Annotated in this window: 55 protein-coding genes and 1 pseudogene (2 of these 56 cut by a window edge); 29 read left to right on the forward strand and 27 right to left on the reverse strand. The window is 63.5% G+C overall.

Annotation, left to right across the window (positions count from 1 at the left end):
- Window positions 1-122, reverse strand: the 5' portion of a protein-coding gene (gene adh / locus IB263_RS11390) for an aldehyde dehydrogenase (RefSeq protein WP_034788758.1). Its footprint begins 1,387 nt before the window's first position; 122 of the gene's 1,509 nt are visible here — the first part of the coding sequence; its start codon is at window positions 120-122; the stop codon falls past the left edge of the window.
- 356 nt (window positions 123-478) lie between these two features.
- Window positions 479-1,435, reverse strand: coding sequence for a helix-turn-helix domain-containing protein (locus tag IB263_RS11395; RefSeq protein ID WP_113187217.1), 957 nt, complete (start codon window positions 1,433-1,435; stop codon window positions 479-481).
- Window positions 1,436-1,684: 249 nt separating this feature from the next.
- Between IB263_RS11395 and IB263_RS11400 the strand changes: the two genes are divergently transcribed.
- The 6 genes from IB263_RS11400 to IB263_RS11425 all read left to right on the forward strand — a co-directional run bounded on the left by IB263_RS11400 (window position 1,685) and on the right by IB263_RS11425 (window position 8,962).
- Window positions 1,685-2,866 (forward strand): benzoate/H(+) symporter BenE family transporter, encoded by a 1,182-nt coding sequence (locus tag IB263_RS11400; protein WP_192438501.1) that lies wholly within the window; start codon window positions 1,685-1,687, stop codon window positions 2,864-2,866.
- Between the two features lie 154 nt (window positions 2,867-3,020).
- Window positions 3,021-3,629: a 50S ribosomal protein L25/general stress protein Ctc gene (locus IB263_RS11405; RefSeq protein ID WP_034788765.1), complete on the forward strand. Its 609-nt coding sequence runs from the start codon at window positions 3,021-3,023 to the stop codon at window positions 3,627-3,629.
- Between the two features lie 259 nt (window positions 3,630-3,888).
- Window positions 3,889-6,273 (forward strand): bifunctional diguanylate cyclase/phosphodiesterase, encoded by a 2,385-nt coding sequence (locus tag IB263_RS11410; RefSeq protein WP_192438502.1) that lies wholly within the window; start codon window positions 3,889-3,891, stop codon window positions 6,271-6,273.
- Window positions 6,274-6,389: 116 nt separating this feature from the next.
- Window positions 6,390-7,124, forward strand: coding sequence for an ABC transporter substrate-binding protein (locus IB263_RS11415; RefSeq protein ID WP_034788770.1), 735 nt, complete (start codon window positions 6,390-6,392; stop codon window positions 7,122-7,124).
- A gap of 67 nt (window positions 7,125-7,191) precedes the next feature.
- The gene (gene pth, locus IB263_RS11420) at window positions 7,192-7,911 is read left to right on the forward strand and encodes an aminoacyl-tRNA hydrolase (protein WP_034789041.1); all 720 of its coding nucleotides are present in this window, start codon (window positions 7,192-7,194) and stop codon (window positions 7,909-7,911) included.
- A 58-nt stretch (window positions 7,912-7,969) separates the two neighbouring features.
- On the forward strand, window positions 7,970-8,962 hold the full coding sequence (locus tag IB263_RS11425; protein WP_112772266.1) for a squalene cyclase: 993 nt from the start codon (window positions 7,970-7,972) through the stop codon (window positions 8,960-8,962).
- 35 nt (window positions 8,963-8,997) lie between these two features.
- On the opposite strand, the gene IB263_RS11430 is transcribed toward IB263_RS11425, so the two are convergent.
- Window positions 8,998-9,627, reverse strand: coding sequence for a TetR/AcrR family transcriptional regulator (locus IB263_RS11430; protein ID WP_234824508.1), 630 nt, complete (start codon window positions 9,625-9,627; stop codon window positions 8,998-9,000).
- Window positions 9,628-9,746: 119 nt separating this feature from the next.
- Between IB263_RS11430 and IB263_RS11435 the strand changes: the two genes are divergently transcribed.
- Window positions 9,747-10,307: a GFA family protein gene (locus tag IB263_RS11435; RefSeq protein WP_246810367.1), complete on the forward strand. Its 561-nt coding sequence runs from the start codon at window positions 9,747-9,749 to the stop codon at window positions 10,305-10,307.
- Window positions 10,291-10,593 (forward strand): hypothetical protein, encoded by a 303-nt coding sequence (locus tag IB263_RS11440; RefSeq protein ID WP_060581749.1) that lies wholly within the window; start codon window positions 10,291-10,293, stop codon window positions 10,591-10,593. The genes IB263_RS11435 and IB263_RS11440 overlap by 17 nt, the downstream gene beginning before the upstream one ends.
- 58 nt (window positions 10,594-10,651) lie before the next feature.
- Here the strand turns inward: IB263_RS11440 and clpS are convergent, their stop codons facing one another.
- Window positions 10,652-10,963, reverse strand: a complete 312-nt coding sequence (gene clpS / locus IB263_RS11445; protein ID WP_034788786.1) for an ATP-dependent Clp protease adapter ClpS — start codon at window positions 10,961-10,963, stop codon at window positions 10,652-10,654.
- Between the two features lie 151 nt (window positions 10,964-11,114).
- Window positions 11,115-11,681, reverse strand: coding sequence for a hypothetical protein (locus IB263_RS11450; RefSeq protein ID WP_192438503.1), 567 nt, complete (start codon window positions 11,679-11,681; stop codon window positions 11,115-11,117).
- 189 nt (window positions 11,682-11,870) lie between these two features.
- Here IB263_RS11450 and ychF point away from each other — a divergent pair, with 189 nt between their 5' ends.
- Complete coding sequence (gene ychF / locus IB263_RS11455; RefSeq protein ID WP_034788804.1) at window positions 11,871-12,974, forward strand: redox-regulated ATPase YchF; 1,104 nt, start codon at window positions 11,871-11,873, stop codon at window positions 12,972-12,974.
- A gap of 59 nt (window positions 12,975-13,033) precedes the next feature.
- On the opposite strand, the gene IB263_RS11460 is transcribed toward ychF, so the two are convergent.
- Entirely contained in the window at window positions 13,034-14,140 is a 1,107-nt protein-coding gene (locus tag IB263_RS11460) for a hypothetical protein (RefSeq protein WP_192438504.1), read from the reverse strand.
- Window positions 14,141-14,328: 188 nt separating this feature from the next.
- On the opposite strand from IB263_RS11460, the gene IB263_RS11465 reads away from it, so the two are divergent.
- From IB263_RS11465 to IB263_RS11475, 3 genes are all read left to right on the forward strand, one after another.
- A complete protein-coding gene (locus IB263_RS11465) occupies window positions 14,329-14,781 on the forward strand; it encodes a MaoC family dehydratase (protein ID WP_034789044.1) in 453 nt (150 codons plus the stop codon).
- The gene (locus IB263_RS11470) at window positions 14,781-15,251 is read left to right on the forward strand and encodes a MaoC family dehydratase (protein ID WP_192438589.1); all 471 of its coding nucleotides are present in this window, start codon (window positions 14,781-14,783) and stop codon (window positions 15,249-15,251) included. The genes IB263_RS11465 and IB263_RS11470 overlap by 1 nt, the downstream gene beginning before the upstream one ends.
- Before the next feature lie 138 nt (window positions 15,252-15,389).
- A complete protein-coding gene (locus IB263_RS11475) occupies window positions 15,390-15,602 on the forward strand; it encodes a hypothetical protein (RefSeq protein ID WP_060518722.1) in 213 nt (70 codons plus the stop codon).
- Between the two features lie 45 nt (window positions 15,603-15,647).
- On the opposite strand, the gene IB263_RS11480 is transcribed toward IB263_RS11475, so the two are convergent.
- Entirely contained in the window at window positions 15,648-16,193 is a 546-nt protein-coding gene (locus tag IB263_RS11480) for an adenine phosphoribosyltransferase (RefSeq protein WP_034788812.1), read from the reverse strand.
- A gap of 194 nt (window positions 16,194-16,387) precedes the next feature.
- Here IB263_RS11480 and IB263_RS11485 point away from each other — a divergent pair, with 194 nt between their 5' ends.
- Window positions 16,388-16,573, forward strand: a complete 186-nt coding sequence (locus IB263_RS11485; protein WP_034788815.1) for a DUF1059 domain-containing protein — start codon at window positions 16,388-16,390, stop codon at window positions 16,571-16,573.
- A gap of 45 nt (window positions 16,574-16,618) precedes the next feature.
- On the opposite strand, the gene IB263_RS11490 is transcribed toward IB263_RS11485, so the two are convergent.
- The 3 genes from IB263_RS11490 to IB263_RS11500 are packed head-to-tail and all read right to left on the reverse strand — an operon-like array spanning window position 16,619 to window position 19,127.
- Window positions 16,619-17,878, reverse strand: a complete 1,260-nt coding sequence (locus tag IB263_RS11490; protein ID WP_192438505.1) for a CCA tRNA nucleotidyltransferase — start codon at window positions 17,876-17,878, stop codon at window positions 16,619-16,621.
- Complete coding sequence (locus IB263_RS11495) at window positions 17,875-18,507, reverse strand: CoA pyrophosphatase (RefSeq protein ID WP_034788821.1); 633 nt, start codon at window positions 18,505-18,507, stop codon at window positions 17,875-17,877. Before IB263_RS11495 ends, IB263_RS11490 begins: the two co-directional genes overlap by 4 nt.
- Complete coding sequence (locus tag IB263_RS11500; protein ID WP_192438506.1) at window positions 18,504-19,127, reverse strand: DUF1285 domain-containing protein; 624 nt, start codon at window positions 19,125-19,127, stop codon at window positions 18,504-18,506. Before IB263_RS11500 ends, IB263_RS11495 begins: the two co-directional genes overlap by 4 nt.
- A 273-nt stretch (window positions 19,128-19,400) precedes the next feature.
- Between IB263_RS11500 and IB263_RS11505 the strand changes: the two genes are divergently transcribed.
- The 6 genes from IB263_RS11505 to IB263_RS11530 are packed head-to-tail and all read left to right on the forward strand — an operon-like array spanning window position 19,401 to window position 27,148.
- Window positions 19,401-20,414, forward strand: coding sequence for a MoxR family ATPase (locus IB263_RS11505; RefSeq protein WP_034789050.1), 1,014 nt, complete (start codon window positions 19,401-19,403; stop codon window positions 20,412-20,414).
- 3 nt (window positions 20,415-20,417) lie between these two features.
- Window positions 20,418-21,338, forward strand: coding sequence for a DUF58 domain-containing protein (locus IB263_RS11510; protein ID WP_034788827.1), 921 nt, complete (start codon window positions 20,418-20,420; stop codon window positions 21,336-21,338).
- Window positions 21,335-24,163, forward strand: a complete 2,829-nt coding sequence (locus IB263_RS11515) for a DUF4159 domain-containing protein (protein WP_192438507.1) — start codon at window positions 21,335-21,337, stop codon at window positions 24,161-24,163. The genes IB263_RS11510 and IB263_RS11515 overlap by 4 nt, the downstream gene beginning before the upstream one ends.
- A gap of 10 nt (window positions 24,164-24,173) precedes the next feature.
- Window positions 24,174-26,243, forward strand: coding sequence for a hypothetical protein (locus IB263_RS11520; RefSeq protein WP_060606708.1), 2,070 nt, complete (start codon window positions 24,174-24,176; stop codon window positions 26,241-26,243).
- Window positions 26,240-26,719 (forward strand): GNAT family N-acetyltransferase, encoded by a 480-nt coding sequence (locus IB263_RS11525; protein WP_060606705.1) that lies wholly within the window; start codon window positions 26,240-26,242, stop codon window positions 26,717-26,719. The genes IB263_RS11520 and IB263_RS11525 overlap by 4 nt, the downstream gene beginning before the upstream one ends.
- A gap of 6 nt (window positions 26,720-26,725) precedes the next feature.
- On the forward strand, window positions 26,726-27,148 hold the full coding sequence (locus IB263_RS11530) for an N-acetyltransferase (protein ID WP_192438508.1): 423 nt from the start codon (window positions 26,726-26,728) through the stop codon (window positions 27,146-27,148).
- Window positions 27,149-27,157: 9 nt separating this feature from the next.
- On the opposite strand, the gene IB263_RS11535 is transcribed toward IB263_RS11530, so the two are convergent.
- Window positions 27,158-27,703, reverse strand: coding sequence for a GNAT family N-acetyltransferase (locus IB263_RS11535; protein ID WP_060518737.1), 546 nt, complete (start codon window positions 27,701-27,703; stop codon window positions 27,158-27,160).
- 260 nt (window positions 27,704-27,963) lie between these two features.
- On the opposite strand from IB263_RS11535, the gene IB263_RS11540 reads away from it, so the two are divergent.
- Window positions 27,964-28,941, forward strand: coding sequence for a glutathione S-transferase family protein (locus tag IB263_RS11540; protein ID WP_113187212.1), 978 nt, complete (start codon window positions 27,964-27,966; stop codon window positions 28,939-28,941).
- Between the two features lie 26 nt (window positions 28,942-28,967).
- On the opposite strand, the gene IB263_RS11545 is transcribed toward IB263_RS11540, so the two are convergent.
- Complete coding sequence (locus IB263_RS11545; RefSeq protein WP_246810995.1) at window positions 28,968-29,435, reverse strand: NUDIX domain-containing protein; 468 nt, start codon at window positions 29,433-29,435, stop codon at window positions 28,968-28,970.
- 110 nt (window positions 29,436-29,545) lie between these two features.
- On the opposite strand from IB263_RS11545, the gene IB263_RS11550 reads away from it, so the two are divergent.
- Together IB263_RS11550 and IB263_RS11555 are read left to right on the forward strand one after the other, a co-directional pair.
- A complete protein-coding gene (locus tag IB263_RS11550; protein ID WP_034788848.1) occupies window positions 29,546-30,448 on the forward strand; it encodes a metallophosphoesterase in 903 nt (300 codons plus the stop codon).
- A gap of 183 nt (window positions 30,449-30,631) precedes the next feature.
- A complete protein-coding gene (locus IB263_RS11555; RefSeq protein WP_082566327.1) occupies window positions 30,632-31,180 on the forward strand; it encodes a tetratricopeptide repeat protein in 549 nt (182 codons plus the stop codon).
- Window positions 31,181-31,253: 73 nt separating this feature from the next.
- Here IB263_RS11555 and IB263_RS11560 read toward each other — a convergent pair whose 3' ends face one another.
- Window positions 31,254-32,273, reverse strand: a complete 1,020-nt coding sequence (locus tag IB263_RS11560) for a DUF3313 domain-containing protein (protein WP_192438510.1) — start codon at window positions 32,271-32,273, stop codon at window positions 31,254-31,256.
- Between the two features lie 285 nt (window positions 32,274-32,558).
- On the opposite strand from IB263_RS11560, the gene IB263_RS11565 reads away from it, so the two are divergent.
- Together IB263_RS11565 and IB263_RS11570 are read left to right on the forward strand one after the other, a co-directional pair.
- The gene (locus tag IB263_RS11565) at window positions 32,559-33,077 is read left to right on the forward strand and encodes an RNA polymerase sigma factor (RefSeq protein WP_034788854.1); all 519 of its coding nucleotides are present in this window, start codon (window positions 32,559-32,561) and stop codon (window positions 33,075-33,077) included.
- Window positions 33,078-33,080: 3 nt separating this feature from the next.
- Window positions 33,081-33,908, forward strand: a complete 828-nt coding sequence (locus tag IB263_RS11570) for an anti-sigma factor (RefSeq protein WP_060518743.1) — start codon at window positions 33,081-33,083, stop codon at window positions 33,906-33,908.
- Between the two features lie 84 nt (window positions 33,909-33,992).
- Here IB263_RS11570 and leuA read toward each other — a convergent pair whose 3' ends face one another.
- Entirely contained in the window at window positions 33,993-35,702 is a 1,710-nt protein-coding gene (leuA, locus tag IB263_RS11575; protein ID WP_192438511.1) for a 2-isopropylmalate synthase, read from the reverse strand.
- A gap of 410 nt (window positions 35,703-36,112) precedes the next feature.
- The gene (locus IB263_RS11580) at window positions 36,113-36,697 is read right to left on the reverse strand and encodes an ATP-dependent Clp protease proteolytic subunit (protein ID WP_034788862.1); all 585 of its coding nucleotides are present in this window, start codon (window positions 36,695-36,697) and stop codon (window positions 36,113-36,115) included.
- Window positions 36,698-36,936: 239 nt separating this feature from the next.
- Between IB263_RS11580 and IB263_RS11585 the strand changes: the two genes are divergently transcribed.
- Together IB263_RS11585 and IB263_RS11590 are read left to right on the forward strand one after the other, a co-directional pair.
- Window positions 36,937-37,515 carry a HupE/UreJ family protein gene (locus tag IB263_RS11585; RefSeq protein ID WP_192438512.1) on the forward strand — a complete coding sequence of 193 codons (579 nt, stop codon included), beginning with the start codon at window positions 36,937-36,939 and terminating at the stop codon, window positions 37,513-37,515.
- A 12-nt stretch (window positions 37,516-37,527) separates the two neighbouring features.
- Window positions 37,528-38,049, forward strand: coding sequence for a chloramphenicol phosphotransferase CPT family protein (locus IB263_RS11590; protein WP_192438513.1), 522 nt, complete (start codon window positions 37,528-37,530; stop codon window positions 38,047-38,049).
- A gap of 15 nt (window positions 38,050-38,064) precedes the next feature.
- Here the strand turns inward: IB263_RS11590 and queF are convergent, their stop codons facing one another.
- From queF to IB263_RS11605, 3 genes are all read right to left on the reverse strand, one after another.
- Window positions 38,065-38,529, reverse strand: a complete 465-nt coding sequence (gene queF / locus IB263_RS11595) for a preQ(1) synthase (protein WP_034788869.1) — start codon at window positions 38,527-38,529, stop codon at window positions 38,065-38,067.
- A gap of 144 nt (window positions 38,530-38,673) precedes the next feature.
- Window positions 38,674-39,594, reverse strand: a complete 921-nt coding sequence (locus IB263_RS11600; RefSeq protein ID WP_370689595.1) for a cation diffusion facilitator family transporter — start codon at window positions 39,592-39,594, stop codon at window positions 38,674-38,676.
- A 123-nt stretch (window positions 39,595-39,717) separates the two neighbouring features.
- Complete coding sequence (locus IB263_RS11605; RefSeq protein ID WP_192438514.1) at window positions 39,718-41,292, reverse strand: MFS transporter; 1,575 nt, start codon at window positions 41,290-41,292, stop codon at window positions 39,718-39,720.
- 179 nt (window positions 41,293-41,471) lie between these two features.
- On the opposite strand from IB263_RS11605, the gene IB263_RS11610 reads away from it, so the two are divergent.
- Window positions 41,472-42,398: a LysR substrate-binding domain-containing protein gene (locus IB263_RS11610; protein ID WP_113293706.1), complete on the forward strand. Its 927-nt coding sequence runs from the start codon at window positions 41,472-41,474 to the stop codon at window positions 42,396-42,398.
- A gap of 88 nt (window positions 42,399-42,486) precedes the next feature.
- On the opposite strand, the gene IB263_RS11615 is transcribed toward IB263_RS11610, so the two are convergent.
- The 3 genes from IB263_RS11615 to IB263_RS11625 all read right to left on the reverse strand — a co-directional run bounded on the left by IB263_RS11615 (window position 42,487) and on the right by IB263_RS11625 (window position 47,059).
- Window positions 42,487-44,676, reverse strand: a complete 2,190-nt coding sequence (locus IB263_RS11615; RefSeq protein ID WP_192438515.1) for an anthranilate synthase — start codon at window positions 44,674-44,676, stop codon at window positions 42,487-42,489.
- Between the two features lie 111 nt (window positions 44,677-44,787).
- Window positions 44,788-44,832: a trpE operon leader peptide TrpLE gene (trpLE, locus tag IB263_RS11620; protein ID WP_178385070.1), complete on the reverse strand. Its 45-nt coding sequence runs from the start codon at window positions 44,830-44,832 to the stop codon at window positions 44,788-44,790.
- 124 nt (window positions 44,833-44,956) lie between these two features.
- On the reverse strand, window positions 44,957-47,059 hold the full coding sequence (locus IB263_RS11625; protein ID WP_034788880.1) for a TonB-dependent hemoglobin/transferrin/lactoferrin family receptor: 2,103 nt from the start codon (window positions 47,057-47,059) through the stop codon (window positions 44,957-44,959).
- A 296-nt stretch (window positions 47,060-47,355) separates the two neighbouring features.
- On the opposite strand from IB263_RS11625, the gene IB263_RS11630 reads away from it, so the two are divergent.
- Window positions 47,356-48,264, forward strand: a complete 909-nt coding sequence (locus tag IB263_RS11630) for an extensin family protein (RefSeq protein WP_192438516.1) — start codon at window positions 47,356-47,358, stop codon at window positions 48,262-48,264.
- Between the two features lie 27 nt (window positions 48,265-48,291).
- Here IB263_RS11630 and IB263_RS34690 read toward each other — a convergent pair whose 3' ends face one another.
- Both IB263_RS34690 and IB263_RS34695 read right to left on the reverse strand, forming a co-directional pair.
- Window positions 48,292-48,378 carry a hypothetical protein gene (locus tag IB263_RS34690; RefSeq protein WP_371814089.1) on the reverse strand — a complete coding sequence of 29 codons (87 nt, stop codon included), beginning with the start codon at window positions 48,376-48,378 and terminating at the stop codon, window positions 48,292-48,294.
- Window positions 48,379-48,484: 106 nt separating this feature from the next.
- Window positions 48,485-48,742, reverse strand: a pseudogene (locus IB263_RS34695) (YiiD C-terminal domain-containing protein); the annotation flags it as partial.
- Window positions 48,743-48,951: 209 nt separating this feature from the next.
- Between IB263_RS34695 and IB263_RS11640 the strand changes: the two are divergent.
- Entirely contained in the window at window positions 48,952-49,461 is a 510-nt protein-coding gene (locus IB263_RS11640; protein WP_034788889.1) for a DUF1993 family protein, read from the forward strand.
- Window positions 49,462-49,547: 86 nt separating this feature from the next.
- On the opposite strand, the gene IB263_RS11645 is transcribed toward IB263_RS11640, so the two are convergent.
- The 4 genes from IB263_RS11645 to IB263_RS11660 form a co-directional block, all read right to left on the reverse strand.
- Window positions 49,548-51,227 (reverse strand): formate--tetrahydrofolate ligase, encoded by a 1,680-nt coding sequence (locus IB263_RS11645; RefSeq protein WP_034788903.1) that lies wholly within the window; start codon window positions 51,225-51,227, stop codon window positions 49,548-49,550.
- Window positions 51,228-51,393: 166 nt separating this feature from the next.
- Window positions 51,394-52,620 (reverse strand): DUF2333 family protein, encoded by a 1,227-nt coding sequence (locus IB263_RS11650; protein WP_192438517.1) that lies wholly within the window; start codon window positions 52,618-52,620, stop codon window positions 51,394-51,396.
- A 3-nt stretch (window positions 52,621-52,623) separates the two neighbouring features.
- On the reverse strand, window positions 52,624-53,913 hold the full coding sequence (locus IB263_RS11655) for a DUF6638 family protein (protein ID WP_060581717.1): 1,290 nt from the start codon (window positions 53,911-53,913) through the stop codon (window positions 52,624-52,626).
- 15 nt (window positions 53,914-53,928) lie between these two features.
- Window positions 53,929-55,574 carry the 3' portion of an AAA family ATPase gene (locus IB263_RS11660; RefSeq protein ID WP_192438518.1) on the reverse strand. The gene runs 271 nt beyond the window's last position, so 1,646 of the gene's 1,917 nt are visible here — the last part of the coding sequence; its start codon lies beyond the right edge, outside the window; it ends in the stop codon at window positions 53,929-53,931.

Genomic DNA, 55,574 nt, shown 5'->3' on the forward strand with positions numbered 1-55,574 from the left:
CCGCCGGTCACCGGCGTCGTATTGTCGAAGTAGCGGCCGGCCACCGGCTCGCGCCATTCCCCGCCGATGAAGTTGCCGTATTTCTGTTTGAACGGGCTTTCGACGATCTTCTGATGCAGCATGCTCATTCCTCCCTGAGACCCAGCAATGGAGCTGTGAGGAGGAGCGTGGAGCGGTTCGGTTGTCTTCGATAGTGAGGCGTGATCGCCCGCGACGCGATCTGTTTCAGAATTGAGACAGCCAAGCGCCAGCTACTGTGCTGCAACGCAGCAAACGGGAACGGACACGATCGGAAGCTGCACCTCATCCCCCTGCCGGGACCTTCTCCCCGCGAGCGGGGAGAAGGGGCAAGCGGCAGCCCCCATGTCCCAATCAACGTAGTCACCCAAGCACGAAGACCGCCGTAAGGCACGTCCCCTCTCCCCGTATGCGGCGGGGAGAGGGCTATGGTGAGGGGCAGATCGAGAATGTTGTGCGGTCAGTTGACCTGAAGCCGCTTCATCTTGCGGTAAAGCGTGGCGCGACTGATGCCGAGCAGATCGGCCGCCATGGAGACATTGCCGTTGGCGCGCGAGAGCACCCGTCGGAGCGCAGCACGCTCCGCATCGGGAAGCTCGCCGGCATCACCCGACGTATCTTCCCGCAGAAGGTCAGAGGCCGGAACTCCGGCGGCAATGCGTTTGTCGTCGAGATCCAGCCATTGCCGGGCTGCACGCGTTGCACCAAGCACGAGGTCGTCGCGGTCGACGGCGAGAAGCGCCGGCCCGGCGCGATCGACCGGGACCAGCACGATGCGCGCGCTGGCAAAGGCGCGACGGAAAAGGCCTGCCTCGATGCGCGCGGCCGCGTCGCGCACCGCCTGCGACAAGAGCGACATGGTCATTTCGGAGGCGTCCGTGCGGCAGGTGGAGATATCGATGGCCGCGGCCAACCGGCCGAGATGGTCGCGGATCGGCGCCGTGGTGCAGCTGAGGCCGATATTGCTGCTGAGGAAATGCTGGTCGCGCTGGATGACGACGGCGCGCTCGTCGGCGATCGCCGTGCCAATACCGTTGGTGCCGACGCTCGCCTCGCTCCAGACAGTTCCCGACCAGAGCCCGACATCGCGAAAATCGGCATCGTCGCCGACGGCGCCGCGGCGTTCCAACGCCACGCCCTTGTCGTCAGTCAAAAGCAGGCAGCAGCCGGCCCGGCCGACGGTGGCGAACAGCCGGTCGAGTTCACCGCCCGCTTCCAGGATCAGCTCGGCCGACCTCTGCCGGGCAAGCTCGAACTCCATGCCGGACAGTCTGAGCGGCTGACGCCCCTCCTCGGGTGCCAGCCCATGCAGCGTCATGCACCGGCGCCACGAAGCGGCGATCGGCGAACTGGCAGCCGCTGACGGCTGGTGCGCAACCTTGTAGACATAGTCCGAATGTTCCCTGACGGCAGCCATCGGCTTCCTCCCTGAAAGCGTCGTCCGGCGAAATGTCGACACGGCCGATCTCCCAAGCGAGCCGCATCCACGGGGGCCACTATAGCCGTCGTTTTCCGCGAAGGTCCAGCCAGACGAAGGTTCGAGGGCCGGCGCCCGTCAACGAGTTTGATCGGTGGATCACGCCGCCGATATCGACAGAGCGCCCGAATGTGCTACGCGAAAGGATCAAATTGCCGCGACTCAACCTCACAACAGCCGGTTGCCGCCATGCTTCGTGACTTTTCGCTCCAGAGCCTGTTCATGGGCCTGCTGATCGCCTTCGTCGGCTTCGCCAGTTCCTTTGCCGTCGTGCTGCATGGGCTCATCGGCGTCGGCGCCAGCGAAGCGCAGGCTGCCTCCGGGCTGATGGCGCTGTCGATCTCGATGGGCCTCTGCGCCATCGTCATCAGCGCCGTGACGCGGCTGCCGGTCAGCATTGCCTGGTCGACGCCGGGCGCCGCCTTGCTTGCGAGCGCGGGCATCGTCGAAGGTGGCTTTAATGCCGCTGTCGGCGCCTTTCTCGTCTGCGGCCTGCTCGTCGTCGTCGCCGGCCTCTGGAAACCGCTCGGCCGCCTGGTCTCCTCCATCCCGGCGCCGCTCGCCAATGCGATGCTGGCCGGCGTGCTGCTCAGCCTCTGTTTTGCCCCGGTCAAGGCGATCGCCTTCAATCCGCTTTTCGGCCTGCCGATCCTGCTCGCCTGGGCACTCGTCGGCAGCATCAACAAGCTCTATGCGGTGCCCGCCGCGCTGATCGCCTTCGTGCTGGTCATCACCTTCGGCGTCGAAATCCCGGCCGGCGCCTTTTCCGCCCTCTCCTCGGCGCTGGTACCGACCGTGGAATTCGTGATCCCGCAGCTCAACGTCGCGGCCATGATCAGCATCGCCCTGCCGCTCTTCATCGTCACCATGGCCTCGCAGAACATTCCCGGCATCGCCGTGCTGAAGGTCAACGACTATCACCCGGAGCCGGGACCGCTGTTTGCGACGACCGGCGTCTTTTCGATGTTGAGCGCCCCCTTCGGCGGCCATGCGGTCAATCTGGCTGCAATCACGGCTGCCATGTGCGCCGGCGGCGATTCCCATCCGGATCGCAACCGGCGCTACTGGTCGGCGATCAATGCCGGTGCCTTCTACATCCTCTTCGGCCTGCTTGCCGGCGTCGTCACGACCTTCGTCAGACTTGCGCCGTCGATTCTGATCGAGGCTGTGGCGGGCCTTGCCCTCGTCGGTGCCTTCGCCGGCTCCGCCATGGCCGCCTTTACGGACCCGAAGACCCGGGAGGCGGCCGCAATCACCTTCCTGGTGACCGCGTCCGGCGTCAGCTTCGGCGGTGTTTCCGGCGCCTTCTGGGGGCTGATTGCCGGCGGTGCCATGCTGGCGCTCGCACGTTTCACCGGTAAAAAGAGCTGAAACCGCGGCAAAGCTTGCATTTGCGGGGGATCTCGTCTATGGAGCGCCCGTCCGCGTAGACACCCTTGGAGGCAACGCGGATGAAGTCCTTGCGGCTTCAGTTCTTCCGCATGGCGGTCGAACTCTCCAGCATTAGACACAGAAAGGTCTATCCATGAGCCACGCATCCTACGAGCTCAAGGCCGAGACGCGCGAACGGGTTGGTAAGGGGTCCTCCCGTGAACTTCGTCGCAACGGTCTTATCCCGGCTGTCATCTACGGTGACAAGCAGGCCCCCCTTTCCATCGCGCTCTCCACCAAGGAAGTGACGATGAAGATCCACGCCGGCGGTTTCATGACCACCGTCGCAACCATCGACGTCAACGGCGAAAAGATCCGCGTCCTGCCGAAGGACTACCAGCTGGATCCGGTCCGTGACTTCACGATGCATGTCGACTTCCTGCGCGTCTCCAAGGACAGCCAGGTTACCGTTGCAGTTCCGGTTCACTTCGAAAACGAAGAGAAGTCCCCGGGCCTCAAGGCTGGCGGCGTTCTCAACATCGTTCGTCACGACGTCGAACTCAACGTTTCGGCAAACGACATTCCGGAATTCCTGACCGTTGACCTCTCCGGTCTCAAGGTCGGCGACGCCATCCACATCTCCAACATCAAGCTGCCGAAGGGCGCGACCCCGGTTATCACCGATCGCGACTTCACCATTGCAACGATCGTTGCACCGGCCGGTGGCGTGAAGGAAGAAGCCGAAGGCGAAGCAGAAGCCTGATTGGCCTCTGGGCGACCGGCGAAAGCCGGTCCCGCCGCACTTCATCGAAAGCCCGTCCCATTCGTTTGGGGCGGGTTTTTTGCATTGGCGGCTGCCCGCCGGCACCCGGCCGCATCGATGCCGCGCCCCACGAATTATCATGAAGCGATTTCAGCAACATTTAAGATTTTGATGATGTTCTGCTGACGGGGAAAATGGGCTTGTCTGAAGAGAATCCTGATATGAGATGGGTGGCAGCTGCTTCTGAGGCGTGCATGCGATGATGCACTCCGTGGAGAACCGGTTTATTGCGATTGTCTGCGGCGCGATGCTCGTCTTCATTGCCCCGCTGCTTGTACTCTTTCTCAGCATCTCCAGCGATCGCATTGCACGCGAGCGCCTGCACAACATCGAACTGTTGATGGCCGCGAGCGCCGAGGCGCTCGGCAAGCCCATCTGGGACTTTGACAGTGACGCCATCAAGCACATCGCCCGTTCGCTGATAAACGGCACCGACATCCTCTCCGTCACCATCCGCGACCAGTCCGGATCGATCCTCGCGCAGATGCCGCTGGGCGGCGTGTTGCCGAGCACCAAGGACCGGGTCCTCATCCTGCCCATTTCCTATCAGTCGGTCGATGGCATGAAAGAGGTCGGACGCATCGAAGTCAGGGTCCCGACGCCGGGTCTGCTGTCGCAATTCAGCAAGGACGAACTGGCGATTCTCGCCATCCTGCTTTTTGCGGTCGCGATCGTCTTTGCCGCTGCGCTCGTCGGCAATCGCTTTACGGTGATGCGCCCGCTGATGCGCCTGACCGCCGCGATCGAGGCTACGCGCCGGCTCGGGTCTCGCCACCGCGTCGACTGGACCTCCGACGACGAAATGGGCGCACTCGCCGCCAACTTCAACGAGATGCAGGACCGCCTCGAGCGCGAAGAGACCGAGCTGAAAAACGCCCATGAGCGCGTCACCGACATCTATAATCTGACGCCGGCGATGCTGTTTTCGCTGGATGTCGACGGGCGCCTGCTCGCCGTCAGCGACTATTGGCTGCTGGCGACCGGCTACAGCCGCGACGACGTCGTCGGGCGCGACTTCATCGATTTCGTCGATCCGCACTGGCACGAAACCTATCGCAGCCACGCCAAGACGATCGCCGTTGCCGATCACGCCATCCGCGAAGTGACCGTTCCCTTCCGCAAGGCGGATGGCGAAGCGATGACCGTGCTGATCCAGGAGACGAAGGCGACCGGCGAGAGCAGCCTGTCGCTCTCGGTCATGACCGACGTGACCGCACTGAAGCAGGCGGAAAGCCGCAACCACACCCAGGCGATCACCGATCACCTGACCGGCCTGTTGAACCGCCAGGGCTTCGAGGCCGCGCTCGACGAGGCGATCACCGAGGCCGACCAATGCGGCATGCAGCTCGGCTGCCTGTTCATCGACCTCGACCGCTTCAAGTGGATCAACGACAATTTCGGCCATGCCGCCGGCGACGAAGTGCTGCGCCAGACGGTCGAGCTCATACAGGCCGCCCTGCCGCCCGGCGACATCATGGCCCGGCTCGGTGGCGACGAATTCGCCATCCTGCTTTCCGATCCGAACGCCGGGAACCTTGCGGCCGATATCGGCGAGCGCATCGTCACGGCGCTGCACGAACCGATGGCGATCGCCGGCAACGAGCTTTTCGTCAGCGCCAGCGTCGGCATCGCCGTCTACCCGACTCATGCCGAAAACGCCTCCGACCTGCTGCTGAAGGCGGACATGGCGATGTATGCGCGCAAGCACGACGGCAAGAATGGCCTGCAGGTGTTCGACGCCGGCATGCTCGACGCCTCGCGCGAGCGCCACGAGATCGAGCAGTGCATCGAAGCCGGCCTGAAGGACGATCACTTCGAAGCCTGGCTGCAACCGATCGTCAGCCTCGCCGACGGGCAGATCGCCGGCTTCGAGGCGCTGATGCGCCTCAACCACCCGGAAAAGGGCCTGATGGCGCCCGGCAAGATCATCGGCATCGCCGAAGAAACCGGCATGATCGCCCGCATCGGCGACCAGATCCTTGAAAAGGCGATCCGCCATCTGGCAGCGATCTCCGAGCTCGACGGCACCCAGAACACCTATCTCGCTGTCAACTTCTCACCGCTGCAGTTCGAACTGACACTGCCGCACAAGCTCGCGGCCCTGCTTCTGAAGCATCATATCTCGCCGAGCCGGATCGTCGTCGAGATCACCGAAGCGGTGCTGATGCTCGACAATCCGGAAGTTCACTCGGTGCTGAAGCAGCTCAACGAATTCGGCTGCCGCATCGCGCTCGACGATTTCGGCACCGGCTATTCGTCGCTGAGCTATCTCAACCGTTTCCCGGTCGATATCGTCAAGGTCGACCAGTCCTTCACCCGGTCGCTGAGCTCCGGCACCGCCGATATCCGCCGCAAGAGCCGCATGCTGATCAAGGGCATCCGCACGATCTCGCACCAGATGGGCTGCACCGTCGTTGCCGAAGGCATCGAGACGAAGGAACAGTGGCAGCTGCTGCGCAAGCTCGGCGTCGATTGCGGCCAGGGCTATCTCTTCAGCCGTCCGATGCCGGTCGACCGGATGCTGGCCATGCTCGAAAGCGACTCCGAGGCAAAAGCAGCTTCCGCACCCAGCATGCGGGCATGAGTTCACCCACCTGGTTCCCTGGGGCGCGGGAGAGCTTTGGGGCCTAAGGTCGAGCACAGGCCGGGGATAGAAAGAAGGATCCGTCGCAAGGCGGACGCAGAAGAGGAGGAAAAGATGTGAAGGCGCTGATCGCAGCATTATTCCTTGGTCTTGCAACGACGGCCGAGGCTCAGACGATCAAGTTCGTCACCGAGGAGTATCCGCCTTACAACTTTTCGACCGGGGCCGGCCCGAGCGGTGCGGCCGTCGACCAGGTCAAGCTCATCATGGAGCGCCTGAAGCTGCCCTATACGATCGAGGTTCTACCCTGGGCGCGGGCTTTCATGCTGGCCGAGACCGATCCCGCCTATTGTGTTTTCACCACCGGCCACGACGCCGAGCGCGACCGAAACTTCCAGTGGGTCGAGCCGCTGCTGATCGACCACATGGTCATGGTCCGGCAGGCCGGATCCGCCATCGCGCCGGCATCGCTGGAGGACGCGCACCAATATACCGTGGGCACGCAGCGCGAGGATTTTTCGGCGTCCTATCTCAAGGAGCACCGCTTCCCCAAGATCGACTATGCGGCCAATCTCGACTCCAGCCTGAAAAAGCTGCTCGCCGGCCGGGTCGATCTTTTGATGACGTCCGAAAAGACCTTCGAAAGCATGCGCAGCGAAGGCAAACCGGTGGAGGCCGCGCTGGTGCTGGAAGGCAAGCTTTACGGCATCGCCTGCCATCGCGACTTTCCCCGCGATATCGTCGCCGCCATGCAATACGAACTCGACCGGCTGATCGGCAACGGCACCCAGGATGTGATCTTCAAGCAATATGGGCTCAAGCCCAATGCCAGCCTGCAGGCGGAGAAATAGGCGTTGACTTCCGGGGGGTGCGGTGTTTTTGGATGGCATCACCCCGAAATCATGAATGCGCAGCACCATGTTGATCATCGTAGGGCTTGGCAATCCAGGTTCGAAATACGCCGCCAACCGGCACAATATCGGCTTTATGGCGGTTGACGTCATTCACCGCCGGCACAGCTTTTCCTCCTGGTCGAAGAAGTTCAAGGCCGAGATCGCCGAGGGCGACATCGGCGGCGAGCGCGTCCTGTTGATGAAACCGCAGACCTACATGAACCTGTCCGGCGAAGCGGTCGGCGAGGCCATGCGCTTCTACAAGCTGCAGCCGAAGGACATCACCGTCATCTATGATGAACTCGACCTGCCGTCCGCCAAGGCGCGCATCAAGGTTGGCGGCGGCCATGGCGGGCATAACGGCATCAAGTCGATCGACGCCCATTGCGGCAAGGACTATCGCCGCATGCGGCTTGGCATCGGCCATCCCGGCGTCAAGGATCTGGTGCATGCCCATGTGCTCGGCGATTTCGCCAAGGCCGACCAGGCCTGGCTGGTGCCCCTGCTCGACGCCATCGCCGACAATGCCGACATGCTGGTGCGCGGCGAGGATTCCCAGCTTCTGAACAAGATCGCGCTCGCGACCGGCGGCAAGCCGGAGGCGGAAAAGGCTGAAGGCCCGAAGAAGCAGGGCGCGCAATCACATATCCGCCAGGCGCGCAATTCCGCCCAGCCGAAGAAGCTTCCGGCAACCGGCCCAATGGCCGACATGCTGAAGAAGATGTTCGGCTCGAAGAACGACTAGCTTCCCCAATCCGGAACGCGCCCTAGCTTGTGCAATCGAAACGGGTCAGATCGACCCGATGGCACAAGCCTGGAGCACGCCCGTGACCGACCCGGTGATTGACTGGCTTCTCGCATCGGATCCCGCAATTCGCTGGCAGGTGATGCGCGACCTGCTGGACGCCCCAGAGTCTCTATGGAAAGCCGAACGGGCCAAGGTGGAGACCGAAGGCTGGGGCGCCAGGCTTCTCTCGCATCAGGATGACGATGGGCAATGGGCGGCAGGCGCCTTCATTCCCGCCGGTTTCGACGCGCACGAGTGGACCGAGCACGGCCAGCCCTGGACGGCAACGTGCTTTTCGCTGTCGCAGCTGCGGGAGTTCGGTCTCGACCCTTCGTCCGATCGGGCCCGACGAACCGTCGACCTGATCGGCGCCAATTCGCGCTGGGACGAAGGCGGCCAGCCCTATTGGCAAGGCGAAGTCGAGGAGTGCATCAACGGCCGCACCGTTGCCGACGGCGCCTATTTCGGCGTCGACGTTTCGCGGATCGTCGACAGGCTCGTCGGCGAGGCGCAGGCCGATGGCGGCTGGAACTGCGAACGGGCAAACGGTTCGCTCCGGTCCTCCTTTGCCACCACCATCAACGTGCTCGAAGGCTTGCTTGCGTTCGAAAGGGCGACCGGTGGCACGCCACAGTCCAAGGCGGCGCGCCGGGCCGGCGAGGACTATCTGCTCAAGCGCCATCTCTTCCGCCGCTTAAGCACGGGCAAAGCCGCCGACGAACGCTTCCTGTGCCTCTGCCACCCGAGCCGCTGGCGATACGACATCCTGCGAGCGCTCGATTACTTTCGCGCCGCGACGCTCCTTTACGGTGCGGCACCTGATCCACGGCTCAGCGAAGCGATCGGCCATCTGCGTTCGAGGCGGCTCGAAAACGGCGCATGGCCACTCGACTGGCGCCCCGCCGGACGGGTGTGGTTCGACGTCGATGACGGGGTCGACGCCCCTTCGCGATGGGTGACGCTCAAGGCGATGCGCGTGCTCAAATGGTGGGACGCCCACTTGCCGTGAAGGCGGCGCGCCTCAGCGCAGTCCGTATCCATCCATTACCCGGGCCTATGGGCCGCCAGAAAGATCCGCACCGCCTCCGCCGCATGGGCTCGGAGCACCTCCGGCGTCGGAATGGCGCTGTCTCCGAGCAGCATGGCGTCATTTACCGGCCCGCCCATGACCAGCCAGTTGAAGAACCCGCCGGCGACCTCGGCGTCCTTCACCCGAATGTCGCCCTTCTCGCCATAGCGCCTGAAGGCGACCGCCAGCCGCCGGATCGAGCGCATCGGCCCGCGCTCGTGCAGCGCTTCGCCAAGCTGCGGAAACCGCTCCACCTCGGCGATGACGAGACGGCGAACCTGCATCAGCCGCGGCGTCATCACGATCGTCAGCAACTGCGTGGCATAGTCGAGCAGGAAGTCCTCGATCCGCTCGTCGCCATCGGGATCGGCCACCTGCTCCTGGAATTCGTCGCCTGCTCCCCCCGTCATGCTGCGCACGACTTCGAGAAACAGCGCCTCCTTGTTCTGGAAATGGGAATAAACCGTCTGCTTCGACACCTCCGCCGTCGCGGCGATCTCGTCCATGTTAGTGCCGAGAAAGCCGTGCTTGAGAAAGAGATCACTGGCTGCAGCCACGATCAGTTTGCGGGTGCGCTCCATGCGCGTCTTTGCGCCGTTGCTCAAACCTGCCCTCCCCCTGCCGTATCTCACCAAATCACTTGGCTTACAGAATAGGCCAGTCGGATTGACAAATCAAACTGGACGGTCCAGTCTAGTTAGTGAAGTCGGATCAGGAGATGGCCATGGCCAAACCACAGGAAAGACATCGCATTGCCGCCTGCCGCTGCGGGTTAGTTGCCTTTGAAGCCGCCGGCGAGCCGATCGTCGGCGCCGCCTGCTACTGCACCAGTTGCCGCACCGCCGGCGAGCGTTTCGAGGCCTTGCCGGAGGCGTCGCCGGTCATGGAAGCCGACGGCTCGACGCGGTTTGCGCTCTACCGCAAGGACCGGATCCGCTGCGTCAGGGGCAGCGACCTTCTGCGCGAACACCGGCTGACGCCGGAAGCGCCGACGCGCCGGGTCATCGCCAGCTGCTGCAACTCGGCCATATTCCTGGAATTCAAGGGCGGTCACTGGCTGAGCGTCTACAATCAGCGTTTTGCCCCGGACGAACAGCCGCCGCTCGAAATGCGCACGATGACGAAGGATCGCAAGGCCGGCGTCGAGTTTGCCGACACGCTGCCGAGCTACAAGACACATTCGGGCCGCTTCATGTGGCGGCTTTTGACCGCCTGGGCGGCGATGGGATTCAAGGCGCCGAAGATCGACTATGTGAAAGGCGAGGCCAATGGCATCCCAGGCTGAGAAGATCGAGATCGAAAACATCGTCTCGCCCGGCCACAAGTACCGCGTCGACCGGGTGAAATACGAGGCGATGCGTGAAGCCCTGCTCGCGGTGCTGCCGCCCTCAGCACCGGGCCTGAGCGTGGCGGACGCGAAGGAGCAGCTGCTGCCGTTGCTGCCGCAGGACCTTTTCCCCGGCGGAGCGAAGGCGGGCTGGTGGCTAAAGGCTGTACAGCTCGATCTCGAAGCCAAGGGCACGATCGAGCGCGAAGCGAGCAAGCCGCTTCGCCTGCACAGGAAGCCATGAGGCAGGCCGATGGCCGCCGGGCAGTTCTCCGGCTGCCACTCACTATTCATGAGGCCTGCTAGTCCTCTGGCTCGGTGGTGAAAAGCAGAGGGAAACCCGCTTCCTTGGCGAGATCGGTTGCTTCCTTGGCCTTGGTTTCGGCGATGTCGCGGGCGCAGACGACCACCACGCAGCTCCCCATCTTGTGGGCCGTCATCATCACCCGGTAGCCCGCCTCCTCGCTCATATGGAACACGGCCTTGAGCACGCCGACGACGAACTCGCGCGGCGTGTAATCGTCATTGAGCAGCATGACCCTGTAAAGCTTCGGCCGATCGAGCTTCGGCTTCACCCTTACTTTGACTTTTCTGGCAACCTCGTTGTCACTCATCGGAACCACCCCGTTGATGACAGATTGACCGGCACCACCGCGGGGCAGAACCGCCTCGGCGCACCGTCAGACGCACCGGCGCCGAAGGCGCACTATCCTACGGGCGCAGGTGCCGATCAAGCAAAAGCAAGCGCACGGACGCAGGCGGAGATCAGCGCCTCCCCCAATGGCCGACGAACATCGCTGCTGCTTGGTCATAGGAGCGGGCTTTTTCCAGCGCCGCCCTTGCTTCTTGCTTGCGCGCCAGCAACGCATGGAAGAAGCAATGCACGAAAAGCGGCGCGTCCGCTCCCTCCGGCGAGCCGTCAGGCGCAACGTAGAGGGCCGCCCCTCCCTTTTCGACAAAGGCATCGCCATAGCGCTTGCCACCGGTCTCGCAGCAGGTGCTGAGCACGATCTTGCCGTCAAGCCTGGCATGTTCGGCGATAACGGCGGGCGGCAGGCTGCCCTCGATGAGCATCGAGGTGTCGATTTCCTCGATGTATTCGCCAAAGACGAAGCCGTTCTCGTCGCCGTGGCCGGAAATGATCAGGTGCTGGTGAACGAGCTCGCCGCCAGCGAGCAAGGTCAGGAAATCGCCTGGTGTCCCCGTCAGATGCAGCGTGACGACGGCGCCCATGCTTTCGAGCGTCGCGCGGATCAACAGCGCCTCGAGTGTGTCGCCAATATCGACGACGGCAACCGGCACGCGCGGAAACAAGAACTTCTGGTCGATCAATGCGGGGCTCCTCAATTTCTTGGCCGCCGAACAGGGCCGGCGGAAATCCGAGCGCATATGCGGCCCGAAGAGCACGCGTTCAACGGCCTCGACCCCTTATTTACCGTGAACAGGGCCTGCGCCCTTGACCGGGGAGCGCCCTTCCCGCATAGCCACGCCAACGGAATTTTAAGATACGGACGAGACCCCATGGGCTTCAAATGCGGTATTGTCGGACTGCCGAACGTCGGCAAGTCCACGCTCTTCAACGCACTCACCAAGACGGCAGCGGCGCAAGCGGCCAACTATCCCTTCTGCACCATCGAGCCGAACACCGGCGAAGTGGCGGTGCCGGATCCGCGCATGCGCAAGCTGGCCGACATCGCGAAGTCGAAGGAAATCATCCCGACGCGCATCTCCTTCGTCGATATCGCCGGCCTGGTGCGCGGCGCGTCGAAGGGCGAAGGCCTCGGCAACCAGTTCCTCGCCAACATCCGCGAAGTCGACGCCGTGGTTCACGTGCTGCGCTGCTTCGAGGATGACGACATCACCCACGTCGAAGGCCGCATCAATCCGGTCGCCGATGCCGAGACGATCGAGACCGAGCTGATGCTCGCCGATCTCGACAGCCTCGAGCGCCGCACCGAGCAGACCCGCAAGCGCGCCGGCGGCAAGGACAAGGATTCGATGGCACAGCTTCCGATCATGGAAGCCTCGCTGAAGCTTCTGCAGGACGGCAAGCCGGTCCGCACGCTGCTTTCGACGCTCGATGCCGAAGAACTGCGTATCCTGCAGGGCCTCAACCTCCTGACCGCCCATCCGGTTCTCTATGTCTGCAACGTCGCGGAAAGCGATGCCGTCGACGGCAACGAACACACGCGCGCGGTTGCCGAAATGGCCAAGGCGCAAGGGGCGGAAAGCGTCGTGATCTCCGCTGCCATCGAGTCGGAAGTGGCGCAACTGCCGGAGGAAGAAGCCAAGGAGTTCCTGAGCGCGCTCGGTCTCGAAGAAGCCGGTCTCGACCGACTGATCCGTGCCGGCTACAAGCTGCTCGACCTCATAACCTATTTCACCGTCGGCCCCAAGGAAACGCGTGCCTGGACAATCCAGCGCGGCACCAAGGCTCCGCAGGCCGCCGGCGTCATCCACACCGACTTCGAGCGCGGCTTCATCCGCGCCAACACCATTGCCTTTGAAGACTACATCGCACTTGGCGGCGAAGTGGGCGCCAAGGAAGCCGGCAAGGCCCGCGACGAAGGCAAGGAATACGTCGTCCAGGACGGCGACGTCATCCACTTCCGCTTCAACACGTAAGACCTGTCGGTCTGATCCCGCACTCAAGGCGCGGGATCGGAGCGCATCAGAACTTGATACTACGGCGCGGCATGCAACCGCGCCGTTATCGTTTCCGGCAAGAGGTCGATGACCATGCGGCGCAGCCGCTGCCAGAAAATGCCGATGAACAAGACCGTTACCCCGACGACCGCAAGGGCGATGAAGGCGTAACTGTCGAGCGATGCATTGGTCTTGCTCAGCACGGTCCAGATCGCGCCGCCCAGCGACAACAGCCCCGATGTGACGAAGGCGCGGCGGTCGATGACGAGCCCGACCAGCATGAACACGGCGACGATCACAATGGCGGAAGTGGCCTGATTGAAGCTCGCCTGTCCGTCCCACCACGTTGCACCGCCATTGACCAGGAACACCAGTCCCATCAGCGAGTAAAGCAGAGCCGGCGCGGCTGCGAGATGCAGCCAGAAGGCGATGTCCGAACGGGTGGTGAGCCGCTGCGGGTCCGAAACGTCGTAGCGCATGGCGATCGCGAAGACAGCCAGTGCCCCGACGAGCAGGGTCAATGGAAGCAGCAGGACGTAATCGGGGTTGGCCACGTCGATACCGAGGGCCCTCTCGAATGCGAGCAGGACCGCCACCACGCAGGTGAGCGCGATCGACAGCACCAGACCGGCCAGCGCAAGCGGAACGCGATAGCGCCAGTAGAACAGCGCCAGCGGGATCGGGAAGGTCGCAACGTAGACCAGGGTGAAGGTAAGCGGGTGCCAGGTGTCCTCATGATCGTCCACCAGCCACATCGACGTCATTGCGACCCAATGGACGAGCGCGAGCGTCAGCACCACCGAAGGCAGCGCCAGACGCTGGCGCCGCACGAGAATTTCCGCAAGCACGAGAATGACCGGCAGCGTTGCAAGCGGACCGGTCAGGCCCCACAGGCCGATGAGCACGACCACGATGCCGATGGTGATCAGGATGTCGTGAAAGCCTCTGATAAAGCGCGGCTGTTCGCTGTCTTCCGCCGCCCGCGCATCGAGCGCGGCGTCGGCCCTGTCGGCCGCGGCATCCGATGCCGCCGGTCCGAAACGGAAGCCGCGATCAGCCAGATAGACTTCGAGATCGCGCACCTGATGCGCGGATATGATGCCTTTTTCGGCTGCGCCCGCGAGCGCTCTGTTCAGTTCGGTCACGCGCTTTCCTCAGTCAAGACACGAGCGGATGGGACGGATTATCAGCTGGTTGCATGGACAAGAGCCAAGCGCAACCGCGAAACGTCGCGAGCGACCTGCGATGTTGCGCATCTCCGCTCAAATCGATTCCGCTTCCGGAGATTATGCAGTAGGTAATGCGGCAACAAATCAGACGGGACAAGGCAAGCATGCTCTACTTCGAGGATTTTTCCGAAGGCCGGCGGTTCGACTACAAGCCGGTCGAGATGAAGCCACCGGAGATGATCGCGTTTGCCAACGAATTCGATCAGCAGCCGATGCACCTCGACGAGGAAGCGGGAAAACGCAGCATTCTTGGTGGTCTCGCCGCCTCCGGCTGGCACACCAGCGCCATCGGCATGCGCATGATGCTCGATGCCTTCATGGGAAATTCCACGTCCCAGGGCTCGCCCGGCATCGATTTCATGGATTGGAGGAAGCCGGTCATTGCCGGTGACGTGCTCTCGGGCTTCAGCCTCGTGCTGGAGGCGCGCCGTTCGAAGTCGAAACCCGATCTCGGCATCGTCAAATTCCGAAACGAAATCAATAACCAGGCCGGTGAACCCGTGGCGGTTTCCGAATGCTCGGTTCTCTTTCGCTGCCGCGACAAGGGCAAAGCCTGATGATGACGATGGAAGAATTCTACGCGGCCAAGAGCCGGACCGTGATCGGCAGCCTGACCTTTACGGCCGAGGACATCATCCGGTTTGCCACCGACTTCGACCCCCAACCCTTCCATCTCGATGCGGAAGCGGCGCGGCATTCGCTGTTTGGCGGCCTTTGTGCCTCGGGCTGGCATACCTGCGCCGGGTGGATGCAGTGCTTCGTCAAGTTCTGGCGAAACGAGCAGCGGCGGCTTGCCGCGGAAGGCCTGAAGGCGCCGAACCTCGGCCCCTCACCCGGATTTCGTGACCTGAAATGGCTGAAGCCCGTCTATGCCGACGACACGGTCACCTACTTCGTCACGTTTCTTGAAAGCCGGTCGTTTGCTTCAAAGCCCGGCTGGCGGGTCAACACGATCCTGTGCGAAGGCGAAAACCAGCACGGCGAAGCGGTGATCCGTTTCGAGAGCAAGGTCATCGAGTTTGTCTGACCGGACGAAACCGGCCAAACACCATCATTTCTTAAAATCGCCTTTCGCCGGGTGTACACTCTCGGGATAAAGGTTGCGCGCCCTTGGCCGCGCCCAAGCGGCTTGCGGGCAGCGACCATTGCTAGCGGAGGAGCGGCTATGGAAAAAACCCACGCCCGCGAACTGGCGGACGAGTATCTGCGTCTTGGCGGTCACCGTCGCGTCGTCATCGATGATAACGAAACATCGGTCAGAAGCTGGGAAGACGAGCCGCCGGAAGCCGAAAAATTCTGGCTCACCGAAGTGGAGACATTGTCGCCGGCAGCCCAGCGCGAAGTGCAATTGATGCTGCGGACGATCAACCGCATGTAGGCCAAGGGAAGGGCGCGGTTCCCGCACCCATCCCGCAACGACCGATCAGTGGCCCTCGAACTCGATCAGCGTGCGGACATTGACGCCGAGCGCTTCGAGTTTCTTGCGCCCCCCGAGTTCAGGCAGGTCGATGACGAAACAGGCGGCGACGATCTCGGCGCCCATCTGCTTCAGGAGCTTGGTGGCCGCTTCCGCCGTACCGCCGGTCGCGATCAGGTCGTCGACCAGGATCACCTTTTCGCCCGGCTGGATCGCATCCTTGTGCATCTCCATCTCGTCGACGCCGTATTCCAGGCTGTAGGCGATGCGCACGGTGTCGTGCGGCAACTTGCCCTTCTTGCGGATCGGCACGAAGCCCGACGAGAGCTGATGCGCGATCGCGCCACCGAGGATGAAGCCACGCGCCTCGATGCCGGCGATCTTGTCGATCTTGGTGCCGGCATAGGGATGCACCAGTTCGTCGATCGCGCGGCGGAAGGCGCGCGGATTGCCGAGCAACGTGGTGATATCGCGAAACATCACGCCCGGCTTCGGATAGTCAGGAATGTTCCGGATGGCGGCAATCAGTTCCGATTGAACGGTGGAGGTCATGGGCAAAAGGGCCTTTGCGTCTCTTGTTACCGCAAACCCATAACACCATCGGCCCGCTTGTCTATAACGGTTTCTTGTCGCGCGTTCGGCGGGAACAATTGGCCGTGCCGGGGGTTGATGCTACTCTGACCGTGCGGTCGCCCGACCGGCGCGCCGCGCTCTCGCATCAAACTTACACAGGGAAGGAAGCAACCATGCGCCTGTTTGAATGCGGTTCCCTCGTCCCGGGTTGCGAATGGCACACCCGCGCCGACAACGATGCCGAAATCGTGCGCCGCGTCGTCGACCACATGCGTGAAACGCATGGCGAGACCGTCATCCGCGAAAACATGATCGACAACATCAAGGCCCGGATCACCGACGAGTCCAAGGCGGCCTAGCCGTCCGGCCAAGGCGGCTTAAGCCGTCCGGCCACGGCGGCCTGATCAGGACGGCTGCACCATGGCTTCGAGCCGGGCGACGAGGTTTGCCCGGTCGAGATTGAAGTTGCGCTCGATCCAGACATTTTCGAGTTCGCCGAGGATTTCCCCCACACGCGGGCCGGCCGGCACGCCGGCCTTCAGCACGTCACCGCCATTCAGCGGGAAGCTTGGCCGCTTGAAGGCCTCGGCCCGCGCCAGGAGCCGCCGCAGCGAAGCGGTCTCGGACAAAAACGCCGGGTCGCCATCCGACTTGCGCCGCGCTGTTGAGAGCGCCAGTCGCAGTCTTACGACGATCCCTTCCACGCCCTGACGATAGAGCAGCCGATCGAATGCCGTGTCGACGGTCGTCGCCGGGACCGCAGGCGCCTTCGCCCAGCGGCTGAAATAGGCAGCCTCCGCCTTCGAGACACGCAGACGCTCTGCCATCGCCTCCAGACGCTCCTCATCCGGCGGCACGATCGCGGAAAGGCGCAGAAGCGGGTCCGGCTTCCAGCCGAAGGCCCGCTCGGCGGCAACGAGTTCCGGGATTGCGTCGATGCCCCATTTCTCGGTTTCCGGCAGGATTTCGGTGAGCACGCCGGCCTGGCGCATCCAGAGCAGCGCGCGGCCGGGATCATCGGCCGAAAGCAGCTTCTTCGTTTCCGCCCAGACCCGCTCGGCCGAAAGCGTTGCAAGCTTCGAGCGCGCACGGGCACAGGCACGCAAGCCGTCGGCATCCGGCCGGCCGCGGCCGTAATGGGCGAAGAAGCGGAAGAAGCGCAGGATGCGCAGATAGTCCTCGGCGACACGCTCGCTGGCATCGCCGATGAAGCGCAGCGTCCGCGTTTTGATGTCGGCGAGCCCCCCGACATCGTCGAAGACCTCGCCGCGGTCGTTGGCGTAGAGTGCGTTGATGGTGAAGTCCCGCCGCTCGGCATCGGCCTTCCAGTCGGTGCCGAAGGCCACTTCCGCACGGCGGCCATCGGTCGCAACGTCACGGCGAAGCGTCGTGACCTCATAGGGCGTGCCGCCGATGACGAGCGTCACCGTGCCATGGTCGATGCCGGTCGGCACCACCTTGATGCCGGCTGCCTTCGCCCGCTCGGCGACTTCGTCGGGGCGCCAGGTGGTCGCCATGTCGATATCGCCGGCCGGCAAGCCCATCAAGCTGTTGCGCACTGCGCCGCCGACGACCCGGACTTCGCCGCCGTCGACATTGAGCACATCGAAAACGCGACGCAGAGAAGGCGTCGAGAACCAGCCTTCGCCAGCAACCGAGGTCATGCATAAAGCCTTTCATAGAGCATGCGCAGAATTCCGGCGGTGATACCCCAGATGTTGCGGCCGCCATAGGGCATCCGGTAGAAATGCCGTTCCTCGCCCTGCCAGTGGCCACTGCCGCGATCGTGATTGCCGGGGTTCATCAGGAACGACAGCGGCACCTCGAAGACGCTTTCGACCTCTTCCGGGTTGGGCACGAGCTCGAAACCCGGCTTGACCACCGCCAGCACCGGGGTGATGCGGAAACCGGACATGGCCATGTAATGCGGAAGCCGGCCGATGGTTTCGACGAAGCGCGGATCGAGCCCGATCTCTTCCTGCGCCTCGCGCAACGCCGCCACTTCGACCGACCGGTCTTCGGGGTCCACGGCACCGCCCGGAAAGGCAACCTGGCCGGAATGCTTGCGCAGGCTAGTGGTGCGCTGCGTCAGGATAACCGTCGCATCGTCGCCATCATCGACGACAGGCACCAGGACCGCGGCATCCTTGAGCTTCAGCGTCTCCAGATAGGGCACGATGCCTGGATTGAGCAGGAAGTCGCCGTGCTCGCGCCAGGAGGTCTCGATCGGCCCACCCATCTGGGTCAGCGCCCGACGACGAAACTCGTCGGCTGAGAAGGGATGCGCATTCATCGGGAAAGCGCTTCCAGCTCGGCTGCCGGCATGATCGGGAAGACCGCACCGCCCGAGCGCACGCAGAACATCTCCGTGCCGTCGATCGCAAGCGTCTCGCCGAGCTCGACGATGTCATACATGACCGGCCGCGACACCAGGGCCTCCAGCCGCCCTCGCACATGCAGGTAAGGCTTCAGCTCGCGGTTCTCGCCATGGATGACGAAGCGCAGCGGATGCTCCGGCCCGGCTTCGACCACGTCGCCGACATTGGTGCGGAAGGTCAGGACCTGCCCCTCCTCCCCCTCGGTCACGCTCATCTCGACGGCGACAAAGGGCGCATCGACGATGCGGATGCCGACCTTTTCCACAGGCGTGACGAGATAGGTGCGCCCATCCTCGTCCTTGCGCAAAACGGTGGAAAACAGCCGCACCAAGGGCTGCCGGCCAATCGGCGTGCCCAGATAGAACCAGGTTCCGTCGGCGCGGATCTCCATGTCGATGTCACCGCAAAACGGCGGATTCCAGCGGTCCACCGGTGGCAGGCCGCGCGCTTTTTCGCCAGTCTGCCCGGCGGCACGCGCAATCAGGGCCGCCAGTCCGGCCGCATCGCCGGTTTGCTGAATTTCGGCTTCTGCCATTGTTCCGTCCCGTTTGACCTCGATTTTGCATCGAGACCTTTGATATCTCACGAGATAGTGCGTCGGCGCCGACTTGTCAGCCGTCCGGCAGGGTCTAAATTGGATTTTGGCGACTGAAATCCAGGCTACCGCATGATTCCTTGAATCGGGATCGATCTAAGGACAGGCGTCATGCGGCGGCTCAATATTACAGCGAGCCTGGCGCGCGCTATAAGGACGCGCGGCGCTGTAGGGGCGATTCGGTTTAACAACGGGCGACCGGGGAGTATGACCATGAGTGTGATGAAGGGCGCGGCTGACGCGATCGACGAGAAGGCGATTGTCGCTGCGGCCGAAAGTGCGCTGGGCGAAATCGCCCGGGTGCGTGCGGAAGTCGGCAAAGTCATCTTCGGCCAGGAAAGCGTCGTCGAGCAGACCCTGCTTGCCGTTCTCTCCGGCGGTCACGCGCTGCTCGTCGGCGTTCCCGGCCTTGCCAAGACGAAGCTCGTCGCCACGCTCGGCACCGTGCTGGGGCTCGATTCCAGCCGCGTACAGTTCACGCCCGACCTGATGCCGTCGGATATTCTCGGTTCCGAAGTGATGGACCAGGACGGGGCCGGCCATCGCTCGTTCCGCTTCATTCCCGGCCCCATCTTCACGCAGTTGCTGATGGCCGACGAAATCAACCGCGCCTCGCCGCGCACCCAATCGGCACTGTTGCAGGCCATGCAGGAGTATCACATCACAGTTGCCGGCGCCCGCAAGGACCTGCCGGCGCCCTTCCATGTGCTCGCGACCCAGAACCCTCTGGAGCAGGAAGGCACCTATCCCCTGCCCGAGGCGCAGCTCGACCGCTTCCTGATGCAGGTCGACGTCGGCTATCCGGACCTCACGGCCGAGCGGCAGATCCTGCTCGAAACCACAGGTGTCGGCGAAGCGACCGCCCACCCGGTCATCGATGCCGCCCGGCTGCTGCAGATCCAGAGCCTCATCCGCCAGATGCCGGTCGGCGAAAAGGTGGTCGACGCGATCCTTTCGCTGGTGCGCTCCGCCCGTCCGGGCAACGGTAATGCCGCGACCGACAAGAACGTCGCCTGGGGTCCAGGCCCGCGCGCCGGCCAGGCGCTGATGCTCTGCGCCCGTGCCCGCGCGCTCTACGACGGCCGTCTGGCGCCTTCGATCGACGATATCCTGGCGCTGGCCGAACCGGTGCTTCAGCACCGCATGGCGCTGACCTTCGCCGCCCGCGCCGAAGGCATGACCGTGCGCGACGTCGTCGCCGATCTGGTGAAGCAGGCCAGAGGCTGACGCATGGCCACCGTCGGGCACATAGTCTCGCGTACTCCCGCCAGTGAAGTGCTTTCACGAGCGCAGCAGCGCGCCATGCTCGTACCCGATTGCCTGGTCGAGGCGCGACGGATCGCCAACACCGTAATTTCCGGCTGGCATGGCCGGCGCAAGCGCGGCATCGGCGAGAATTTCTGGCAGTTCCGGCCCTATTCGGACGGCGAGAGCATGTCGCGCATCGACTGGCGGCGTTCTGCCCGTGACGACCATACCTACGTGCGCGACCGCGAATGGGAAGCCGCCCACACCATCTGGCTGTGGGCCGATCTTTCGCCGTCGATGATGTACAAGTCGAAGCTCGGCACCGTGTCCAAGGAGAGCCGTGCGCTGGTACTGATGCTGGCGCTCGCCGAAATCCTCGCGCGCTCGGGCGAGCGCATCGGCTGCCCGGGCATCATGGAGCCGGTCTCGGCGCGCAACGCCGCCGAACGGCTGGCGACCGCCATCATGCTGAGCCCACTTGCCGAGGGCCTGCCGGAAACCGGAATGATCCGCAGCGCCAGCGACCTCGTGCTGATCGGCGATTTTCTCGATCCTGCCGAAAAGATCATGGACCGCCTCGGCCCGCTGGCCAGACGCGGCCTGCGCGGCCATGTGGTCGAGATCGCCGACCCGGCCGAAGAAGTGTTTCCCTATTCCGGCCGGACCGAATTCACCGACCCGGAGACCGGCGAGAAGCTGACCGCCGGCCGCGCCGAAGTGCTGCGTGAGGACTATCAGCGCGCCTATATTGGCCGCCGCGACACGCTGGGCGTGACGCTGCGCCATCTCGGCTGGACCTTCACCCCGCACAAGACCGACCGGCCCGCCTCCGAGGCGCTCGTCGCCGTGCACACCTATCTCTCCGGCATGCCGGGACGCGCGACCCACGGAGGCCAGCTATGAGCGGCCTCGCCTTCCTCTTCACCAATCCGGCCATCCTTGCCGCCCTGGTTGCCCTGCCGGTCATCTGGTGGCTGCTGCGGATGACGCCGCCAAGGCCGTCGGCCGAAGTCTTCCCGCCGCTGCGCATCCTCGCGTCGGTGATGAAGCGTGAGGAGACCCCGGCGCAAAGCCCGTGGTGGCTGACGCTGTTGCGCATGCTGATGGCCGCCGCCCTCATCCTTGCGATCGCCGATCCGGTGATCAACCCGCGGCAGAACACGCTTTCGTCAGCCGGTCCGCTTGCCCTCGTCATCGACAACAGCTGGGCGACGGTCTCCGACTGGAACCAGCGGGTCGAAGCCGCCGCTGCGCTGATCGACGACGCGGAAGCCAAGGAGCTTCCCGTTTCGATCGTCTTTACCACCGACCGCCAGCACGACGCGACGCCCGCTTCCGCCGCCGCGGCGCGCGACCGCCTGGCCGCCGCCCAGCCGCAACCGCTGCCGGCCGACCGAGAGCGGGCACTCGCTGCCATGAAGGCCGCGCTTGCCGGCTCTCCGCCCGGCACCCTCGCCTTCCTCAGCGACGGCATCGAAGCGTCGAATGGCGGGACGATGCAGCAGATCGCAGAGCTCGGCGCTACGAATGTCCGCCGGGTCGAGGGCAATGCGGAAAGCGCCATCGCGCTGACGGCAGCGACCAACGAAACCGACGGAATGCGGGTTACCGCCTCGCGCCTGCCGCTCGGCGAGCCACGCGCCTATTACGTGCTTGCCCGTGACATTCGCGGCACGGCGATCGCCGAGGGCGAGCTTCGCTTCGCGACGGGCGCCACGACGGCGGATGCCTTGCTGAAGGCGCCCTTCGAGCTGCGCAACGACTTCGCACGTCTGACGATCGAGGGCCAGGCGACGGCCGGCGGCCTGCACTTGCTCGATGACGGCAACCGCCGTCGCCGGGTCGCGCTGCTCAGCGGCGAGGTCCATCAGTCGCAGCCGCTGCTTTCGCCGCTCTACTACATCAAGCGCGCGCTCGAGCCGCATGCCGACCTGATCGAACCCCGCGAAGAGGCGGTCGGCAAGGCAATCGCCGAGCTTCTGGCCCAAAATCCGTCAATCCTCGTCATGGCCGACGTCGGCCGTCTGCCGGACGAAAGCTACCCGCTGGTCACGCGCTGGCTGGAAAATGGCGGCATGCTGGTGCGCTTCGCCGGCCCGAGGCTCGCCGGCGCGCCCGCCGACGACCCGCTCGTACCGGTCGTGCTCCGGCAGGGCGAGCGTACGCTCGACGGCGCGCTTTCCTGGTCGGAACCGCAGCCGCTTGCCGATTATCCGTCCTCGAGCCCCTTTGCCGGACTGGAACGCCCGCGTGACGTCCTGGTAAAGCGCCAGGTGCTGGCGCAACCGACACCCGATCTCACGGAGCGGACCTGGGCCAACCTCGCCGACGGCACACCGCTGGTGACGACCGCCGAGCGCGGCCGCGGCCGCATCGTGCTCTTCCACGTGAGCGCCGATCCGAACTGGTCGAACCTGCCGATCTCCGGCTCGTTCGTCGACATGCTGCGACGGTCCATCCAGCTTTCGCGCGCCGGCGGCGTTGCCGGCGATCAGCCAAGCAAGGCGCAGACGTTGCCCCCCTATCGCCTGGTGAGCGCCCGCGGCGAACTGACCGGCGACACCGGCAGCGCTCGACCGCTCGAAATCGCACCCGGCATCGCGCCCACCGTTTCCGCCGACACGCCCCCCGGCCTCTACGGCTCGGAGGAAGGTTTCGTCGCCAACAATCTGCTGCCTGACGGCGGCAAGCTCACCCCGATTACAGGCAATCTCGTCGGAGCGCGGGCCGAAGGACTGGAGGGCGCCCGACCCTTCTCGATCCGACCCTACCTCTTCGGGCTGGCGCTGGCGCTCTTCGTCCTCGATACGCTGATCGTTCTCTATATGGCCGGCGGTCTCGCCGGGCTGCGCCGGCGCGCAGGCCGCGGCGCCGCGGCCGCGGCACTGGTCGCAACCCTTGGCCTTGCGACGCTCGGCCTTGTAGCCGCTCTCGCCCCGGCGATCGCACATGCGCAGGACAGCCAGCCGAGCGACGAGCAGACGCTGCAGCGGCTGGACACGACCCATCTCGCCTACGTCATCACCGGCGAGCAGGAGGTCGACCGCCTCTCCGAACAGGGCCTCATCGGCCTCAGCAACTATCTGACCTACCGGACGGCGCTCGAACCAGGAGCGCCCGTCGGCGTCGACCTCGAACAGGACGAACTGGCCTTCTATCCGATCATCTACTGGCCGGTTTCGGCCACCGCCCCGATGCCGAGCAGCCGGGTCATGAGCCGGATCGACGCCTATATGCGCAACGGCGGCACCGTGCTCTTCGACACGCGCGACCAGTTTTCCTCGCTGACACCGTCGGACGCCGGCGACAGTCCCAACGTGCAGCGCCTGCAGGCGATGCTGAGCGGGCTCGACATTCCGCCGCTGGAGCCGGTGCCCTCCGACCACGTGCTGACGAAGGCCTTCTATCTGCTTTCGAACTTCCCCGGGCGTTATGCGGAAAGCCAGCTCTGGGTCGAGGCCGCCCCCAATGACGACGAAGACCGCAGCAATCGCCCCGTGCGCGGCGGCGACGGCGTCACGCCGATCATGATCACCGGCAACGATTTTGCCGGTGCCTGGGCCGTTGACGTCAACGGCGCGCCGCTCTTGCCGACAGTGCCGCCGGATGAGATGCAGCGCGAATATGCCTACCGCGCCGGCGTCAACATCATGATGTATATGCTGACGGGCAACTACAAGGCCGATCAGGTTCACGTGCCGGACCTTCTGCAAAGGCTTGGACAGTGAGGGCCGATCGATGACCTATGGCTTTGCCCCGCTGATCCCGTGGATCTACTTTGTCCCGCTGCTCGCAATCGCGGCGCTGTTCATCGCCTATGGCCTCTGGCAGAAGGTGCGCGGCGCCTGGCTGCGCCTGGCCGCACTCGCAGCGCTCGGACTGGCGATCGCCAACCCCTCCATTTTCGTGGAGTTGCGCGATCCGCTCTCGACCATCGTCGCCGTCGTCGTCGACCGCAGCCAGAGCCAGCAGAACGGCGACCGCACCGCGCAGACCGATCGCGCCGTCGAGGGCCTGAAGGAACGGCTGGCGGCCATACCGCTGATCGAGCCGCGGATCATCGAGGCAAACACCGATCCGGCAGATGTCTCACCGTCGACCAATCTCTTTGGCGCGCTTGCCTCCTCGCTGTCTGACGTTCCCCCGGCGCGCATCGGCGGCGCCATTTTCGTCACCGATGGCCAGATCCACGATGTGCCCGATGTCGCTCGCGCGCTCGGTTTCGACGCGCCCGTGCACGGGCTGATCACCGGCAAGCCCGATGAATTCGACCGGCGTGTCGAACTGATCAACCCGCCGCGCTTCGGCATCGTCGGTGAGGAACAGAAGCTCTCGTTCCGGGTGGTCGACGACGGGGCGGCACCCGGCGGCAGCGCCGAAGTCACGATCCGCCTCAACGGCAACGAGATCGCCCGCGAGCGGGCCGAGCCCGGCACGGACGTCCCGTTCGCCTTCAACGTTCCGCGCGGCGGCAACAACGTGCTCGAATTCGCCGTCGATGCTGTTCCGGGCGAAGTGACGACGGCCAACAACCGCGCGGTCCACGTGCTCGACGGCATTCGCGAGAACCTGCGCGTGCTCTTGGTCTCCGGCGAGCCGCATGCCGGTGAACGCGCCTGGCGCAACCTCTTGAAATCCGATGCGGCCGTCGATCTCGTACATTTCACCATTCTGCGTCCGCAGGAAAAGCAGGACGGCACACCGATCAACGAGCTATCGCTGATCGCCTTTCCGACGCGCGAACTCTTCGTCGACAAGATCAACGAGTTCGATCTGATCATCCTCGACCGCTACCAGCACCGCGGTCTGTTGCCGATCCTCTACTACGACAACATCGCGCAATATGTGGAGAACGGCGGCGCGCTGCTGATCGCGGCAGGTCCCGAACATGCCGGCGACGATTCGATTGCAGCGACACCGCTTGAGGCAGTGCTGCCGGCCGCGCCGACGGGCGTCATGAACGAAAAGGCCTTCTTCCCGCGCCTGTCGGAGGAAGGAAAGAAGCATCCGGTCACCCGCGGTCTGGAAGGCTCCGACAGCGAGCCGCCGCATTGGGGCCGCTGGTTCCGCACCGTCGACGTCAACCGACCGCAGGGCCATACGGTCATGGAAGCGGCCGACGGCAAACCGCTGCTGGTGCTCAACCGTGTCGGCAAGGGCCGCGTCGCCATGCTGCTCTCCGATCAGGGCTGGCTCTGGGCTCGCGGCTTCGAAGGCGGCGGACCCCACGTGTCGCTCTATCGCCGCACCGCCCATTGGCTGATGCAAGAGCCCTCGCTCGAAGAAGAGGCGCTAACGGCACGCGCACGCGGCCGGACACTCGAAATCACCCGCCAGACGATCGATGGCGATCCGGGTCCGGTGACGCTGGTCGCTCCCTCCGGCGGGAAGCAGGACGTCAAGCTGACCGAACGCCAGCCGGGCCTCTACTCGGCCGAAGTCGCCACCACGGAAACCGGGCTCTTCGAGATGTCGAACGGCGACCTCACGGCTCTTGCCCATGTCGGCGACCCCAACGCTCCGGAATTCAAGGCCGCGATCTCGACCGAGGACAAGCTGCGTCCCTGGGCGGAAAAGACCAAGGGCATCGTGCGGCGCCTCGCAAGTGCCGATGGACCGCTCGACCTGCCCACGGTTCTGCCGGTCAGGGGCTCGATCCGAGCGGCAGACGACCAGCGGCTCTCGATCCGCATGACCGACGAAACCGTGCTGAAGGGCGTCAATTCAGTGCCGCTGTTTACGGGCTTCCTTGGTCTTGCGGCGCTGCTGCTGCTGATTTCCGCCACCTGGTATCGTGAGGGACGATGAGCGACAGCACCATCGTCGTCAGCGACCTTCGCGACGCACCGCATTTTTTCGATGCCGTGGCCGACCGCGTCTGGCGCGCCTGGTGGGAACCGCATGGCTTTCCGCTGGAACACATTACCGGCCTGCTTCAGGCGAGCCTTGCCGACGATGCCGAGCCGCTGTGTCTGGTGGCGCATGCCGGCGACCGTTTCGTCGGCACCGCCTCGGTCATCGCCTCCGATCTTGAGGAGCGACCGGATCTCACGCCGTGGGTTGCTGCCGTCTGGGTCGATCCGCCGTTCCGCGGGGCAGGTATCGGCGGCGACATCGTGCTGAAGGCAGCGCAGGCGGCGCTCGATACCGGCGCCGAAGCCGTGCATCTTTGCGCCCTCTCGGGCAAGCGCGCCTTCTACGAGCGTCTCGGCTGGCAGCTCGACGAGACGGATGTCGGCGAAGACCGCCTGGATGTCTTCAGCATGCGCCGTGTCGAAAGGTAAAGGTCGATGTTCGTCGTCACCGACGCCCCGCTGCCCGAGGCGATCGAAGCAATCGGCAACGGTCTTGCAGCCTTCAACGCCGCCGACGTCGGCCCGTCGGAGCGACGCCCCCTCGCCGTCCTTGTCGGCGGCCCCGAGGCACAGGGAGCCCGCGGCGGCCTGAACGGCTACACCGGCTGGGGCTGGCTATTCGTGCAATGGCTGTGGTTACCGGAAGATCTTCGCGGACAGGGGCTTGCCGGCAAGTTGCTCCAGGCGGCCGAGGACGAAGCGCGCAATCGCGGCTGCCACAGCGCCTGGATCGACACCTTCAACCCGCAGGCCCTGCGCGCCTACGAGCGTCAGGGCTATGCGGCCTTCGGTGAACTGCCGGATTTCCCTGTTGGCCGAACCCGGGTGTTTCTGAAGAAATCGCTCGTCGCGCGATAAGGTCCGGGATCAGACGGCCAGCGGCAACGCAATCGGCTCCGCCTGCATCAGCCTATCATCCCGCCAAGCGATAACGCCGGCAAGTCCGGCATGCACACCCTCTGCCATTGGCACGACGAGCACCCGCGCCGGGTCGACCGGCCCAGGGAACTCGAGTGCCGCGTAACGCACCTTCTCGAAGCCGAGCGGCTGGTAATAGGGCGGATCGCCGACAAGGATCACCGCGTGTGAGCCCTTGCGCCGCGCCGCCTCGACCGCGATGCGCACCAGTTCCCGGCCGATGCCCTGGTTCTTGTGCGACGGCCTGACGGCGAGCGGTCCGAGCAGGTGGCCCTTGATCGAGCCCGCCATGACCGGCGTCATCCGGACCGATGCGATCGTCTCGCCATTGTCGGCGCAGATGAAGGACAGCGACCGGTCATGCGGCCCCTGCTCGCGGATGCGCGCGGCCGCCCGGGCAAACCGGCCGGGGCCGAAAGCTTCTTCGTTGATGATTTCGATGGCTGCGTCATGGGACGCGTCTTCGGTCAGATAGACGAGATCGTGCTTTTTCATGAGATCGAGAAACCAGGCATGCGAACAGACATAGGGATGGCTTCGCCCGATGAGGGCGTTGGCAGCATCAGCGTCGTCGCAGGTTTCCCGAGAACATCATCTGTGCGGATTCTTCCAGACACGAAAAAAGTTGTGAAATCGCCGATAGCAGAAATTTGCCCTCTGTCAAAGCCTAAAACGCACTGTTCCGATTTCGCCACCTATCGAATGTCGCTGGAAGCGCTATCTATTGACGCAACGATCACGAAGGAGTTTGTCCGATGGGCAGGTTGGTGGATGGCGTCTGGCAGGACGTCTGGTACGACACGGTGGCAACGAACGGCCACTTCAAGCGCAGCGCTTCGCAGTTCCGCAACTGGGTGACGGCGGACGGGTCGGCCGGCCCGAGCGGCGACGCCGGCTTCAAGGCCGAGGCCGATCGCTATCACCTCTATGTTTCGCTCGCCTGTCCATGGGCCCATCGTACGCTGATCTTCCGCAAGCTGAAAAAGCTCGAGGACCTGATCTCCGTTTCCGTGGTCGATCCGCTGATGCTCACCCAGGGCTGGGAATTCAAGGACGGCGGCATCGGCACCGGCGATCATCTCTTCGGCTCGAAGGCGCTGTGGCAGGTCTATACCCGCGCCGATGCCAACTATTCCGGCCGCGTGACCGTGCCCGTCCTCTGGGACAAGAAGCAGAACACCATCGTTTCGAATGAATCCTCCGAGATCATCCGGATGTTCAACTCCGCCTTCAATGGCCTGACCGGCTCGACGCTCGATTTCTATCCGGAAGAGCTGCGCGGCGAGATCGATGCGATGAACACCGACGTCTACAATGACGTCAACAACGGCGTCTACAAGGCAGGCTTTGCCACCACGCAATCCGCCTACGAGGAAAGTGTGACGGCACTCTTTGCCCGGCTGGACAAGCTGGAAGAGCGCCTCGGCTCGCACCGTTACCTCACCGGCAGCCGCCTCACCGAGGCCGACTGGCGGCTATTCACGACGCTGGTGCGCTTCGATCCTGTCTATGTCGGCCATTTCAAATGCAACATCCGCCGGATCGCCGACTATCCGAACCTCCAAGGGTATCTGCGGGAACTCTATCAGGTGCCAGGCGTGGCCGAGACGGTCGACATGCGCCACATCAAGGAGCACTACTACCGCAGCCACACGACCATCAACCCGACCGGCGTCGTGCCGGTGGGCCCGGTGCTCGACCTCACCGCCCCGCACGGCCGCGAGGCGCTGTAACACTGCACTGAAAGGGCAATTGATCGCTACCAGTAGCGATCGATTGCGATGCCGCCGGCAAGTTCCGCAAGCCGGCGGCATGTTGCCGGCGTGGTGTCGTCAGGCAGCGCGTCCAGTGCGAAGAAGCCACTTTCGGAAATCTCGAGATCGGGCGTTTTCGGCGCGCTCTGGCTGACACCGTCACAGCGGTAGAAGACGACGTGGTCGCGGCGGCTCGTGCGCCTGTTGTAGTAGACCTGGATGAGCACTGGCGGCGCCGAAACTTCGAGGTTCCCCTCCTCGCGCAACTCCCGCAGCAAGCCGTCGATCGAGGCCTCGTCGCGGTCGAGCCCTCCGCCCGGCAGGTGCCAGCCCGGCAGGTAGGAGTGGCGGACGAGGAAAACGCGGCCCTCGCCATCGAAACAGGCCGCCCGCACACCCATCGTCATGCCGCGTGCAACAGCGTAGTAGCCATGCGCAAGCCACATCAGCAGCCGGAGATACCAGCGCCGCATCTCCGGTGGCCGATCCTGTTCCAGGCGTTTTTTCCTTCCTCGTCCCGGCCACACGCGATTCATCGGGCGACCTGATTCCCCTCGGCCGGAATATGCGCTAGACGGGGTCGATGTTCAAACTCGCCCATATTTCCGACGTCCACCTCGGGCCCTTGCCCGAGCTATCCCTCAGGGAACTCGCTTCCAAGCGCATCACCGGTTTCGTCAACTGGCACCGCAACCGCAGCCGCCATCTCTTCACCGGTACGCTCGACACCCTGCTGGCCGACATCGAGAAGAAGGATCCGGACCATCTGGCGATGACGGGCGATCTCGTCAATCTCGCCTCCTCGCTCGAGATCAAGGCGGTGACAGAATGGCTGGAGGATGCGGGCAAGCCGGAAAACATCTCCGTCGTTCCGGGCAACCACGACGCCTATGTTCCGGGCGCCTACGAGAAGACCACCCGTGCCTGGTATCCCTATATGCGCGGCGACGATGCGCCGGCGCATTGGCATGACCGGCACCGCTGCTTTCCCTACATGCGCGTGCGCGGCCCGGTGGCGCTGATCGGCTGCTCGACCGCCGTTGCGACCCCGCCCTTTGCCGCCAGCGGCTATTTCGGCCAACGCCAGGCCCGCGCCACCGTCAATCTGCTGCGCCAGGCCGGCGAGGCTGGCCTCTTCCGCATCGTCATGATCCACCATCCGCCGATCCGCGGCGCGACCTCGATGCACAAGCGCATGATCGGCATTCGCCGCTTTGCTGCGACGATCTCCTCCGGCGGCGCCGAACTCGTGATCCACGGCCACACGCACCTCAACACTGTCTATTGGCTGAAGGGCCAGCATGCCCCTGTCCCGGTTGTCGGCATCGCCTCGGCCTCGCAAGGTCCTGGCGGCCACAAGCCGCCGGCAGCCTACAACCTGTTCACCGTCGCCGGTGAAGCCGGAAACTGGCACCTGACGCGCGAGCGCTACGCCCTGAACGACGATGCCACCACGGTGTCGCTCGCCGAAACCACACGCTTCTAGCCGAACGCAGCCTCCCTCCGCAGAAAATTCATCGCCCGGCGAATAAACCCCGGCCCTGCTGCGTCATACTCCGGTCCGCCGCCGCATGGCAGCGCGCCCGCCTCTGCGCGAATGCAGGACACGCAGTCGTTTGAAACAGCGCGAGGCTTTCGCGGTCATGCGCCAGCAATGGGAGATGGCATGATGAACCACAAGAACCTCGTTTTCGCCCTGTTTGCCGCCGGGGCAACCAGCTTCATGGCGCATGCGGTGATGGCCGCCGGCGAGGATACGAGCGAACCGCCGAAGAAAACCAAGACGACCAGCGAATGCACCGACGGCAAGGTGTGGGACGCCAAGAAAAAGGCCTGCGTTGACGCCAAGAAGAGCGACCTTGGCGACGATATCCTGTTCCAGGCTGCCCGCGAACTCGCCTATGCCGGCCAGTATGAAAATTCGATCAGGGTGCTCGGCGCCGTCAAGGACCAGCAGAGCGCCCGGGTGCTCAACTACCTCGGCTATGCCAACCGCAAGGCCGGGCGCATGGAACTCGGCATGCAGTACTACAAACGCGCGCTCCAGGCTGACGAGAACTACATCCTCGCCCGCTCCTACATGGGCCAGGCGCTGATCGAACAGGGCCGCGTCGAGGAAGCGCGTGTGCAACTCGTCGAGATCCGCGACCGCGGCGGCGAAAACACCTGGGCTTACCGCGCCCTGCTGCAGTCGCTCGGCGGCGTCCGCCAGTACTGACCGGGCGGTAACATGGACGGGCGGCGCCAGGCGCCGCCCTCGATCCGACGTGCCACAGACACGGACTGGGACGCTAGGTTTTCTTCGACCCGCTTGCCGCCGGCCCGTTCTTTTTGGGCTCGCTTGCCTTGGCTGCATTTCCCTTCGCCCCGCCTGCTGAGGGACCGCCTCCCGTCGTGCCGTCAGCAATCGACTTTGCCTCGTTCTTCTTCTCCGACCATTCCGGCGGCAGGCCGAGCGCGCCGCCAGCGATGCCGCCGAGACCGGATCCCTTGCCGAACACGGCGCAATCCGGATCGGTGGGTTTGCCGGTGACGGCATAGGCGACGCTGTTCTTGACGTTCTTCATCGACGGCAGCTCAAAATCGGCCTTCATCGGGTCACCCGATTTTTCGAGCAGCGCACTGAAGTCGCTTGAGAAGTCGCCTGCAAGCTCGAAGGCGTCGGCGGCCGTCGAGGCGCGGGACCCGTTGGTGAGGATGTTGGCGCCACGCGCCCATGCCAGCCCGGCGATCTGCTTGCCCATTGGGTCGAATGCCTCCGCCTCGACCGCGAGACTTCCAAGGCCGATGGGAATGCGCGGAACCGGGATCGGAGCGACGGCCGAGGTGACGGTCGACACGCCGGCGACGAATGCATTGGTCGATTTGACCTTGCTGATCACGGAGCGCACCGCCATGTCGGCGGGCTTGGAGATCGGCACGACGTCGAATTGCTCGCTCAGGGCTTCGCAGAGCGACCGGTCGATCGCCGTGGCCACCAGCTTCTTTTGCGGATCCCCGAGCTTGTCGAGATCCGCGGTGGCGGCAAAGGTCGTCGGGATCACATGCACCGTCTTGACGTTCTTGGTGGCAGCAGAATCCACCCGGTACTTCGTCTTGGTCACCATCCCGTCGCTGGCAACGAAATCCTTGTAGGACGATAGAGACCCCGTTTCCATGACCTGGGCGCTCTGGCAGGCGGCGAGCCCCGCAAACAAAGGCACCAGCGCTGCCGTGCGAATGACGGCCGCACCTCCCCGAATGCGGCGTCCGCCACAATGTCTCCCGACAAACCTGACAATACTCATGCCATTGCGATGCTGTGCGTTCATTGGCGTATCCCCGACGTCGACCTGCAGTTGTGCATGAGGTCCGGCCAGATTCGGGCCGAACTTTGACGCGATCTCCGGCCACCATTGCAGTTAACGGTAACGAAGCGCGTGATTAACGGCCGCGGGCAAGCGAAAGCTTTTTGGGAAAAGGCGCCATGAAGCAGCAGAATTTGCTTTCCGTTCCGGGACTTCCCTTGCAGACTAAGGAGCAAATGTTTCATATCATCCGCTCGTGCGCAGCACGGCGAATAAATGCATGATCCGGCACGTTTCATTGGAAGAGAAATGCGTCCAGCGGCAGAAACGAAGGACTTCAGACGCGACTTGGTCAGCCTGCTGCCCAAATTGCGCCGTTTCGCGATGACGCTGACGCGCAATGCCAATGACGCCGACGACCTCGTCCAGGAAGCCTGCGAGCGCGCGATCACCCGCAGCCACCTCTGGAACGGAGAGGGCCGGCTGGAAAGCTGGGTCTACGCGATGACGCGCAATCTCTGGGTCGACGAAATCCGCAAGCGCAAGGTTCGCACCGGCAGCGGCACCGTCGATGCGCTCGGACATGACGAACTCAGCATCGAGCCGTCGGCCGAAAAAGCCGTCTACGCCAATCAGTTGCAGAAGATGATCCTGTCGATGCCCGAGGGGCTGGCGAGCGTATTCCTGCTGGTCAATGTCGAAGGCCACAGCTATCGCGAGACCGCCGATATCCTGGGCATTCCGATCGGCACCGTCATGAGCAGACTGTCGACCGCGCGCCTCAGGCTCGCGGCGATGATCTCAGAGAATACCGAAAGGAGGGCCTGACCGTTGCAACAGACAAGGGGTCAAGCGCTCGAAGTGCGCCTTTCTGCCTATATCGACGGCGAGATCGGCGAAGCTGAACGAACCGAACTCGACGCGATTCTCGCCCGCGACGAGGACGCCAAGGCGTTGTTCGAGAGGCTGAAGGCCGGCAGCAGCTTCGGCGATACCGCCTTCGAAGATTTCCTGCACGATCCCGTGCCGCTCGCTCTTGTCCGGCAAATCAAGCAGGGTCCAGGGGTCAATCCGAAGACCGAGCGGATTGCGGCAACGACGACCACTGTCCGGCACGCGCGGGTCTGGCCGCGCATGCTTGCCGCATCGGTGGCCCTGCTGCTGCTCGGCGGCGGCGCCGGCTTCATCGTCGGGACGGCGAACAGCGGGAGCGAGCCGACCAAGCTCGCCGCAGCGCGTGGCTGGCTCGACGACATCGCCGACTATCACCGCATCTATTCGCGGCAGAAGGAGCATCTGGTCGAGGTCCCGGCGACAGAGGGACCGAAGATCGAGACCTGGCTTGCCGCAAGCGTCGGCGTTCCCTTCAAGGTCCCGCAGCTTTCCGGCAAGGGCCTGACCTTCGAGGGCGCGCGGCTGCTCGTCGCCAACGGCAAGCCCGTGGCGCAGCTCGTCTACCGAAGCACCGAAGGCGAAATCTTCGCGATCTGTTTCCTCAAGAACACCACCGGCCCGCAGGCGGAGCAGTTCGACGAGAGCATCCGCGACGATCTCGGCATGGTCTCCTGGCAGCGAGGCGGCGCCTCTTTCGTGCTCGTCGGCCCGTCTTCCCATGTCGGCATCCAGGACATCGCCGAAGCCGTCGCCGCGACGATCTGAGATCGACGGCATTCCCCTACCCCTGAAACGAAAAGGCCGCGCCGGGTTTCCCCGACGCGGCTTCATTCGTCACGCTGAAGTGTATCAGCCGCGCTTCATCTCGAGTACGCGGTTTGCCGCCGAAACGATCGCTTCGAGCGAGGCGGCAACGATGTTGGTGTTGATACCGGCGCCGAACAGCTTGCCACCCGGGTGCTCCATCTCGACATAGGCGATCGCGGCTGCGTTCGAGCCGTGCTGCAGCGAGTGCTCGGAGTAATCCGCAACCGAGAGGTCGATGCCGAGATAGATCGACAGCGCATTGATGAAGCCGTCGATCGGGCCGGTGCCCTTGCCTTCGATGCGCTTGACCTCGCCATTGTCGGTGATCTCGGCCGCCACCACGCGCACGCCCTTGTGCTCGCCCACCGGATAAGTGTGATGGTCGACGAACTTGATGCGCGCGCCCGGCTGCTCGACGTAGCGCTCGATGAAGCGCTCGTAGATGCGCTTGGACGGCAGCTCCTTGCCTTCCTCGTCGGTGATGCGCTGGATGTCCTCGCGGAACTCGACCTGGAGGTTGCGCGGCAGGTTGATGCCGTAGTCTTCCTGCAGGATGTAGGCGATGCCGCCCTTGCCCGACTGCGAGTTGATGCGGATGATCGCCTCGTAGGAGCGGCCGACGTCACGCGGATCGATCGGCAGGTACGGCACTTCCCAGAGCGGCTTGTTGGCGGTCTTGATCGCCTTCATGCCCTTGTTGATCGCATCCTGGTGCGAGCCGGAGAAGGCCGTGTAGACCAGTTCGCCGACATAAGGATGGCGCTCGGGAATGACCATCTGGTTGGAGTATTCGTAGACTTCCTTGATCCGCTCGATATCGGAGCAGTCGAGCTGCGGATCGACGCCCTGCGTGAACATGTTCAGCGCCAGCGTCACGATATCGACGTTGCCGGTGCGCTCGCCATTGCCGAACAGCGTGCCTTCGACGCGGTCGGCGCCAGCCATCAGGCCCAATTCGGTGGCGGCGATGCCGGTGCCGCGGTCGTTGTGCGGGTGCAGCGAGATGATCAGGCTTTCGCGGTTGTCGAGGTTGCGGCACATCCATTCGATCTGGTCGGCATAGATGTTCGGCGTCGCCATCTCGACGGTCGAGGGCAGGTTCAGGATCAGCTTGTTGTCTGGCGTCGGCTTGACGATCTCGGTGACCGCGTTGCAGATCTCCAAGGCCACTTCGAGTTCGGTGCCGGTAAAGCTTTCCGGCGAATACTCGAAGCGGTAGCCGCCGCCGGCCTTGGCCGCCATGTCGGTGATCATCTTGGCGGCGTCGGTCGCAATCTGCTTGATGCCGCGCACGTCCTTGGCAAACACCACACGGCGCTGCAGTTCACTCGTCGAATTGTAGAAATGCACGATCGGTTGGTGCGCACCTTCCAGCGCTTCGAAGGTGCGGGTGATCAACTCGGGCCGGCACTGCACCAGCACCTGCAGCGACACATCCTTGGCGACATTGCCTTCCTCGATGCACCAGCGGGCAAAATCGAAATCGGTCTGCGAGGCCGAGGGGAAGCCGATTTCGATTTCCTTGAAGCCCATGTCGAGCAGCAGCTGGAACATGCGGGCCTTGCGATCGTGCCCCATCGGGTCGACCAGCGACTGGTTGCCGTCACGCAGGTCGACCGAGCACCAGATCGGTGCCTTGGTGATCGTCTTCGACGGCCACGTGCGGTCGGTGAGCGCGATCTGCGGATAGGCCTGGTACTTCACCGCCGCTTCCGGCATGCCAATTTTAACGGGATGGGATTTCTGGATCATTGCAGCTTCTCTTCATCACTGGACGTCCTGGCCGCCTTGCCATACCCGATCGGGGATCGGATTGCGATGGCTAATGCCGCGCCGAACGCGCCTTTATCCTAAAACACTTGATGGGGTCGAGGAGCATCCGCCGGCGTGGCTTTTCGGCCGCCGGGCGCTCCTCAGCGAACCCGGCAACCGCGAGTAAGGCCGAGAAGAAGAAGCGAGGCGAAGGCGCGCGACGGCGCACGATTGGTATCGTGTCCGGCGGGGATCGAGGCGATCCGATATGCGTCAGCCTTGGTCATGCTCAAAGCCTATACACGGCTTGCCAGAGTGGAGCAAGCCACGCGATGGCAAGGATCACCGCAAAAAGAAAAGGGCACCGGCGAAATGCCGATGCCCTCCAAATCCTTGACTTGCTTGCGAACTCAGATGTCCGCAGCAGACGAGATGATCCGCGAAACGAGGCCGTAGGACTTCGCTTCCTCAGCGGAAAGCCAGTAATCGCGGTCCGTGTCCTTGGCGATCTTCTCGACCGGCTGGCCGGTTGCGTCGGCGAAGATCTTGTTCAGGCGATCGTTCATCTTGATGATTTCGCGTGCCTGGATCTCGATGTCCGACGCCATGCCGCGGGTGCCGCCCGACGGTTGGTGAAGCAGGAAGCGAGTATTCGGCAGGCAAATGCGACGCTCCTTGGGAGCGCCGACAAAGATCAGCGCGCCGGCGGAAGCGACCCAGCCGGTGCCGATGGTCCAGACCTTCGGCTTCACGAACTTGATCATGTCGTGGATGCTGTCGCCCGATTCGACATGGCCGCCCGGCGAATTGACGAAGATGCGGATGTCTTCGTCGCTGGCGGCGGCAAGCGCCACGAGCTGCGAGCAGACCTTCTGCGCCAGTTCCTGATTGATCGACCCGTAGATGAAAATCGAACGCGACTTGAAAAGGTTCGCCTCCGTTTCCTTGCCGAGCGGCAATTCGGTCTTCTTGTCGTCCTCGTCGTCGTTCATCATCCGTTTTTCTCCGGCGTCTCATGAAGTCTTCAGTCAAAGTCAGATAATGCGACTCGACCCCGAAGACAATGCAACAAACCGAAGCGGCGACAAAGCAGCAAGGTCGACTATGCTTATGGTAAAAACACCTACCGCCAAATGCCGTATAGACAGGGGGACGGAGGCCAATAAGATCGGTCGCGTCAAACACTCAAGAGTGGGGCCAGCCTCCCAGGTCCCGCCGATCCATGGGGACACGCATGAACAGACGCATCCTGATCGCCACTGCGGCGCTGATCGCCTCCGCCGCACCCGCCTTCGCCCATCTCAATCCGGCAGAGCACGGCTCGTTTGCCGCCGGCTTCTCGCATCCGCTGTTCGGACTTGACCATATCCTCGTCATGGTCGCCGTCGGCCTCTGGGCGGCGCAGATCGGCGGCCGGGCGCTCCTCGTCGTGCCGGCGGCCTTCGTCGCGATGATGGCAGCGGGCTTCGCGCTGGCGGTTGCCGGTGTCGGCCTGCCCTTCGTCGAGCCGGCGATCCTCGCCTCGGTGGTGGCGCTCGGCCTGCTTGTTGCCATGGCGGTGCGGCTCGACACGGCAGCATCCGCTGCGATCGTCGGCGTCTTCGCCCTCTTCCACGGCCATGCCCATGGCGGCGAACTCGGCAGCGCCGGGGCGCTTGCCTTCTCGGTCGGCTTCATCCTCGCCACCGCCGCGCTGCACGTGGCCGGCATCGGCCTCGGCATCGCCCTTCAGCGCCTCTCCGGCGGCGGCCTGCTTGCCCGCCTCCTCGGCGGTCTCACGGCTCTAGCCGGCGCTGCCTTGATCTTCGGCTGAAATCAAACGGGCATGCAGCACGGACGAATTATCTTTCTGAACGGCACGTCGAGTGCCGGAAAGTCAACGCTGGCAAAGGCGCTCCGGGAAATCCTCCCGGAGCCCTTTTGTTACTATGCCTCCGACCAGCTTGCCGACGCCGGATTTCGGGTCCTTAGGCGCGGCATGCATCCTGGAATGCGCGGCGAGCGCGCGAGGTTCTTCGACGGATTTCATCGCTCGATCGCAGCCTTCGCCGAGGCCGGCAACGACCTGATCGTCGAGCACATCGTCGAGGAGAAAAGCTGGTCCGACGATATAAGAAGGCAAACCGCGCATCTGGACACCTTCTGGGTCGGAGTGCACGCGCCCATCGAAGACCTGGAGCGTCGCGAGCGCGAGCGCGGCGACCGCACGATCGGCGAAGCCCGCTTTCACTTGAAGACGCACGATTACTGCGCCTACGACCAAGAAGTGGACACGCGCGACCCGACCGATCAGGTGGCCGCGCGCATCGTTGACGCCTGGCTCAAACGCCAGTCACTCAGGCCGTAGCGGGGATCTCCCGCTTTAGCCGCGACCGCGATAGGTCGGCACGCCCTGGTCGGGCAGCCACAGGCCCTCGGGCGGCTTGCCGGTCTGCCAGAAGACGTCGATCGGGATGCCGCCGCGCGGATACCAATAGGCGCCGATGCGAAGCCAGCGTGGCTGAAGCAACGACACCAGCCGTTGGGCGATCTCGATGGTGCAATCTTCGTGGAATGCGCCGTGGTTACGGAAGGAATGCAGGAACAGCTTCAGCGACTTCGATTCCACCAGCCATTCGTCCGGCACATAATCGATGACGATATGGGCGAAATCCGGCTGGCCGGTCATCGGGCAGAGCGAGGTGAATTCCGGCGCGGTGAAGCGCACCAGATAGTCCTTGCCCTTGTTGCCGCTCGGGACCCGCTCCAGCACCGCGTCTTCCGGGCTCTGTGGTAGATCGACCTTTGCGCCCAGTTGCGAAAGGCCGGATACGTCAGTCTTGCTCATTTGCCTGTTGCTCCATGAGAACATCCGCGCGTGGGTGCGGTCGACTGGCCTTTGCCCTCGTCGGCCCGCTCCGTTTGCGGCGCTTAAATCAGAACTGCCTCAAGAAGGAAACCTCGTCACGGTTGAAGTGCCGTCGACCTTGAATCAGTGGCGCCCGACCGTCGTCTTGACGCGCACACCATGCGCCTTCTCACCTTCGGGCTCCACATGGATCGCGATCTTGGCACCGGGATGCACGTCCCGGATCGCATCCTCGATCCGGTCGCAGATGTCATGCGCCTCGCCGACCGGCATCAACTCCGGCACGACCATATGGAAATCGACGAAGATCGCCGGACCGGCCTGACGGGTCTTCAGATCGTGCACGCCGAGCGAACCCGCGGCGTTGGCGGCGATCGCCTGTTTGATCGCTTCTTCTTCCTCACCCGAGACGGCCCGGTCCATCAGCCCGTCGATCGAGCGCGAGATCACCATCCAGCCCTGGTAAAGAATGTTGCAGGCGACAATGACGGCCAGCAGCGGATCAAGGATCGCGTAGCCGGTGGCGATCGCAAGCACGAGGCCGACGAGAACGCCGATCGAGGTGACGACGTCCGACAGGATGTGGTGGCCGTCGGCGCTGAGTGCCGGCGAGCGGTGCTTGCGGCCGGCGGTGATCAGCACATAGGCCCAGATGGCGTTGATGACGCCGGCGACGAAGTTGATCGCCAGGCCGAGAGCCGGTGCTTCCATCAACACTGGCGCCATCATTGCCGGCACCGCCTCCCAGACGATGAGCAGTGCCGCAACGACGATCAGAACGCCTTCGATAACGGCCGAGAAATACTCCGCCTTGTGGTGACCGAAGGGGTGGCCGGCGTCGGCCGGCTTGGAAGCATAGCCGATCATCAGATAGGCGATGACCGCCGCGATCACGTTGACGGTCGACTCTAGCCCGTCGGAGAGAAGCGCGATCGAGCCTGTCAGCCACCAGGCAAGCAGCTTCAGGCCGAGCACAGCGAGCGAGAGCGGTATGCCCCAGAAAGCAAGGCGGAGCACGGTGCGGTTTTCGGTTCCAGTCGTCATTGTCATTCCTCGTGCAGATGCAAACGAGTTGCAAACGCAAGCCCATTCAAACGCAAAACCGCCCGCGCGAATTTTCGCGCAGGCGGTCGATGGACAAGCATATGCTGGATTAAGCGGCGCTTGTCAAAGATTGGATCGGCCGGTTCCGGTTTCTCCGCAGGCAATCGCCTCGAAAGGCAGAGCACCGGCTTCGATCTCCGCATCACCGGCGGCCTTATCGCCCCTGCCGATGAAGAAGAATACCACGGCCGCAGTTGCGACAGTGATGCCGGTCAAAACCAGAAGCAGGACGCTGAACGCGTCGCCATAGGCCTGCAGCAGCGCGGCGTGCGATGTCTCAGGGGCAAGCTGCATCGCCGCGGGCAGATTGCCGGTGACGATGCGCTGCGCCATGGGAGCCGCAGTGGCGCCGGCTTCCGATCCGAGGTTCCAGGCCGTAAGCGCGGAGAGGATGGCGGTCACGATCGCCAGCGCAATGCCCTCCCCGGCCACGCGCGTGGTGCTGAAGATGCCCGTCGCCATGCCGGCGCGCTCCTTCGGCACGACACTGACCGCAAGCCCGTCCATCAGCCCCCAAGGCAAGCTGATGCCGAGACCGATCATCATCAGTGGTGCAAGCAGCGTGGCCGGCCCGGACCCCGCCGGAAACAGACTGAGCCAGAGGAGCCCGGCCGCCGATATCAGCAAGCCCACACCGCAGATAACCGCCGGCGTGAACCAGCGCGTCAGAAGGCCCGCCGCGATCGGCAGGATCAGAAGCGGCGCGGACATGGCGATCATCATCTGCCCGCCCGCGACGGCGCTCATGCCTTCGATACCGATGAAGCGGACCGGAAGCAGGATGAGCAGCACCACGAAGCCGTAGGCGGGGGCTGCCGCCAGCAATTGCACGCCGACAAAACGCGGATATCGAAACAGCGTCAGATCCAGCATCGGCCGCGCGACCGAACGCTCGATCCGCCAGAAGGCCAGGAAGAAGAACACCGATGCCGCGAGCATCGCGAGCACGAGCGGATGGCTCCAGCCGCTTTCCGGACCCTGCAGAATGCCGAAGGTGAGTGCGGTGAGCGCCGCCGTGAAACTTGCCGCTCCCTTCCAGTCGAGGCCAGCAGCGTCCGGATCGCGTGTTTCCCGCAGGAAGACCGCACCGAGTGCCAGAGACAGGCCGGCGAGCGCCACGACCAGGACGAAGATCGCCGGCCAGCCGAAGGCCTCGACCATCAGGCCGGAGGCGATCGGCCCAAAGGCAAGGCCGACACCGAAGCTGGCGCCGACCAGGCTGAAGGCCCGGAGCCGCTCGTTCTCGTCGAACTCCTGTGCGAGCGAAGCCATGCCGCCGGAAAAGGCGGCGGCTGCCCCAATACCCTGAAGCGCTCTCAGGGCATCGAACCATAGGATATCCCGAGCGAAGGCGAGCCCGGCCGAAAACAGCAGGAAGGCCGCAAGACCACCCAGGAACACGCGTTTGCGACCGAAACTGTCGGCAAGCGCACCGGCCGCCATCAGCGAACTGCCGAAGGTCAGCATGAAGGCGTTGGTGACCCAGTTGAGGGCAACTGGATCGGCGCCGAGGCTGCGACTGATCGACGGCAGCGCCACCGCCGGTCCGGTGAAGGTGAGCGGCATTGCCACCGCGGCGCAACAGACCGCAAGAAGGACGAGCCGGCGCCCGCGTGGTTCTCGAATTTCGGTTCTCATTCCCCGTTCCATCCGTTCGAGCAAAGGGGATACCCGCGCAGGCCCGGTAGGACCTTGCGTCTTGAGGTCGACACTTGCCGGGTATCGATTGACGAATGCAGGATAGTTTCGACATAATTCGATGAGAACGGCATCAAGGCTCCGATCATACCGGAACAAAACGCTCGAATGGAGGTAGCATGGATCGCTTGAGCGGCTTGACCGCCTTCGTCCGCACCGCCGACCTCGGCAGTTTCGTCGCGGCCGGTCGCGTGCTCGGCCTGTCCGCTTCCGCGGTCGGAAAGGCTGTTACCACTCTCGAAAGAGAACTCGGCGTCCGCCTGCTGCAGCGCTCGACCCGCAGTATCCGCTTGACCGAGGAGGGACGCCTCTTTCACGAGCGCTGCCGCCGCATCCTCGATGATCTCGATGACGCCGAGGCGTCATTGGCGGACGCCGTGGCGACGCCGCGCGGTCGGCTGCGCGTCAGCGTGCCGATCGTCAGCTACCACCTGCTGTTGCCGGTGCTGCCGGAGTTCGTACGGCGTTATCCCGAAATCGAACTCGACCTCGACTTCAACGACCGCATCGTCGACCTGATCGACGAGGAAGTGGATGTCGCGATCCGCAGCGGTGTGTTGCCGGATTCACGACTGATGACGCGCGCGCTCAGGCCGTTCCAGCTTCTGCTCTGCGCTGCTCCGTCATACCTTCGAGAGCGTGGCAGGCCCGAATGCCCCCGCGACCTCGAAGGACACCATGCGGTTCGCTTCCGCTTTCCCAACAGCCGCAAGCTGCAGGAATGGCCGATCACGCTGCCGCCTGAGGGAAAGGAGCCGCGCCTCAAGACCGTGCTGAACTGCAACAACATGGAAGCGCTCGGCGGCGCCGTGCTTAGCGGCCTCGGCATTGGCTGCCTGCCGGACTTTCTCGCCCGCCACCATCTTCGCGACGGCAGACTGCACACAGTGCTCGACGCCCATCTCGACGCGCCCGGACAGTTCCACCTGCTGTGGCCGTCGAACCGTCACCTCTCCCCCAAGGTCCGCGTCTTCGTCGATTTTCTGAGCGAGCGACTGTTTGCCGATCGCTGCGAGAATGTGCCGGCCATTCAGGCGGCACAGTAGGAACAGAAAGGGCCGCCTCCACGGTGGAAGCGGCACCTTGTCTTCGTCAACATCTGCTCCATCCCGGAATAAGGGATTGCCGGGCTAATCAGGCGGCCTTGATCTTGGCGCGCTTGGCGAGGTGCGCCACGACGTTCTCGATCATCCGCATGCCGGCGTCGCCGCCGAGCGTCATGATCGATTCCGGATGGAACTGCACCGCCGCCACCGGCTCCTTCGTGTGCTCGATGCCCATAATCGTGCCATCTTCGCTTTCGGCGGTGATCATGAACTCCGCGGGCAGGCTCGCCGGATCGGCAAAGATCGAATGGTAACGACCGACGGTCACTTCCTTGCCGAGGCCGGAGAAGACGATGCCCGGCTCCAGCACGCGGATGCGCGACGGCTTGCCGTGCATCGGGATCGCGAGTTGGCGGAGATCCCCGCCGTAGGCTTCGGCAAGCGCCTGCAGCCCGAGGCAGACGCCGAAGATCGGCAGGTCGCGCGCCCGCGCCTTCTTGATCGTCGCCTTGCAGTCGAAATCCTTGGGATTGCCAGGTCCGGGCGAAAGCACGACGAGATCCGGCTTCACCCGATCGAAGATCTCCTCGGCGACCGGCGAGCGCACCGTCGTGACGGTTGCCCCCGTCTGGCGGAAATAGTTCGCAAGCGTATGGACGAAGCTGTCCTCGTGATCGACCAAGAGGATGTTGACGCCGGCGCCAACGGCGGCAACGTCGCGACCGGCCTTGCCGGCATTGGCGGATCTCGCATCGCGAATGGCAGCGATCATGGCGGAGGCCTTCAGTTCGGTTTCGGCTTCTTCTTCTTCCGGATTTGAATCATAGAGCAGCGTCGCCCCTGCCCTCACCTCGGCGATACCGTCCTTGATGCGGATCGTGCGCAGCGTCAGGCCCGTGTTCATGTCGCCATTGAAGCCCACCATGCCGATCGCGCCACCATACCATGCGCGCGGGCTCTTCTCATGGCTTTCGATGAAGCGCATGGCCCAGAGCTTCGGCGCACCGGTGACGGTCACCGCCCAGGCGTGGCTGAGGAAGCCGTCGAAGGCGTCCATGTCGTCGCGCAGGCGTCCCTCAATATGGTCGACCGTATGGATCAGGCGCGAATACATCTCGATCTGGCGGCGGCCGATGACCTTGACCGAGCCCGGCACGCAGACCCGGCTCTTGTCGTTGCGGTCGACGTCCGAGCACATGGTGAGTTCGGATTCGTCCTTCTTGGAGTTCAACAGCTTCAGGATCTGCTCGCTGTCGGCGATCGGATCGTCGCCGCGCTTGATCGTGCCCGAGATCGGGCAGGTCTCGATGCGGCGGCCGGAAACACGCACGAACATTTCCGGCGATGCGCCGACGAGATATTCCTGATTTCCGAGGTTGATGAAGAAGGAATAGGGCGACGGATTGATCGCCTTCAGCCGGTTGGAGATCTCCGACGGCTTGCTCTCGCAGCGCTCGAAGAATTTCTGGCCGGGCACCACTTCGAAAAGGTCACCGCGGCGGAAGCTCTCCTTCGCCTTGACGACGAGTTCGGCATATTCGCCCGGGTGATGGTCGCCATGCGGCGGAATGCTGTCGACGGTCTTAAAGAGTTCGCTGGCGATCTCTTCCGCCTTGCCTTCGGTGGTCTTGCCGTCCTTGGCGAAATCGTAGCGGTCGATCCAGGCCTTGGCTGCATAGTGGTCGACGACGAGGATTTCATCCGGCAGGAACAGCACCATGTCGCGCTGGTCGTCGGGACGCTTCAGCTTCAGGTCGATCGCATCGAACTGGAAGGCGAGATCGTAGCCGAAGGCACCGTAGAGCCCGAGGCTCGCATCCTCGGCCGAATGGAAAAGATTGGTGACGGCGCGCAGCACGCTGAACACCGTCGGCATCTTCGAGCGCTCTTCTTCTGTGAAGACGCGATCCGGCGCGTTGATCGTCAGGTCGAGGCGTCGGCTGGTCGAAGCGCCGAGCGTGATGTCGGCGACGGTCTTCAGATGCTCGGCGATGATCGCAAGCAGCACTTCGCCGCGGCCGTTATAGGCTTCAATCCAGAGCGAGCGGCCGAAGGACGAGATCCCGAGCGGCGGATCGACGACAGCCGTGTCCCAACGAGTGTAGCGGCCGGGATATTCGTAGTTGGAGGAGAACACTGCGCCGCGGCGTTCGTCGAGCTTGTCCACATAGCTCGCGATCGCCTGGCCATAGGACGCTTCCCGCCGCCGGCGCGTCACCGTAATGCCGCCCTTGGTGGTGTAGCTCTCCGAGCCGTCCTCGAGAATTACCGTTGCCATTCGCCTCGCTCCGTAAAAGCCCGGTCCTTGAGCGGCCTGGATACAAAAAAGCCGCCTCGAAATCTCCGGGCGGCTTCATCTCTCAATCACGCATGACTGGTCAAGGCCGCTTCAGCGAGCCCACCACCAGATCGAAATGTTGCGTGCGTTTTCCATGGGCGAAAGTGTTAGCTTGGGTTGCGGACTTGCGCAAGCGGGAAAGCGGCGCGCATCGTCACGGTTGCGCCAAAAAAAGAGGCGGCCCAGAAGAGCCGCCCCGACTGGAATTGATCTGATCCTATCAGAACTTCGCCTTCGCCGTCACCAGGAAGGTGCGGCCGCGGCCGGTATCGATCGTGCTTCCGGCAATGGTGCTCGAAGACGGCGTATAGGTCTTGTCGAACAGGTTCGTGACCTGGGCCGTGACTTCAAAGCCGTTTTCGAACTTGTAGTTGGCGAAGAGATCGACGAGACCGTAGCCCGGAACGTTCGGCGGCGTACGATTGATTTCGCCGACAAACGCGTTCGAAACGGCGTAGAGGCGCGTACCGACCGTCAGGCGCTGGTCTTCGAGGAAGCGGGCGCCAAGCGTTGCGCTGACAATGTTTTCAGGCAGGTAGCTCTGCACGCCGAAACCATTGATCTGCGACGGCAGATCGCTCTCGGTGTAGGTGTAGGCAAGGTCGCCGAAGACGTATCCGGCGTCATACGCCGCCTGCAGCTCGAAACCCTGGACCGTCGAGATCCCGGGATTGTTGACGAAGAAGATCTGACGACCGCCGTTGAGCATCGCTGCGGTGATGTAGTTGTCGACGCGGTTATGGAAGTAGTTGGCCTTGACCCGCAGGCTGTCGCTGGGATCAAGCAGCCCGTCGAAGGCGAAGTTCGCACCGATTTCCCAGCCCTTGGAGGTTTCCGGCTCAAGAAACGGATTGGGGAAGAACGACTGGCCCGACGGTCCCGGATGTGTGCCGCCGGCGAAGGTCTCGTTGACCGTCGGCGAACGCGAGGTTTCCGCGTATGTAACGTATGGCTGGAACCACTCCGTCGGGTTGAGCGCGACCGTGATGCTCGGGTTGAGGCGACCTTCGGACTTATCGACGGTATAAGGGCCGGCCGGCAGACCGATCGGGTTGCCGGCAACGACAGCGCCGGAGCCATCGAGGCTGAAGTGATCCCATCTCAGGCCTGCCGTCAGATCCAGCATGCCATAGGTGAAGGTCGTATTGCTGAAGACGCCGGTGGTGGCATTGGTGCCGCTGCCGTTGACGCCGGCGCCCGGCCGGGCCGTGCTGTTGATGACATCGTAGTCGTCGCGGAAATACTCGACGCCGTAGTTCGCCTTGACGGCAACGTCGCCAAGGTCGAACAGAGAGGTGTTCGAGATGTCAAAGCCCTTACCCGTGTCGGTGATGCGCCGACCGGCCGCCGTGCCGCCACCGCGAATGTCGGTGTCGTACTTCATCTTTAGCCGGTTCCAGTAGGCGTTCGCACGGAAATCGATGAGTTCGTTGTCCGGCGTGTAGGAATAGCTTGCAGAAACCGTCTGGTTCTTCACGTTCTGGAAGTAGGAGTTCGCGAAGAAGTCGTTGTCATAGGTGAGGCCGGTGAGCTTGAAGGTGTGATCCTTGTCCGGCGTCACTTCGAACTTCAACAGGCCCGACAGAAGGTCTTCCTCGGTGAAGGGTACCTCGACCCCGTTGCCGTTGTCATAGTTGCCGGGATCAGCCTTGCTGATGCCGCCGAGCACGGAGAAGACGTCATTGAAACGGTAGGCGCCGATCAGTGATTCCGACCAGCCGGCACCGTTTGTGCCGTACGTAGCCGAAGCAATGCCACCGTAGTTCTTGCCGTCCTGGATCAGGTCTTCGACATCATAGGTCCGGAAGTTGACCGAACCGGCCAGTGCACCGCCGCCAACCCCGGTCACGGCGCCGCGGGTCACATCGATTTCGGAAAGGAATGCCGGGTCGAAATAGGCAAAACCCTGGGCTTCGTGGCCGGTGAAGCGGAAGTTCTGGCGCACGCCGTCGATCATCATGTTGACGCGGCCGGAACCCTCGAAACCGCGGATGTTGACCGCGACGCCCGGGTTTTGCGGGTTGTTCGCGGTCGAGGTGCCGGGAACGCTGCGCAACAGGTCGTCAGTCTCCTGCCCCGATTGCAGATCGATCTGGTCCGTCGTGACGACGCTGACGGGGCCGGGCTTGGCATAGGGGTCAGCGGTGCGCCCGCCCTTGGCAACGATAGGCGAGAGGTAAGTTTCGCCCTTCTTTGTCTCCTCGGCCTTCTCTTCCGACTTAGCCTGGGTTGTTGCGCTTTGCGCGAATGCGACGGTAGCGACTGAAATTGCAAGAGTTGTCGTGCAAGCCAAAAGAGCCAGGCGACGATGCCGGGTGAGCATGGACCAATCCTTTGATTTTCGGAGGCCGGGCTTGCTGTTGAGCGGCAAACTCAAGGGGCTGGCTGGGCGGTAGATTCTAGAGCGGCGCGACATGTCGTCGCCTCATTTAAGCCGCATAAAAAACATGAGTGTTCTTGTCAACATACAAAGGTAGTCCCCACAATTTATGGGGTCGCGCCAATTCGAGGCGTTGCTAAACTGCAACGCTTTTGCCGAGGGCCGGATGAAACCAGATCCGGTTCCGTGCGTTCCCTCCCTTCCAGGCCCCGCTGCGGGGGCAATGCGAAAGGACCCGGATGCGTCGCTCTTTTCCCTTGATCCTGCTGTCACTCCTGATCCTCACCGGCGCCAGCCTGCCGAAATCCGGACCGATCCCGCTAAAAAAGCCGCCGAGCGAGGCGGGAGAGAAAGAGGCTGCTCCCACACCCGAAGAGAAACCGGCGACGCCTACGGACGGCGGCAAGGCCGATCAGCCAGGGGTGCCGGCTGGCGACGAACAGCCCGTGCCGCAGCCAAAGCCCAAGGACGGGAGTGAAGGAGCGGCGAAGGATCAAAAGCCGGCCACAGGTGAAAAGGACCAGCCCGCCGACGACAAGAAAGAGGAAAAGCCGGCACCGATCGTCTATCCGCCGGTCGAAGCGGAGGACGCCGCCGACTACGCAAAGTGTGTCGCCGACCTGAAGGCGATCGGAGCGACGTTTGTCGAAGCCAAACGCATCGACGACGGCAAGGGCTGCGGCATCGACAAGCCACTGGAGGTCACGAGCATCCTGCCCGCCGTCACACTCGCGCCCAAGGGGCTTATGCGGTGCGAAACGGCGCTGGCGCTTGCACGCTGGACCAAGGAGACCGCCCAGCCGGCCGCCGAAGTCGCCTTCGACAAGACCATCAAGATCAAGGCGCTGAACCAGGCATCGACCTATATCTGCCGCCTGCGCAACAATGCGACGACGGGCAAAATCTCCGAGCACGCCCACGGCAACGCCGTCGACATCGCGTCCTTCACGTTAAGCAACGGCGCGACGATCGCCATCCAGCCGCGCGACGAGGATGGCACCATGGACGGTGCCTTCCAGCGCGCGGTCACTGCGTCCGCCTGCCTCTACTTCAAGACTGTGCTCGACCCCGGCAGCGACGCCGCCCACGAAACCCACCTGCATCTCGACGTCATCGAGCGCCGCAACGACTACCGCTACTGCCGCTAGGAATGAGCCTCCTTGCGCTGGCGCTCGTCAGGCGTTGTCGTAGCCAAGGGCGACAAACTCGCCCTCGAAGCGACCGGCCAAGGTGTCGCCGTCGAGGAGGTCGGCAACGACCACGGCGCGCGCCCTGCCCCGACGTTCGAGCAATCGCAGAAAGCCCGGCCATTGCCCGGCCCGCCAGCGACGAGCGTGCGGCGAAAGCGCCGGCGACCGGCTTCAGATAATCCATCCGGTTGCTCTGGATCACCAGGCGCGCCGCAACGCCGCTTTTGCGCATGCGCACATGCAGCAGCGACCAGGCCGACAGGATCGCGAGCGCCGAGGCGCTGCCGCCGAACACCGTGTCACGGTGGTTGATGTTGGGTGCAAGCGGCGCCGAGAGCAGCACATGATCGTCGCTCACCGCATCCACGCGGACCTGCATCGCCGCTGACAGCGGGATGTGGTTATGAAGATAGGACTGGAGTTCCTCTGGCGTCATCGTGGCATCCCTGATGCGTTCCTGCGCGGATCAGTGCACGAGACCACATGTCCTGACCAGAGCAAGGCGCCTGCGTCCTGTCGTCTCCCGCAGGCCCCTCGTAGCCCAAAAGATACCGGGCTGCGCGCCTTGCAGGAGCCCGCCCCGGCTCCCAAATACGGCGCGAGGAAAATCCACCCGCTTTGCGCCTAATCTCAAGGAAATCTGTCATGGCATTGACGATGTACCAGCTCTCCATTCCCGCACTCGTTCGCGGCCTTGGTGTCCTCACCAAGCTGCTCGACAAGGCAGAGGCTTTCGCTGAGGAAAAGGGCATCCCCACGGATGATCTCGTCCACGCCCGGCTGGCGCCCGATATGCTGACGCTTGCCGGCCAGGTGCAGCGTGTCAGCGACACCAGCAAGGGCCTGGTCGGCCGGCTGACGTCGATCGAAGTGCCCCGGTTCCCGGACGAGGAAAAGACGTTTGACGAACTGCGCCAGCGCATCGCCAAGTCCGTCGCCTTCCTTGAAACGGTGCGCCCTGTCGATCTCGAAGACAGCGACAGTCGCGAAGTCGTGCTGAATTTCCCGAACCTGAAGGTGACGCTCACGGGTGAGGAATACCTGCTAAAATTCGTGCTGCCGAACTTCTACTTCCACCTGACGACCGCCTACGACATCCTGCGCCACAAGGGCGTGCCGCTCGGCAAGGCAGACTTCCTCAGCCTCACCGCCTGATTTCCGCCGCGGGAGACCCGCGGACACAAGAATGCCGCGCATCCACCCGGATGCGCGGCATTGTTTTTCAGGCAGGCAGGAAGCGCCTAGAACAGCCCTTCGATGTAGCCCTGATCATTGAGGAAGATCTTCTCCGACGAAGGCACCTTCGGCAAGCCGGGCATCGTCATGATCTCGCCGGTGATCACCACGATGAAGCCGGCGCCGGCGGCCAGCCGCACTTCGCGGATCGGCACAGCATGGCCTGTCGGCGCACCGCGCAGGTTCGGATCGGTCGAGAAGGAATACTGCGTCTTTGCCATGCAGATCGGCAGATGGCCGTAACCCTGATCTTCCCAGCTGCGCAGCTGGTCGCGCACCGACTTGTCGGCAATCACCTCGCTCGCATGGTAGATGTCCTTGGCGATCGTCTCGATCTTGTGGAAGAGCGACATGTCGTCGGGGTAAAGCGGCGAGAACTGCGAGTGTCCGCCCTCGGCAAGTGCCGCCACCTTCATCGCCAGCTCCTCGATGCCGGCGGAGCCCTCGGCCCAATGGCGGCAGAGCACCGCTTCGGCGCCAAGCGTCGCCACATAATCCTTGATAGCCTGCACTTCGGCCTCGGTATCGGAGGTGAAGTGGTTGATCGCGACGATGACGGGTACGCCGAACTTCTTGACGTTCTGCACATGCCGGCCAAGGTTGGCGCAGCCCTTGCGCAGCGCTTCCAGATTTTCCTTCCCGAGGTCGTCCTTCTTGACGCCGCCGTTCATCTTGATCGCGCGGACGGTCGCGACCAGCACCGCGGCATCCGGCTTCAGCCCGGCCTTGCGGCACTTGATGTCGAAGAATTTTTCCGCGCCGAGATCGGCGCCGAAGCCGGCTTCGGTCACCACATAGTCGGCAAGCTTCAGTGCCGTCGTCGTCGCAATCACCGAGTTGCAGCCATGGGCGATGTTGGCAAAGGGGCCGCCATGGACGAAGGCGGGGTTGTTTTCGAGGGTCTGCACCAGGTTCGGCTGAATAGCATCCTTGAGCAGCACCGCCATCGCCCCATCGGCCTTGATGTCGCGCGCAAAGACCGGGCTCTTGTCACGGCGGTAGCCGATGATGATGTTGCCAAGCCGCTGCTCGAGATCCCTAAGATCCGCCGAAAGGCAGAGGATCGCCATGACTTCGGAGGCAACGGTGATGTCGAAGCCGGTCTCGCGTGGATAACCGTTGGCGATCCCGCCGAGCGAGCCGACGATGTTGCGCAGTGCGCGGTCGTTCATGTCCATCACCCGCCGCCACGAAATACGACGGACGTCGATGTTCTGCTCGTTGCCCCAGTAGATGTGATTGTCGAGCAGCGCCGCCAGCAGATTGTGGGCCGAGGTGATCGCGTGGAAATCGCCGGTGAAGTGGAGGTTCATGTCCTCCATCGGCACAACCTGCGCATAACCGCCGCCGGCAGCACCGCCCTTGACGCCGAAGCAGGGCCCGAGGGACGCCTCGCGGATGCAGATGATCGCCTTCTTGCCGATGCGGTTCAGCCCATCGCCGAGGCCCACGGTCGTTGTCGTCTTGCCTTCGCCTGCCGGCGTCGGGTTGATCGCCGTCACCAGGATCAGATGGCCGTTCTTCTTCCCGCGCTGGCGGGCGATGAAATCGGCGCTGATCTTCGCCTTGTCATGGCCGTAGGGCAACAGGTCCTCCGGCGGTATGCCGAGTGCGGCCCCGATCTCCAGGATCGGCTTTTTCTTCGCCGCGCGCGCAATCTCGATATCGGACTTGACCTCCGCCATGACAGTTCCCTCCCCAGGGTCTCGTTTTTACCCGCGCCTTTCAAGGCGCAGTTCATGATACCGGAGCGGGATGAGGAAACGCGTCTGCGGTTTTCGACCCGCGTCCCGCTTGAACTCAAGTAATCGGCAGCGCCCGTATACTCGGGCGCCACCTTACCGTTCGGTCTTAGCGCGCGAGGATGTCGCGCATCTCGACGATGTTGGAGCGGACGCGCAGCGTATAGAAGCCCATCGTCGCCAGATGCGTCGGCATGATCCAGCCGGCTTCCTCGCCATTGGAGATGATCCATGGCTGGATGCGGAGTGCTGCCCGCAGTTGCTTGATCGTTTCCGTCCAGATCGGCAACAGGCCGCGCTGGGCGACGACGTTGTCGAAGTCGGCACCGGCGGCCGAAAGGATGCCGTAGTAGCCGTAGAGCTGGCCATAGGCGAACCAGAAGCGGTCATCCGCACGCGTGTCGAACCAGCCGCCATTGTGGTTTTCCGAGCGCTCGCGCAGGATCGCCGAGGTGTTGCCGAGGTCGTTGGCGACACGGTCGAGGAACTCGACGAGGTTATCGGAGCGGCCGTCGAAAATCGCCTCACACTTGCTGAGCGAGGTGTTGAAGGACCTCAGATCCTTCATCGCCGCGCGATAGAAGCTCGGCGTCGGAGTTTTCGGACCGAACGGGTTGATCCCGAAATACCAGGTCTCTTCATCGAACTGCATGTTGCCGCGCGCGCTCTGCAGGGCGTTGTTGATGCCCGAGGTGCCGCGCATGCGACCGAGCGAATCGACGAGCTCCACAGAGGTACGGCGGATCGCCTGGTTGACCCCGCGCTGGAACGACGCCTTGTTGTCGAGCCAGGGCGTGTCGTCCCAGTCGAGCCCGAAGAGGCCGACCTTGTAGAGCAGCATCGACGAGATCCAGGCATTCTCGTTGACATTGAAATCGATGAGGTCGGCGGTGACATCGACGATCGCCGACGTCTGGCACACGGTGCCGGCCGGCAGTTGAGCGGCCGCGAGCGCCTCCGGCGTCGATTCCATCGGCTGCGTTGCGACACCCGCAAGGTTGTTGGCAGTGCCGCCGGTCGTCGATTGTCCCGTCGACGTCGCACCGGGGCCGCTCATCGGCGAGCCGGCGGGCACCTTGCGCTCTGCCAGCTTGTACTGGTCGATGTAGTCTTCGTTGAAGTTCGTCCAGGCCTGGGTCTGCCAGATGAAGTAGCCGTAGAACAGGACCAGACCGATGAGGATGAGGCCGATCGGCCCCTTGAGCAGCCAGCTGCGCTGCCGGTACCAGTTGCCCGCCGCCACGAAGGGCCAAAGCAGCCAGGCAACGACGAGCCCGATGCCGCGCCCGATCGCGGTGAAAACACGCTGGAAAAACGCAACGATCGGATCGAACATGTCCTATTCCTCTCTGAGCCCATAGAGCTTGTGGCGGAAGGCCGCCTTGTCTTTCAGATATGTGCCGGTCAGCGTCGCCACAACATACTCCTTGAAGGTTTCGCTATAACGCTCGTAGGCGTCGTAGAAACCCTGCTTGTCGAAGACGAAGCGCGAGACGAAATCGCGGGGCACGAGCTGGGATATCAGCCGGTTGACCAGCCATTGGTCCGGATGGGTGGGTGCTGCGCGCACCAACATGAAGCGATTTGCCGGCGCCACGTCCTGCATCCTGATCGTGCCGGTGGCAGCGACCGTGCGGATCATCTCCTGCAGGAACGGATAGGCGCCGTCTTTTGCGACCGCGGCGGCATATCGGTGCATCCAGGTCTGCAGCCAGATCCGGTCGGCATTGGCAAGATCGGCCGTCGGGTCGCTCTCGTTGATCAGCCCGCGCACCACCATGTCTGCGCGGTGCTGATAGAGCCCGGAATCCTCGACCCAGGAGGCCTGCGGCAGTTGCAGCCGCTTGGTCGAGGCGAGGAAATCGTAGATCCGGGCGTGATCGTTTATGGCGATATAGCTCACCTGCCAGGGCCGCGAGCGGCGGAAGCCTGGCACCGAGGGGTCGCAGATGACTGTCGTCGTCTTGTCGTCGAGAAAGACATAGACGCCGCCGAAATGATTGGCCCAGAAGGCTTCGTGATGGAAGACGAGCTGATCCGGCACCAGTGCGTTCTGGCGGATATCGCCGGTCTGCTTGGCAAGCTCGACCATGCGCGTCAGCATCTCGTCGTCGGCCCAGGCCGTCGGCACCTTCTTCAAGCGGTCGACGAGACCACGCAGTTCGGCCGCCTTGCCGAGCATGTCCTCGGCCGAAAGCACCCGGAACCGCACCTCGTTGATCGACAAGAGATCGTCGATGTCGTTTACGACCGAGACCGAATCCTCGATCTCGCCATAGAGCGCATCCTTGATGGTAATCGCGTTGATCGCACGGCTGTTGGCGTTGAAGAACTCGTGCATCAGCGCGGCCGTGTTGGAAAAGCTCGTATGCACGACCGGCAGCTCCGCCTGCTCCGGCGTCATGATGATGAAGCGGCGGTTGACCCGGTTCGGATCGAGGTAGTCACGATCCCCCAGTTCCTCGGCGATCTCCGGCGAAAAGCCGGTCATGTCGATGCTGAACTGGGTCAGCGCCGTCGGTCGCAGGCCAAACCCTTCGAGCGCCTTGTTGTAGCGCGCGATCAGATGCGGCTCGGAGATATCGAGCAGCCGTCCATAGATGAGTTCCGCTTCAAGCAGGCGTTTCATCGGTCATTCCTAGCATCACCCCTGCCACCGGCCGTCGCGTTTCATCGCCTCGATCTCGCGGATCGCCTTTTCGCGCTGGCGCTCGCGGCGGATGATGTCGGTGACGGCGGCATCGTCCGACTTGTCGGTGTAGCGGAATTCGCTGTCGGCGTAGCGGTTGATCTCCTGCAGCACCATGTCGATGGTGATCGGACCCCGCAGTGCCTCGATCATCGCTTTCTTCTCGTCATAGCCCTTGTGCATGAAGGAGCCGGCGTCCTTGAACCAGTCATCCGGCAGTTCCACGTCCATTGCTCTCAGCTTGATCGCGTCGGTGATGTTCTTGATCGCCCGACCGGTAAAGCGCGGCTCGGCGTCCTTGATCATGTGCAGATAGGCGCCGACATCGGCAAGCGAGGCGATCGCGCCCTTCTCCTTCTCGTAACGGTCCCAGACAGCGACGAGGCCATCTTCCTTCGGCCGCGCGTGCTCAGCATAGGACTGAGCAACCGCGCGTTTGATCTCCTGCCCCTCGAAAAGCTGGTGCTCGCCAAGCGGGATCTTGTGGTTCTTGCCGACGAGCAGCGCGAAGATGTCGATGTAGTCGCCTTCGGTCTGCGGCCCGTCGACCAGCCAGCGGGCGCCAGCGCGCTGGCGCAGCGCGTCGTCGACATTCTCCGGGTAGTTGGAGAACATGCCGAAGGTGCAGTTGCCGCGCACCACGGTAGAGGCGCCGGCAAAGCTCTCCATCAACACCGCCGTCACCTCGTGCTGGCCGGCAGAGGCTCGATCGTCGGAGCGCTTCGCCGCCACCTGGTCGACATCGTCGATCGTGCCGAAACCGATCGCCCGCGGATTGATGACGTTGTTGACGAACTCCTTGCAGTTCTGCCCGGACTTGCCCTGATAGGAGGAGATCTGGTCGACGCCGAAGTTCTCGTAGTGGAAGGCGTAGCCGGCGATCTCGCTATAGTCGTTGAGCATGCCGGCCAGCATCTGGATCAGGATCGTCTTGCCGGTGCCCGGCATGCCGTCGCCGATGAAGGTGAAGAGGAAGCCGCCGAGCTCGACGAACGGGTTCATCTGCCGGTCGAAGTCGTAGGCCATCAGCATCTTGGCAAGCTTCAGCGCCTGATACTTGGCGATGTGGTTGCCGATGATCTCCTCGGGCTTCTTGAAGGTCATGACCAGTGGCTTGCGCTTCTGGCCGGGTGCGACGTCCAAACCGTTCAGCGTAAAATCGTCCTGGTCGAGCCGGATATGCACGGTCTCGAAGCTCTGCAGCCCGGTAAAGCGCGCCTTGCGGGCAATCAGCCCTTCGATCGCCACACGCGAGAAGGCCCGCGCCCGGGCGGTCAGCGCCAGATCATCGGGGGCCCCGGCAAGACCACGATCGAGCGCCGAAATCAGGCTCTTCAGCGCGTCCTGCGGCGTGTCGAACAGGAAGTCGGGCTCGACAGCATCGTCGACCGGCTCGCCCTCGCCCGCCAGGGTCGCGCCGAGATAGGCAGCGAGTGTGAAGGCCGCGACGTAAGCCGAGGCCGACAGCAGCGCCTTGAACTGGTTCGCCTCCTCTCCGCCAAGCGGCGAGGTGGCGTTCTTCGCCTGCAGCTGTTCGAGGCTCGTCTGGCGGGCAAAGACATCGACGACGGCCAGCGCCACCTGGATGCCGCGGCGCGTCC

Origin of the sequence: Ensifer sp. ENS03, from assembly GCF_014852035.1 — a bacterium.
GTDB lineage: Bacteria > Pseudomonadota > Alphaproteobacteria > Rhizobiales > Rhizobiaceae > Ensifer > Ensifer adhaerens.

Bases quoted from the DNA above. Each gene is read 5' to 3' on its own strand.
- IB263_RS11395 (WP_113187217.1), bottom strand. From the start codon at position 1,435: ATGGCTGCCGTCAGGGAACATTCGGACTATGTCTACAAGGTTGCGCAC.
- IB263_RS11400 (WP_192438501.1), top strand. From the start codon at position 1,685: ATGCTTCGTGACTTTTCGCTCCAGAGCCTGTTCATGGGCCTGCTGATC.
- IB263_RS11405 (WP_034788765.1), top strand. From the start codon at position 3,021: ATGAGCCACGCATCCTACGAGCTCAAGGCCGAGACGCGCGAACGGGTT.
- IB263_RS11410 (WP_192438502.1), top strand. From the start codon at position 3,889: ATGATGCACTCCGTGGAGAACCGGTTTATTGCGATTGTCTGCGGCGCG.
- pth (WP_034789041.1), top strand. From the start codon at position 7,192: ATGTTGATCATCGTAGGGCTTGGCAATCCAGGTTCGAAATACGCCGCC.
- IB263_RS11425 (WP_112772266.1), top strand. From the start codon at position 7,970: ATGGCACAAGCCTGGAGCACGCCCGTGACCGACCCGGTGATTGACTGG.
- IB263_RS11435 (WP_246810367.1), top strand. From the start codon at position 9,747: ATGGCCAAACCACAGGAAAGACATCGCATTGCCGCCTGCCGCTGCGGG.
- IB263_RS11440 (WP_060581749.1), top strand. From the start codon at position 10,291: ATGGCATCCCAGGCTGAGAAGATCGAGATCGAAAACATCGTCTCGCCC.
- clpS (WP_034788786.1), bottom strand. From the start codon at position 10,963: ATGAGTGACAACGAGGTTGCCAGAAAAGTCAAAGTAAGGGTGAAGCCG.
- ychF (WP_034788804.1), top strand. From the start codon at position 11,871: ATGGGCTTCAAATGCGGTATTGTCGGACTGCCGAACGTCGGCAAGTCC.
- IB263_RS11465 (WP_034789044.1), top strand. From the start codon at position 14,329: ATGCTCTACTTCGAGGATTTTTCCGAAGGCCGGCGGTTCGACTACAAG.
- IB263_RS11470 (WP_192438589.1), top strand. From the start codon at position 14,781: ATGATGACGATGGAAGAATTCTACGCGGCCAAGAGCCGGACCGTGATC.
- IB263_RS11475 (WP_060518722.1), top strand. From the start codon at position 15,390: ATGGAAAAAACCCACGCCCGCGAACTGGCGGACGAGTATCTGCGTCTT.
- IB263_RS11480 (WP_034788812.1), bottom strand. From the start codon at position 16,193: ATGACCTCCACCGTTCAATCGGAACTGATTGCCGCCATCCGGAACATT.
- IB263_RS11485 (WP_034788815.1), top strand. From the start codon at position 16,388: ATGCGCCTGTTTGAATGCGGTTCCCTCGTCCCGGGTTGCGAATGGCAC.
- IB263_RS11490 (WP_192438505.1), bottom strand. From the start codon at position 17,878: ATGACCTCGGTTGCTGGCGAAGGCTGGTTCTCGACGCCTTCTCTGCGT.
- IB263_RS11495 (WP_034788821.1), bottom strand. From the start codon at position 18,507: ATGAATGCGCATCCCTTCTCAGCCGACGAGTTTCGTCGTCGGGCGCTG.
- IB263_RS11500 (WP_192438506.1), bottom strand. From the start codon at position 19,127: ATGGCAGAAGCCGAAATTCAGCAAACCGGCGATGCGGCCGGACTGGCG.
- IB263_RS11505 (WP_034789050.1), top strand. From the start codon at position 19,401: ATGAGTGTGATGAAGGGCGCGGCTGACGCGATCGACGAGAAGGCGATT.
- IB263_RS11510 (WP_034788827.1), top strand. From the start codon at position 20,418: ATGGCCACCGTCGGGCACATAGTCTCGCGTACTCCCGCCAGTGAAGTG.
- IB263_RS11515 (WP_192438507.1), top strand. From the start codon at position 21,335: ATGAGCGGCCTCGCCTTCCTCTTCACCAATCCGGCCATCCTTGCCGCC.
- IB263_RS11520 (WP_060606708.1), top strand. From the start codon at position 24,174: ATGACCTATGGCTTTGCCCCGCTGATCCCGTGGATCTACTTTGTCCCG.
- IB263_RS11525 (WP_060606705.1), top strand. From the start codon at position 26,240: ATGAGCGACAGCACCATCGTCGTCAGCGACCTTCGCGACGCACCGCAT.
- IB263_RS11530 (WP_192438508.1), top strand. From the start codon at position 26,726: ATGTTCGTCGTCACCGACGCCCCGCTGCCCGAGGCGATCGAAGCAATC.
- IB263_RS11535 (WP_060518737.1), bottom strand. From the start codon at position 27,703: ATGAAAAAGCACGATCTCGTCTATCTGACCGAAGACGCGTCCCATGAC.
- IB263_RS11540 (WP_113187212.1), top strand. From the start codon at position 27,964: ATGGGCAGGTTGGTGGATGGCGTCTGGCAGGACGTCTGGTACGACACG.
- IB263_RS11545 (WP_246810995.1), bottom strand. From the start codon at position 29,435: ATGCGGCGCTGGTATCTCCGGCTGCTGATGTGGCTTGCGCATGGCTAC.
- IB263_RS11550 (WP_034788848.1), top strand. From the start codon at position 29,546: ATGTTCAAACTCGCCCATATTTCCGACGTCCACCTCGGGCCCTTGCCC.
- IB263_RS11555 (WP_082566327.1), top strand. From the start codon at position 30,632: ATGAACCACAAGAACCTCGTTTTCGCCCTGTTTGCCGCCGGGGCAACC.
- IB263_RS11560 (WP_192438510.1), bottom strand. From the start codon at position 32,273: ATGAACGCACAGCATCGCAATGGCATGAGTATTGTCAGGTTTGTCGGG.
- IB263_RS11565 (WP_034788854.1), top strand. From the start codon at position 32,559: ATGCGTCCAGCGGCAGAAACGAAGGACTTCAGACGCGACTTGGTCAGC.
- leuA (WP_192438511.1), bottom strand. From the start codon at position 35,702: ATGATCCAGAAATCCCATCCCGTTAAAATTGGCATGCCGGAAGCGGCG.
- IB263_RS11580 (WP_034788862.1), bottom strand. From the start codon at position 36,697: ATGATGAACGACGACGAGGACGACAAGAAGACCGAATTGCCGCTCGGC.
- IB263_RS11585 (WP_192438512.1), top strand. From the start codon at position 36,937: ATGAACAGACGCATCCTGATCGCCACTGCGGCGCTGATCGCCTCCGCC.
- IB263_RS11590 (WP_192438513.1), top strand. From the start codon at position 37,528: ATGCAGCACGGACGAATTATCTTTCTGAACGGCACGTCGAGTGCCGGA.
- queF (WP_034788869.1), bottom strand. From the start codon at position 38,529: ATGAGCAAGACTGACGTATCCGGCCTTTCGCAACTGGGCGCAAAGGTC.
- IB263_RS11600 (WP_370689595.1), bottom strand. From the start codon at position 39,594: ATGACGACTGGAACCGAAAACCGCACCGTGCTCCGCCTTGCTTTCTGG.
- IB263_RS11605 (WP_192438514.1), bottom strand. From the start codon at position 41,292: ATGAGAACCGAAATTCGAGAACCACGCGGGCGCCGGCTCGTCCTTCTT.
- IB263_RS11610 (WP_113293706.1), top strand. From the start codon at position 41,472: ATGGATCGCTTGAGCGGCTTGACCGCCTTCGTCCGCACCGCCGACCTC.
- IB263_RS11615 (WP_192438515.1), bottom strand. From the start codon at position 44,676: ATGGCAACGGTAATTCTCGAGGACGGCTCGGAGAGCTACACCACCAAG.
- IB263_RS11625 (WP_034788880.1), bottom strand. From the start codon at position 47,059: ATGCTCACCCGGCATCGTCGCCTGGCTCTTTTGGCTTGCACGACAACT.
- IB263_RS11630 (WP_192438516.1), top strand. From the start codon at position 47,356: ATGCGTCGCTCTTTTCCCTTGATCCTGCTGTCACTCCTGATCCTCACC.
- IB263_RS11640 (WP_034788889.1), top strand. From the start codon at position 48,952: ATGGCATTGACGATGTACCAGCTCTCCATTCCCGCACTCGTTCGCGGC.
- IB263_RS11645 (WP_034788903.1), bottom strand. From the start codon at position 51,227: ATGGCGGAGGTCAAGTCCGATATCGAGATTGCGCGCGCGGCGAAGAAA.
- IB263_RS11650 (WP_192438517.1), bottom strand. From the start codon at position 52,620: ATGTTCGATCCGATCGTTGCGTTTTTCCAGCGTGTTTTCACCGCGATC.
- IB263_RS11655 (WP_060581717.1), bottom strand. From the start codon at position 53,913: ATGAAACGCCTGCTTGAAGCGGAACTCATCTATGGACGGCTGCTCGAT.